Raw genomic sequence first — 57,671 nt, forward strand, 5'->3', positions numbered from 1 at the left:
GATATTCAAAGCGTAATTCCACATCAATATCCATTTCTAATGATTGATCGAATTTTAGAAATAGAACAAGGGAAATGGGCTAAAGGATATAAGAATGTAACCTACAACGAATGGTTTATAGCTAAACCAAATAATTGTATGCCAAGTATGATGATAGTGGAGGCGTTAGCGCAATTAGGAGCATTTGCAACAACTAATAGAGGGAATAGTTTGGGATTCCTTTCATCATTGAACGGTATCGAAGTTTTAGGTAATGCTTATCCAGGCGATAGAATTGAATTATATTATCAAGTTGTAAAGAACAGAAGGGGTTTTGTATTGGGTAAAGGAGAGGCGACTGTTGGAAATCAAGTAATTGTTAGAGCAGAAGAGATTATGATATATATACAAGCCCCATAATGAATCGGTAAAGATCAAATATTTTGTATGCATGTTCAGTAGGGCAATAACATCCGATAACACAGCATTTCTACTGCGGGCATTCGCCCTTGATCGCTAAGAAGAATCACAAAGAAGCGTAGTCAGGCGATACATTCAACCAGCTAAATCTGACGACCCGGACCTACGGTCCTTAAGCCGTTTGGACGTCGGTAATGCGCCAACGTTATAAGAAATCAGCGCAAAAGCAAATAATCAAAAGCGATTTTTTCTTAGTAAATTAAACAAACAGGCAGGGTATCTATAAATAAAGGTAATCACAGAAATAAGTAAGTATGGAAGGTTTACGGATGGCACACCAATAAAGCTATGATGTGAAAAGAAAGGAAGAGGCTTATGATTACCATATATGATTGGTTTGGCTATCCATTGCCGAATAAGGAACGTTTCACGTTAATAAGAGAAGCCGGATTCGATGGCGTTTTATTATGGTGGAGTGATGAATTTGGTCGTGATTGCTTCGGTAGGAACGATTACCGCAACGGGCCGCAAATGGCGCAGGAAGCTGGTCTGTTTATCGAAAATATCCACGCGCCCGTCCAATACGAAAATAACCTCTGGGATGACAATCTGGACGGTGAAGCCGCAGCGGATTGCTATTTACAATGTATTGCAGATTGCGCTGAATATGAAATTCCGACAATGGTGATGCACCTCCCCCACGAAGACCACTCCTATAACGCATTGGGACTGGATCGAATCAAGAGAATCACTGAAAAAGCTGAACGGCTTGGTGTCAATGTCGCACTAGAGAATGTAAAGAACCTTCCCAATCTGGCATATGTGATGGAACAAGTGGATTCCCTGCGTATCGGACTCTGTTATGACTGCGGGCACCACTATCACTTTTATCCAAACGAAGATTTATTGTCCATGTACGGTTCTAGGCTGATGGCACTGCATTTCCATGATAATAACGGCAGTCATGCCCAGCACGGGTTGCCCTTTGACGGTACGACGGATTGGTCTGCAACCATGAGGAAAATTGCGGAAACAGGTTATTCGGGCGCGACTGCAATAGAGGCCATGAGTTGGGAATACAAGGAATTATCGGCGGAAACATTTTTACATAAGGCGTTTGAGCGAGCAAAAAGGCTGGAAGCATTAAAACTCTATAATCCATGAAAACGGAAAAAAGATGCAACAATCTTTGATCATCACTCGAGTTTTTGAGTAATTGGAGGGGCATATTTCCGTGTTGTCACTCTTGTTGCGACTAACGGGAAACGATAGTTGAATTATGGATGCATTTCGAAGAAGGCGCTGACATCTTACAACACTTTGAACAAAGTATCTACGCTGCGGACCGTTCGGCCCTTGGTCTGCAAGAGGCGATTCAGTGGAGTGATTTCTGCAGACAACCCTGCGAGGCTAAGTCCGTCGGACTCGGTCGCATTGCTCCCTTAAGCCTCTCAGGTTCGTAGATACGAGAACGTTATAAGAAATGAGTGCAGAATTTATGAAAAGGGGTTTAACTCTGATGATATTAAAACCTAAAGAGAATTTACTATTATTAATTATATCCATTATCATCTTACTGTATTTAATGTTTTTCTTAGTCCCTTATGCAGAAGATCATGGTTTTTTTAATGAAAGTCTAATAGCTGAGGGCAGGGAGAAATTAATATATAGTTTACTTAGTATTCCAATTCTGATTCTATACAGTATATACGCAATAATAAGTTTCAAAAAGATAACATTTTTGAAGAGTATCATATATCCGTTGTTAATAATAGTTGGATATTTAGGCTTGTTTATGTGCTTAGTTCGTGAAGGTGGAGCAGTACTATGGTTAATGGTTTTGACAATTATTATTCCAATAGTATTAATACCGTTAAGTATAGTAATTGGAATAAGAAAGGATATAGATTATTTCAGAAGAAATAAAGAAAAAACATAGGATTTGAAAAAAACTAAAAATAACTATGTATTCAATATTCAAAGAAGGCACTCACATCTTATAACACTTTGGATTGGTTGCGCAGTTGCCCGGAAAAAGGATCTTCATATGCACTATATGAAGGCCTTCAAAATCGTGATCATATGAGCAGAAAGGTTACTCGGCAATTGCGCAAATCCGTGTTGAACGATGCCGCAAATATTCGCTAGCCTATGGGTTTTGTTATTTACTTCCTTCTCTTAATGTAGCACAATATAAGAGAATTCACTTTCGAAATTCTAAGGTCAGCGTGTTCATTTACGGATATATACATACCTCCCCCCCTCCCCAGATCAGGCATCGTAGAAAAAAGTATGCTATTAATCGCGCTTACCCACCGCCCGGATTTAACGTCAATATCTGACACCAAGTTCCTCCACAGGATGGACAAAGCGAAATGTCTACACCGGTTAAATTGAAAATAAGTTCCTTCGCCGTCAACTTTACTTTTGGTTTAATCGGCGTACGAGTCAGACGTAAACACTTCAGTAGTTTGGTTTTTCGATTGGCGTTGCTGAGAAAGCCATAATACCTAATTTTCGTAAAACCCAGAAGGTAGCACATGCATCATGAATCTTCGCATAAATTCCATGTCATCCAGAGTCATAGGCTTCACTTTGCCATCATCTTTGTAATCTCGGAAATGGGTAGGACTGAATAGCATGGGTCAGATGTAGATACAAGGAAGTCGTTTGAATATCTACATGTCCAAGAAGTTCCTTGATTTACAAAACACTGGTACCCGAATAGAAGCGTTTCATTTGCGCCAAATAAGTCTTTTGAGTACTTTTGGCAAAGCCCCGTAACTCCATTGAAAATGTCATAGATTGAATCAAATCTTGCATAAATAAAAAGCCTTCCTACTTCATAAGGTGATAAAGGAAGGTTTAGAAATTGGTAGTGAGAGATTGTAAGATTTGAAAAGCTACCGCATAGCGGTTTTAGTTCAACATCACACTTTTGCGTCGTTGCTGGCGCTCCTTGGTTGCCAAAATGGATATCAGAGAAGACTACAACACCAAGAGGGCATTTATGAGGCGGAAGTCTCTCAACGATCCTATCAGAAGCGACGTGAATCCTTAACACCTGTGGGGAAATGGACAATTGAACTAGCCAAGCAAGTCGAGGAAAGGCTAAGACAGACGTGGTCCCAATACGCTTGGCGTTTTTTATGTACTCTCAATTAAATCTTAAAGTTGTTCGATTTCCCAATGCGAATTATTTCGAACCCCTCATTCTTGCGATACCACGTTCGGACTTGTTTAAGAAAGCCAATGTATGCTCCTTAAACACGGATTGAGGCAAGTTATGAATCGCTTCGATTGCTTGAGCGAGTGGTAATTTTTTTCGGAACAAAAGGGTATTGATTCGTTTTATAGTTGTGATATCATCTTTAGTCATGCCGTTTCGTTTCAATCCAACAAGGTTAATGCCATATATGTTGGCACGATAACCACTGGCGATCGAGTAGGGTACAATGTCTAGATTGATAAAAGATGCAGCTCCAATCATTGAAAATCCACCAAGCTTACAGAACTGGTGAATAATAGCGGAACCACCGATGGTAACATTATCTTCAATTTCAACATGACCTGCAATTTGTACATTACCTGAAATGGTAGATTGGTTACCTATTACTACATCATGCCCGATGTGGACAATGCTCATAATCCAATTGTCGTCTCCAATTCGTGTCATACTGCCACCTTTTACTGTTCCTTTGCCAATTGTTGTGTATTCTCTTACGATGTTGTTGTTCCCGATGGTAAGATACGTCTCTTGCCCTTTGTGGGTTCGATCTATCGGCATAGAACCAATGACGGCCCCTTGGAAAATATGGTTTTTTTCGCCGATTGTTGTGTGGGAGCCAATTAGAACATGACTTTCAATTTTGCATCCGCCCCCGATTCTGACATTCTCCTCAATGATACTAAATGGACCGATAGTGACATTTTCTCCGATTATAGCTGTTGGATGAATGATGGCAGTAGAATGAATCATATTTATTCCTCCTCATTTAAAAATGTGTCTTTGTAATGTCTTCTAATTTCTTATTGAATTCCTTCAGTATTTTCGGAAGTCTCGCAAGCGTTGCATATTCCTTCAATTGTTCTTTATGAGGACGTGCAAAATTGCCAGATACAAATGATTTTTCCGGCAAGTCCTTAGCTACGCCTGCTTTTGCCAAAACGACGGAATGATCGCCAATGGAGACATTGTTCGAGATAGTGCATCCGCCTGCCAAAAGGACGTGGTTTCCAATTGTTGATGAACCTGCAATCGCACATGTGGACACTACGATGCAGTGTTCGCCGATTTGTACGTTGTGCCCGATTAGGACCATATTGCCAATTTTGGTTCCCTTTTTGATTATGGTGGAATCGATTGTACCGCGATCGATTGTTGTATTGGGACCAATTTCAACGTCATCCCAAATGACGACGTTTCCTATATGAGGAAATTTCACATGTTTTTCTCCATCCCATTCATAACCGAATCCATCGGAACCGATGACGGAACAAGATTGGATGATGACGTTGTCACCAATTAACGTGTCCTTTAAAATGGTTACATTGGGGTGGATTAAACAATTTTTACCGATAGTCACATTTTCGCCAATAAACGAATTTGAACCGATGATGCTGTTATCGCCAATAGAAACGCCTTCTTTCACGACGGCGCCATCATCTATCTGCGTACAGCTACCGACTTTCAATGACAAATCAATCGTACTTGACGAGATTTTACCATTGCCTTTCCTTTCGTCTTGAAATGTCATTATTAAATGAATGAAAGCAAGTCTGGGATTCTTAACTTTGATGACTGGAATGCTATATTCACGAGTGTCTTCGGGGACAATCAATGCGGAAGCTTTGCAAGTAGCCAGTTGACCCATATTCTTTTCTGTTACGTAGGCAATTTGACCATCCTTGGCGTTCAACAAAGAGGCGATACTATGTATGACCACGTCTTCATCACCAACTAAAAATCCATTCAATTTCTGAGCGATTTCTTTTAAGTTGTATTCCATGTTTAATCTCCCTTTAGTTATGATTAATAAATATTGTTCAAAATCTCCTGTGCCAAAAGATTATTTAGGTGATGGGAAGTTCGTTCGCCTTCAATTTTCGCTAAAAAAGGTGGAAGCAAAGCCAAGTCCCCCATAACGTCTAAAAGCTTATGACGTGCGAATTCATCTGGGTAACGTAAACTAGGTGTGATCTTTCCTCTACCAATTAGCACGGCGTTTTCCAGAGATGCACCTTTAATCAGTCCTTTGCTTTTGAGGTAGTCAATCTCTTTTTCGTAACCAAATGTACGTGCGGCTGCAATATTGTTTAGAAAATCATGAGTGCCAACATTAAAAATAGCTTCCTGATCCGTAAGGAATGAAAGGTTGTGTTCGTTTTTGAAACCGATTGAATAGGATATCCCATCAAAGGGAGATGCTTCTAGAAACGACAACCCTACTTCAACTCTAATGGTCTTTTTCAAGCGAAGAAATTTTTTTTCAACTTGTTGTTCTGAAAGGCCAACTTCACTTATTTTCGATGTAATAACGAAAGCGCTTCCATCAAGAACCGGTATTTCTTCACCGTTGACGTCAATGATGACATTGTCGACGTCCATACCTCGAAGGGCAGACATTACATGTTCGACCATAGAAACTGAATAGTCATTATGATTTTTAAGCTGAGTGCAACGTTCAGTGTTTGAAACGTTCTCAACCGTGGCTTTAATTACTTCAAAAGGTGTTACATCTGTTCTCCTGAATACGATGCCACTGTTCGGTGGTGCGGGATGAAAAGTCATACATGTTGTAATCCCTCTGTGGAGCGTGATGCCCTCCAGTTCAAAATCACTTGCAATTGTTCGTTGATTTACCATATAAACACCCTTTCATTCATTTTTTATATTATAAACTAGTTTCGTATTTTTTTGTAAAAAAAGTACTCTAAGGAAATTCCTTTCAAAGAATGGCATGGTTTTTGTATTTAATTTTTTCAGTTTTTATATACAACATGATATGCAAGGAATCATTTGATGCTGTTCTCTCAATAGGTACCTTATTTATGATTGAAGAAAGAGAATCGGCATTTAAAGAGATTATTCGAGTCACACGAAAAGAAGGTTATATAGGCATAGGGGATTATGTGTACTCAAAATCCTATACCAATTGAATTGGAACAGTATGAATTTTTTGGAAGCTACAAGAAATGGCTTCGGAGTGTTAAATGGAACTCCAATTTGTTTCAACAACACGGGCTGACAATAGAAGAAAACTATTATTTTGAGATATCCCTAGTAGGCTTAATGTTAGCAGCCTTTTGAACTAACGGGTTACGATAGTTTAACAGTATAAGGAGAGTTCATAGATAACTCGAAGAAGGCGCTGACATCACATAACACTTTGGATTGGTTGCGCAGTTGCCCGAAAAAGGGACCTTCATAAGCACGGCATGAAGGTCCTCAAAATGGTGAGCATATGAGCAGGAAGGCTACGCGGCAATTGCGCAAATCCATGTTGAACGATGCCGCGAATATTTGCTAGCCTATGGGTTTTGTTATTTACTTCCTTCTCTTAATGTAGCACAATAATAAGAGATTGCACTTTTAAACTTCTAAGGTCAACCCGTTCATTCACGGATGAATACATACCTTTCCCCTCCCCAGATCAGGCATCGTAGAAAGAAGCATGCTATTCATCGCGCTTATCCACACCGGTTAATTTGAAAATGAGTTCCTTCGCCATCAGCCGATTGTTGTAAATCGCCATTTTGTGTGTATATCGACTTAAATATTTGACGGCATGAAAGGAATTCTTGAAAGGCTTTTTAGAATAGACGACCCAATCCGGTTCATAGAGTGCATCTACGAGCGCGAGAAAAGAGGATTCTTCTGCGTAGGGCAGAGTAGTAGATTCAAAGTTGGAAGCTCAATGAATTAAACCGATTTATTTCCTATTTCAGTAACATAGTTGGTTTAAAACTCCTTGATATTGGTGCAGGTTCCGGTCAACATAGTCAGTTTTTAAAGTCAAATGGTTTCGATGTGCTTAGTATTGATATGAGTCCAGAAATGATCAAATCATGTCTCAACAGAGGGTTAAAGGCTCAAGTGATGGATTTTTACTCGTTGAAGTTAGAAGAGGCCTCGTTTGATGCAATTTGGTCAATGAACGCATTACTTCATGTTCCTAAGAGAAGGTTGGATATTGTTTTAAATAATATTAAGACTGTATTGAAGCCAGGTGGAATTTTTTACTTAGGTTTGTATGGTGGTTATGATAGCGAAGGGATTTGGGAGGAAGATCCATATAAACCTAACCGTTTTTTCTCATTTTATAAAAATGAAGATATAGAAATGAAAGTTAAAGACTATTTTGATGTAATGAATTTTGAAGTGGTTCCAATGGTTGGTATGAACACAGACTTTCAATCATTCGTTTTGAGAAAGAGATAAATTCTAATAGTTAATTCAAAAAAGTCATCAACATCAGCTAACAATGTGTTTACGTTTCAGGGGACAAGCCCCCTAGATCCCGAAAGTTAAAACGAGGAAGTAATTGCCGGGATACATCCACACCACCTAACCACATCCCGGCCGCTCATTCCGTTCGCTTAAGTTGGTGGGACGTCGTGAACACGGAAACGTTAGGCGGAACTCTCAGAAAACAGGATAAAATCAATAAAATACTATAGAATACAGAGGAGTTTTTATGAATCCAGTAAATTACAATAGGAAGATCTTCAAGACAGTCAAGAACACTGAAAATGGTGAAGTAAATCAAGAAACAATTTTTCATTACTATCAAGAAGAAGATACAGTGTGGGCAGAATACTCAGGAGGCGGGGTAATAAAGGGACATTTAGTTGCAGTAGTAGATAAAGATGGATGCTTAGATATGAGGTATCACCACATTAATGAAAACAATAATATAATGACAGGTATTTGTAAATCAAAACCAGAATTTTTAGATGATGGTAGATTAAGAATCATTGAAGAATGGGAATGGACATGCAAAGATAGATCTAAAGGATATTCAGTAATAGAAGAAATAAAACATTATAATAACTAGTGATTTGAAGTTAATTCAGTGGAGCCGAGAGCATCACATAAACCAACAGAGCATTCCTACATCGTCGCTAAGAGGATTCTCAGAGAAGTAGATTCAGGCGACACATTTAACCAGCTAAGTCTGACGACCCGTTCCCTTTGCTAACTTAAGCCGCTTGAACGTCACAAATGTGCGAACGTTAGACGAAAGTTCTGCAAGTGCTTCATATCATACAGTACTGGGAGGCAATATATGTTCAGTCAAATTATTAGTGATGATCTTCAATTAATAATCCTTGAAAAGCGTCATGCTGAAGAACATCAAGGGAATGGAATAATGACAAGAGCATGTAAAGCAATTATTAATTATGTATTTAGCGACTTGTCTCTTAATAGAGTTGAGATAAGGGCAGCTGAACAAAATTTAAAGAGCAGGGCAATTCCAGAAAGACTTCATTTTAGTAACGAAGGATTAGTAAGACAAGCATAATGGCTTAACGATCGTTTTATAGATCATGTTATTTATGGGATGTTGAAAGAGGATTGGAAATAAATTAAATCGTGATCATATGAGCAGGAAAGCTACACGACGGCTTAAGCCGTTCGGATGTCAGGAATGCGCAATGTTATAAGAAAGCAGCGCAATACATATTAAAACCTGGAGTGATAATGATGAAGTTCATTTTACTGTTTGGACCACAAGCCGTCGGCAAGATGACGGTTGGGCATGAGCTAACGAAAATAACTGATTTAAAATTATTTCATAATCACATGTCAATTGAATTATTTCATCCGTTTTTCGGATTTGGTAGTGAAACATGGAGGTTAGCTAATCTCTTACGAAGGGAATTTTTCGAATCTTTTGCTAAAAGTGATCAATATGGACTGATTTTCACTTATGTATGGGGATTTGATCTTCAAGGAGATTGGGACTTTGTGGAACAGATTTGTGAAATATTTGAATCAAAAGGCGCGCAGGTTTATTTTGTAGAACTAGAAGCAGATATCGAAGAAAGATTAAAACGCAACGTAACTCCTTATAGGTTGGATCAAAAGCCGACAAAAAGAAATATTGAGCAATCTGAACAGGATTTAATAAGGATCATGGAAAAGCACAGGTTGAACTCAAACCCAGGTGAAATTTTAAAAGAAAATTATTTTAGAATTAATAATACAAGTTGTAGTGCAGTGGAAGTCTCAATACTTATCAAAGAAAAGTTTCAATTGTAAGTTCTTTATGAAAGTTATCAGAAATCATATGCAGTAATATGGAGGCGACTCAAGATGTTGTTTAAAAAAACTAAAACTAACTCTGAACAGGAGTTGAATTATATTGTGCCTGACCATATTGCAATTATGATGGATGGCAATGGGAGGTGGGCCAAGAAGAGAGGATTACCAAGAACTTCAGGTCATTATGCAGGAATGACGACAATGCGTGAGATTATTCGGAATTGTCATCAACTGAGAATTAAATATCTCACACTGTACGCATTTTCCACAGAAAATTGGACTAGACCCGAAGAAGAAGTAAATTATTTGATAAATCTACCGAAGCTCTTTTTTCAAGGCGAAATACTTGATGAACTCAAAAGAGAGAATATTCAAATTCGATATTATTGTAGCTGTATCAGCCTTAGAGCATGTAAGTTCGGAAAGCGCATTGGAAAGAAAGCTTAATGAAATGACTTTTGGAACCAAAAAGAATGGAGCCAACTGCATAATAATAGGATCAAATATACAAGAAGTAAATCTCGAGGATGGACTAGAGTTAGATCCGATGTTTGAAGTGAACATAACTACAGAAAGAATGTTGGAATTATTAGATCATCAGTATGCTACATGGGAAATTCAAAAGAGATTTGTAAAACAATTGGAATATGACATTGACAGGAATGGAAAATCCGTAAAATTAACAACTGATTGTATAACTTTTGTAGCCAAAAATATTATATAAGCTAAAGGAAGATACCAATGACATATACTATGTACCATTACTTTGAGACTAATGTTGGACCGTTCAGAAATCTCTCAAAGCTTTTGATGGATGATGCAATAGAAATATCCAAACAAATAAGAGAAGTGGGAGAAATATTTGCAAGTCAAAGAGCGGATGACTATTTAATTGTGAGGAGAGATCTTGAACACCTTGCACGGGAAGCATTCATTAGTAAGGGGGGAAAGCCCATAAATAAATTTCCTCATTATATGACTTTAGGATCCTGTGATTGGCTTGCTACATGGTATAAAGACCCCGGGGAAATAACAATTGATTGGAATGATTTTTCTCAAGAAGTAATTAGTTTTACATATGGGGACTTGTTTCCCACAATGAGGTATCAAGATGAGAAGTCTTATCGTAAACAAGTGTATACAAAGAATGAAATAGTAGAAATAATCAAAGAGTTCGGTATGCCTCAAGTATGGAATAAGAATGGTGACAAGGGACCAGAAAGATATATTGAAGTGCAAATATGGGATGAAGAGGTGATAAAGAGGTTTTGTAAGTTGGACTGAGAGTCGAAGGCATCTTATAACAATGCATTTATGCCCTGTCGCTGCTTCTGAATTAACGGTAATAAACAATGAAAATGTTGTATTCATATTGCATGGAGAACATATGATTTGTAATATTCGATAAATAAAGGGGTGTGCAAATGGACTCTTCAGACAATTGAACAGCTATCAGAAGAAGATATTTCATGGTCTCCGAACTTGGAGAGTAACAGTATTGCGAATCTTGTTGCACATATTCGAGGTTGTGCTCACTCACGAATCGAAACGATCCTTTTTAATATTCCTGATACAAGGGGCAGGGATAAGGAATTTGAACGTGGGCTTATAATGACCAGAGATCAAGCTTATAACATGACAAAGGAAACATTCGATATAATCATTCAATATCTATAGCACCTCAACTCAAATCCGAAATTGTTATTATCTCAACCTTTTATCAATCGTCCACCTCTTTCATATAGTCAAGTAAATAATGAGACAACTGCTCTTAACCTAATGATAGCGATGGTTAGAGAAATTCATTATCACACAGGGCAAATAATATATGCAGCAAAAATAAGGAAGGGACAGATTGAATGGCAGTACGATTAATATTAACGTGCTTGATTATTCTAAGGTTGAAGTCCGTCGTGAGGCTTTTGAACGTTACAGGAAATCAGCGAACATCATAGAAACCCTCTAAAGACAAACATATATTCATAGATGCTTTTCAGCTAATAAAAATACTCCTGATTCATCGCAGCCACTCTTCGGTCGCAATGAGAGGGATCGACTAAGGAGCGATTGAATTGTTGCATATGATTAGTTTAATCATCCCGATTGGTGTGTTATTGCCGAATCTATTATTCTTCGGAATACCACCTAGAAATTCACCTGCTAATATTGAGGTTAAAGAAAGTCTGATTTTAAAGATAGCTGAAGGGCTTGGGAGAGTTGGGGTATTGGTATTACCCATATTTTCCTCAATACACAATGATCAAAGTTATGAAGTTTTATCATTCATTGGAATGATCATTTTTCTACTGTTATATTATATTGGATGGATACGATATTTTGTAAGGGATAGGGAATATAGATTACTTTTCTCACCAATGATTGGAATTCCAGTACCTTTAGCTATTACTCCGATCCTATATTTTCTTAGTGCTTCGATAGTTTTACATTCACCTTTATTATTTCTTAGTAGTTTGATATTTGCCATTGGACATATTCCGAATAGCCTAATCACATACCATCACATTAATAATGACAATATTTAAAGGATAAAGGAGGTCCATATGTATGAAGTCTAATACCTCGGACCGCATTAAAATGCCGTCAGGATTTTGGGCAGGATTAAATCAATTAGGGATTTCCGCCCACGACGTAGCTCGTAAAGCACTACTGCCGCTCACGATTATTACTGAACCAGTAATCACCACCGCCCAATATTTCGCGATATGGCAGGCTTATTCTGATCTCATGGGTGACACTGCCCAAGGAATGATCAAGCTTGCGACCGCTTTTGAAACATCGAAGTATCCACCGACCGTCTTAGCGACTTACCACGCTCGTGACTACCGCGACGCTCTAAACCGAATGGCTCGGTACAAACAACAGTGCCCCCCCGAAAGCTTACGTATCACGGAGGAGGGCGAGCACTGTACAATCGAACTAGAATGGCAGTGTACCGAACAATCGGGTCCTTCGATACTAGTTGGGATTACGCTGGCTTTTCTATTGGAGCTTGGGCGCCGGGGGACAGGTCAACCTTTGGTGGCGCAGTCCGTCGAATTTACTCACTCAATGGGCGATGTACAGGTCCTTGAAGCTTACTTCGGCTGCCGTATCCAGATGGGCGCAACATGTAACCGATTGACGCTACATCGAAGGGATCTAGACCGCCCCTTTGTCTCGTACAATGAAGAGTTGCTGGAGATCCTGACTCCCGTTCTGGACCGATCATTGGATGACCAGCAGCCTAGCCGCTCAATTACCGAGATGACCAAATGGATCATGAAACGTAGTCTCACGGGAGGACGTCCCGACATTCAGGCTGTCGCGAAGGAGTTGGGTATGAGCGATCGTACCCTGCAGCGCCGGCTTACTGACGATAACACGAGCTTCAGACATCTGTTGACACAAGCTAGACATGAGCAGGCCCGTAAGTACTTGGCAGATCCCACACTCGATATTAAAGAAGTGGCTTTCTTAATTGGATATGAAGACCAGAACTCGTTCTACCGCGCCTTCCGCCTGTGGGAAGGTGATACTCCTTCCAATTGGCGTGCTGAACATTTAGATACAATCTCGATGTACTGATTTTTTTCATTTGGCGTGTTAAACAAGAACCTTGGCACAGTATGCTAGTTACTGAACAATCCAGATAAGGTAATATAATCACTAGTTCAAGCACAAGACTGTTCTTGAGATGACCAATAATCAGCTTGCGTGAAGAACAAACGAATGAAAGAGGCGATTATTAAACTTATGGATATGGGATTGAACAATAAAACAGCTTTAGTGACAGGATCAACGAAAGGTATCGGTAAAGCAATTGCCATTGAACTTGCCAAAGAAGGTGTCAATGTACTGATTAATGGACGGAATTATGAAGAGGTAGAACGAACTGTAAAACAAATGAAGTTAGATTTCCCGGCTACCTCTCCTCAGAATGCTACAGCCGATATTGTGGATATAGAGCAAAGAGAAGCTTTATTTGCTAAGTATCCCAATATTGATATTTTAGTTAACAACATGGGCATTTATGAAATTATGCAATATGAGGACGTTGACGATGAAGTATGGGAAAAATACTTCCGTACCAATGTTCTTGCTGCAAATGGATTATGTAAATTTTATTTACCTAAAATGTTGAAAAATGATTATGGTCGCATTATTTTTATTGCGAGTGAAGAAGCAATGATGCCTTCAGGACAAATGCCTCAGTATGCAATGACAAAATCAATGCTATTATCATTGTCAAAAAGCTTATCTAAGTTAACAATGGGAACAGAAGTGACAGTCAATACGATCATGCCAGGACCAACACTCTCAGAAAATGTGCATCAAATCATTGACAGTATATACCCTAATGAGGATATGACTTTCTCAGAAAAGGAGAAAACATTTATGACAACAAACCTACCTCAATCTGAAATACAGCGATTTATCAAGCCAAGCGAAATAGGTAGACTAGCTACATTTATATGTAGTCCTTATGCATCCGCATTTAAAGGTTCTCCAATCCGTATGGATGGGGGAATGGTACCAACTATTTATTAAATATCACGCCTGTCGGTTTTGAAATAGGTTTATAAACGTGGTAGACTTTTCCATAAGATCGTCTCTTTCTAATCGTTTTGTGTGGTGCATACGATTTTACAGAAAGGGCGATCTTTTATTAATTTGGCTCTGTTAAAGAATAATGTTGATATTTGATACTTTTACGAAATCTTGCTCTCTTATATAAGAACAAACATTCGGGGGGATGTAATGGTGAGCAAAGCGTTTAATAATTTATTAAAGCATATCCACAAGCTATCTCATACGGAAAAAGAACGAGTGTTTCAATGGGTTAAACGCTATGTTGAACCTACATCCTCTGTTGGCGGTCGCTCTTAATCAATGAAATGAGAGAAACTCGCTTTAAAGAAGGCGTTGCATGTCCTCATTGTACCTCCGAACAGGTTGTTGGTTTCGGGAAAAATAAAGGTCGTCAGCGTTATCGTTGAAATTGATGAAACCTATTTTCTATACTCTGAAAAAGGAAAACGTGGTGGAAAACCCAAACATAGAGGTATTAGCCACGAACAGGTATGTGTTCTTGTAGCCAGAGACCGAACAAAAGTAACGGTTTCTAAAGTTGGCTGTATGGGGCGTGTTGTAAAAACAAAAGTGGATAAGTTGATTGGCTCAAAACTAACTTCTCAAAATGTTTTTATTCGTAGATAGCCATAGTAATGAAACTATTAAACTAATTAAGGAGGGGATTATTATAAAAAAATATATTCCGATTGTGTTGCTTTGTTTCACTTTAATATTATCGGCTTGTACCCAACGTGCAGAAGACACACAAGAATATTCAGGAATTATTGTTGATGGTAAAGTTATGAGCTATGAGTACACCGTAACCAAAGAGGAAAAATCATTCTCTTGGAAGGTAGGTTACAAAGGAGATATAACCACTATCGAAGAAAGTATCGACAATAAAGATGAATTACAAAATTTTATGATGGCTGTAAGCGATAGTAAATTGATACTTTCAAAACTAATCATATCGTTATCATACTTTATAATTGTTGCAGTAATTTCGTTTTTCCTTTATAAGAAGAACAGAAAAATACTTAAAGATGGTGCAATTGTAGTTGTATTAGCAAGTATTATTGCATTATATATTGCTATTGATGCATCTTTTGATTTAAGTATTGCATTACAAGATATTAAACTTCACTATCTAAGGCTAACTAATTGAGATAATGAGGAAATCCCATAAAAATAGGGTTTCCTTTAAATTATTTGCCCTATTATCAACATTTAATTTTAACAGAGCCTTTAATTTAATAGCACCATATTTTAATATGAAGGATGATTTATTTTTTGAAGATTGGATAAAGATCGGAAAAGATAATCCATAAAGGAAGTGACCATATTGAGTTACATACAACAATTAAGAGGATTAGTAGGTACGCGTCCTATCATTATGGCAGGAGCATGCGTCATTCTTTTAGATGGTGAAGGTCGATTATTATTACAACTAAGAACGGATAATGGTTTATGGGGATTACCCGGGGGTTCAATGGAACCTGGGGAAGAAATGAAAGAAGTTGCAAGCCGAGAACTTTTTGAAGAGACAGGTTTAGAAGCTGCAAGATTAGAGTTATTTGATATATTTTCAGGACCAGACCTTTATTATCAGTATCCACATGGAGATGAAGTATATAACGTCGTTGCAGCTTATATATGTAAAGAATACAGTGGAACCATTCAAGGCGATGGAGATGAAGTACGAGATATACAGTTCTTTCATTTAAATGACATACCCAATGAAATAAGTCCACCTGACCTACCTGTAATTACAAGATATTTAAAGGGCGTAAGGTCATAAGGGGAAAGGGGAAATTACTGAATCCTCGGCTCGATAAATATGGTGTGAAGGAATGATCATTTGGATATACTAATTGATTACGCTGGTATTGTGTCAGTGGTTCTTAGTAATATAATATACCCAGCACTACTTATTCTAGGTCTTATATTATGTGTTAAGAAATCCTTTCGGAGTGGGATGGTTTTCTTTCTTTTATTACTAGTTAAATTCGGTCTTCAAATAATATTTGGCATCTTTATAAGACAAAGGATGGAAGATTTTGATCCTTCTGCGGGACTAAGTTTTGGAGATTACTTTGCAGCGTATGCACAAATTACAAATTTTGTACTTAACATTATCAATGTTACAGCGTTCCTGATATTACTTCATTATCTATATAAAAAAAGTGCTAAAAGCTAAGCAGAATTTCTGCTAACTCCCAGCACTTTTCGTTCCCTCTCAATAGTCATTCGAATGATCAGTCATTTCAGGTTTCATCCTAAAAAAGTGCAATGATTCTATCAAGTATGCCAGTAATATCAAGAAATACGATGAAAATGACTAAAGGAATAACGAACCTCATAATAAAAAACCAAATATTAAATGCAGAAGCGCCCAACCGAGAATGCTGTAATAGCTCCTCACGCAAAGTGCTTTTCTTAATTTTAAGGGGTACGAAAATAGAGATTAAAAACACGCCTAGTGGCATTAAAATATTACTAACTAAATAATCGGCTGAATCAAACAGGTTCTTCGTGAAGATTAAAATATCAGCAAAAACACTATAGGATAATGCAGAGGGAATGCCTACGACGAGAATTAGAATACCAATAATAAAGGCAACCTTTTGTCGGTTCTCCGGTTTTCCTTTCACAACAGATGCGACAATGATTTCTAACATAGAAAAAGCCGAAGTTAATGTAGCAAACAGAAATAATGCTAAAAAACCGAATAAAAAAACTTCTCCCAAAACAATTTGATCAAACACAGCAGGCAATACAACAAACAACAACCCAGGTCCTTCATCGGGTTCTAAGCCTAGTGAAAATACAGCTGGGAAGATTGCTAATCCTGCTAATAAGGCAATCAATAAATTCATTGTAACGATTGAAATAGCCGGTTGAATTAAACTTTCTTTTTTTGAAAGATATGAACTATAAGTAACCATGACGGACACCCCGACACTTAAGGAGAAAAAGGCTTGACCCATCGCGAACAGAACACTTTGAGATGTGATATTGGAGAAGTCAGGTGATAGAAAGAACTTCACTCCTTCCATAGCGTTGTCGAGTGTAAGTGAGCGAATGATGAGAACGATAAACAGTACAAATAAAGCGGGCATCAAAATTTTACTTACTTTTTCAATGCCGTTCTGAATGCCTTTTGCTACAACTAAGACGGTCATGGTCAAAAATACAAATTGAGCTCCAACAACCAAGATAGGATTTCCAATCGTCATATTAAAGACAGATCCATAATCGGCACCCGGACTAATAATTTCTCCAAACAAACCTTTAACAAAATATATAACGATCCAACCACCAATAACACTATAAAAAGACAATAGAAGAAAACAGGTAAATACCCCTAACTTTCCAATCCAATGCCACTGACTATTCGGAGCTAAACTACGATAAGCACTAATGGCTTCCTTTTGCGTGCTTCTCCCAATAATAAACTCTGCTAATAACAATGGAAAACCCATAAATAAAGAAAATAAAATAAATAGAAGAAAGAATGCCCCTCCCCCACTGATACCCGTAACGTAAGGAAGCTTCCATATGGCACCTACTCCTATTGCCGAACCTGCTGCTGATAAAATAAAACCAATCTTCGATGACCATTGCTCTTTTTCTTGCATACTAATCAACCCTATCTTCTGTATTTAAAACGAAGTGAAAGACAAAAACAGCCACGTCTCTATCTCTAACGATAGGGACGTGGCTGTTCACGCGGTACTACCCTAATTTGGAAAAAATCTTGTTTCCTACTTGTTAAATAATGATTTAATCCGATTTGTACTCTTTTCTAAGAATGTAATTAACCGAAATCTTTGTAACGAAATTATAGTATGATAGCACCATGAGGTCAAGTCTGATATTCTCCTAAAGGGGTGGCTTAAGTGGATATGAAGATCGAGGAATGGATTATAGAAGTGGATATGATAAGTATGCAAAAGGCTATGGAATCAGGCTCTATAAGCTCGGAAGATATCGTGCGAGAATATTTAGACAGAATACATAAGTATGACACAGAGATTCATTCGATATTAGAAATCAATCCGGATGCGATTCAAATTGCGAGGGAGTTAGATCAAGAACGCCAGGAAACAGGAAGTCGTGGGAAGTTACATGGTATTCCTATTATATTGAAAGACAATATCGATACAGGAGATAAGCTGCATACCAGTGCCGGTTCAGTAGCTTTAGCTGAATCATTTGCAGCGGCGGATTCATTCGTAGCGTCGAAACTTCGTTTGGCAGGTGCGGTTATATTGGGGAAAGCGAATATGTCCGAATGGTCGAATTTCATGTCCAGTACGATGCCAGCGGGGTACAGCTCACGAGGAGGACTTGTGCTCAATCCATATGGACCAGGCGAGATATTCATTAGTGGTTCGAGTTCTGGATCTGCGGCAGCAGTAGCCTCGAACTTGGCAGCGGTAGCGATTGGAACAGAAACGGCGGGATCGATTGTGGGTCCTGCATGTCAAAGTTTCCTTGTAGGTATCAAACCGACGGTGGGACTCGTTAGCCGAGCTGGCGTTATTCCTATTTCCGTGAGCCAAGACACGCCGGGGCCTATAGCTAGGACTGTTACGGATGCGGCTATTATTTTAGGTGCATTAACTGGCATGGACGACAAAGATAAGGCTACACTTTTGAGTAAGGAACGTTCCTTTAGTGATTACACGCCATTCCTAGATACTGACTTTTTACAACAAGCAAGAATCGGCATTCCGAGACATTATTATAAGCACTTAGACGAAGAAAGACTGACCATTATGGAAGCAGCGATCTCAACATTGAAAAATGCAGGCGCCACGATAGTGGATGATGTCAGTCTTCACGTAGAACACAACAATTGGAATAATGACGTTATCTGCTATGAATTTAAAAAAGGTCTCGATCAATATTTATCACAATGTGCTGATTCCGTACCGATTCATTCTTTGCAACAATTAATTGCATATAATGAGAACCATGCCGAAGTTGCTTTGAAATATGGGCAAGACACGCTGATAAGATCAGAAGCTATAACATTGACTGAACCAGAATATCGTCAGAAGAAACAAGAATATGATGCGCTAGCACTTAGTCAGGGAATAGATTATGTGTTAGAACAGCATAGTTTAGACGTATTAATGTTACCAGGAGATGTGGATGGGATGTATATAGCCGCACGATTGGGCTACCCTCTGATTACTGTTCCAGCAGGATATTCGTCAACAGGGGTCATTGATTCGGATGGTGATTCAACAAAGGGACCTTTTGGCGTTGTCTTCTCAGGCACAGCATTTAGTGAACCTACGTTAATACGAATAGCATATGGCTTCGAACAAGCGACGAATCATCGTTTTCCACCTGAACTTGTTTAGACTTGATTAAGTATAAAATGGACGAATACAACGATATTGGAGCAGGTCGCAAAGCTTAGCGAGATGGAACTTAAGGAACTACATGGCATTGGTCCCAACGCAATGAAACAGCTTCGTCTTGCGTTAGAGGATAAGGCCTAACGTTCTCTAATAAATAAACAGAAAGGAGATAATTATGGGAATCCAAATTATTAATCTTGCGGATCAGATGGAATACTATGAAACGGTATGTCAGTGGCTTTGGAAGCAATGGGCTAGTGACAAACCGATTGAATATGTGAGATACGGCGTATTACATAATTCTCAGATAGATCGTGTGCCAATGACATTTGTAGCCTTAGAAGGAGAAGAAGCTGTAGGGACAGTATCCTTTTGGATGAATGATCTATCTTGTAGACAGGATCTTTATCCTTGGTTGGCATGCTTGTATGTCGCTGAAGAGCAGAGAGGTAAGGGCATAGCGAGAGAACTGCAGAATCGTGTAATAGAAGAAGCGAAGGAATTAGGATATAACCATTTGTACTTAATTACGACGCATGACAATTACTATGAAAGATTCGGATGGAATTTCATAGAGAGAGCATCGAAGCCCAATGGCGATTTCACCAAAATATATAGTAAAGATTTAAACTTGTCGTAATGTTATTTCCCGATAGTAATACATTAAGAGGGTTGGTGTATTGAGATGAAGTCAATACCAAATAAATTTATTGCCTCTATTATCAGTGGGTTTTTATTTGTACTTGTATTTACTTATGTGGATTACACGCCTATTGAATTACAGAATTCAAATACGCATTATTACTCCTTCATTAGTTTGTTGCTTAATGGATTATTAGTTATCATTCCGTTGTTTATCGTATTGGGGATTCTAGTTAGTTCGATTATCGACAGGATCATAATAATGACAGGCTATTTTTTTAAGGGGAATCGTTATTTATCGAATGTGTTGATGTATTTATTAATGGGGTTATCCGTTGGCGTTATAATAACGATCAGTTTTACATCCATACTTAATGGGAAGTTTCTATTGCTTGCTATAGGGTCAACAGTACTTGGCTCATTGTTGTTCTACAATGCTTTAATCTTGACGGATCACTTATTATCAAAAGTATGGAAGAAACTATATGAGATAGTAGAACAATGATGACTCCAATAACACATAACAATACACTCCTGGGTAACTAATTCGGTTACTGGATTTCAGTGAACGTTTTACGGTTTTTCCTGATTGTGTTACTGTATAACTGACAAAAGGAGTGATCGTATGGAAACCATCTTTATCATTGAGGATGATGCTAAGCTTGCAGGTCTACTGAGTGCTTACCTCTCCAAATATGAATATCATACAGTTATCGTTGATGACTTCAACAACGTGCTGGAGGCCTTTAAGGAAAGTGCTGCCGACCTCGTGTTGCTGGATATCAATCTTCCTAAATATGACGGCTTTTACTGGTGCCGTCAGATTCGCCAATCTTCGCTTTGTCCGATTCTGTTCATCTCCGCCAGAGATAGCGGGATGGATCAGGTGATGGCGCTGGAGAACGGGGGGGATGATTATATTACGAAACCTTTTCACTATGAGGTCGTATTGGCCAAAATTCGCAGCCATTTGCGAAGGGCATATGGTTCATACGCACAAATCCAGGAGGAGCGTACACTGCATTCGGGTGCTCTAACCCTATTTCCTGAACGTTATATAATCCAATATGCCGGAGAATCAATGGAGCTGACACAGAAGGAGGCCATCCTGATGGAAGCGCTACTGCTAAAGGAGGGGCGTGTTGTCACCCGGGAGAAACTGCTAGATCTCATGTGGGAAGACCAGCATTTCATTGATGATAATACACTGAACGTCTATATTACGCGTGTCCGCAAAAAGCTCAAGGATCTTGGCGTAGGAGATGTTGTAGAAACGGTAAGGGGTGCTGGCTATCGTCTGAGTGTCTCTAGTGAAGCGCCATGAGATTGTTCTGGAAGGACCAACTTCCGCTGCTGCTCTTCTATACGCTTCAAATGATCCTTGTTCCTATTCTATATTGGATCTCAGGTGAGAATAGACCCCCCACGATCATGTGGTATGGTGTACTTCTGAGTGGCGTTATTCTTCTTTTATACCTCGGTTATCGTTATGTTCAACATCGTAAATTATATACGCTATTAAGTTTTCCTCGCAACATATCTGTGGATCATTTGACACCTCTAGGGGATGTTACACTTCCCGAAGCGGTTAATGAATTACTCCAGAATATTGATCGGCAGTATCAGGAGAAGCTGAATGTGCATGTTCGGCAAATGGACCAGCATATGGTGTTCATCAACCGCTGGGTACATCAAATGAAGACGCCGATCTCCGTCTTACAGCTCACACTGCAAGATCTGGAAGATGAAACCGCCAGCAGTGTTCAGGAAGAGCTGGACAAGCTGCGCAAAGGACTGGAAATGGTTATCTATACATCCCGTCTGGACCGATTCGAGGATGACTTCCATGTAGAATCATTATTCCTCCGCAAGACAGTCAGCGAAGCGGTATCCGAGAACCGCAGATTATTTATCCGCCGAGGCGTATCCGTGAATATTCAGGTTGATGCCGGATTACGTGTCTACAGCGATGCCAAATGGCTGATGTTCATGTTGACGCAAATCTTAACTAATGCTGTAAACTACACGGATGGCTCCGGCAAAGCGGTGACGATCTCTGCACAACGCCTCGGTGACGATACTATTCTGGAGATTTCAGATCAGGGTATCGGCATCTCTCCCGAAGACCTTAAGCGAGTCTTCAACCCCTATTTCACCGGCGAACGTGGACGGCAATATCATGAGTCCACCGGAATGGGACTTTATCTGGTTAAAGAAATTTGCACCAGACTAGGATATGCCGTCGAGTTAGAATCTCAGCATGAAGCAGGAACTACGGTTCGGATTATTGTTAACGGCAATGCCCATAGGCAGTAAACCGAACATAACCTTAAGTGATTTGTAAGATAACCTTAAGGTAAATACATAGCAGTGAAATGCCTTATCCTATACATTAGAAACAGGACAAAGACATCTTGAAATTAAAGAGATGACTCATGGGTGACTCATGTTTTCCTTAGGAAAGGAATGTATTTCAATGAACGTATTAGAAGTCAAAGCACTGAATAAAGTATATCCGGGTAAAGTGCATACCCAAGCCCTTACTGATATTCATCTCAGCGTCGAAAGTGGTGAATTTGTCGGCATTATGGGACCGTCGGGCAGCGGTAAAACAACGCTACTCAACATGGTATCAACTATCGACCACCCCTCTTCTGGAGAGGTGAATATCAATGGTAGTAATCCTTATAAGATGAATAAGAAAGAACTCGCTCATTTCCGCCGCAGACAACTCGGATTCGTCTTTCAGGATTTTAATCTGCTGGAGACATTAACCGTAGCTGAGAATATTGTGCTCCCACTCACCCTAGACAACCGTAAGTTGAGCGAGATGGAATCCCTGCTACAGATGGTTGCTGGACAACTTAACATTACGGATATCCTGAAGAAACGAACCTATGAAATATCCGGTGGACAACGGCAGCGGACCGCTATTGCGCGGGCGATCATTACTTCACCTGCGATGATTCTAGCTGATGAGCCGACCGGTTCCTTGGACTCTAATTCCTCACGGATCGTCATGGAATCGTTGGAGAACATCAACCGCACGCAAGGCACCACACTCATGCTCGTTACCCATGATCCACAGGCAGCGAGTTACTGCAACCGGATCATCTTCATCAAGGACGGCAAGTTGGCCGCCGAAATTCACCGTGGCGATAACCGCCAGGCCTTTTTCCAGAAGATTATCGACACACTTTCGTTTTGGGGAGGGAATAGTCATGAGCTTTCCTCAATTCGCGTTTAATAATGTACGGCGTAACGCCCGGGCTTATATTGCTTATTTTCTGAGCAGCGCTTTTATGGTCATGGTCTTTTTCGCTTATTCCGTATTCATTTATCATCCCGAGATTGCAAATAATGATATGGGACCCATGGCGGCCTTGAGTATGCAAGTCGCAGCCTACATTGTGTATGTGTTCGCCTTCTTCTTCGTGCTGTATTCCATCGGATCGTTCTTGAAATCACGAAATCAGGAGTTTGGGATTCTATCCATTCTGGGTGCTCGACCGAACCAGATTAACAAGCTCATTTTCTTTGAAAATATGCTAATCGGCATGGCGGCCATCCTAACAGGAATCGCAGGTGGCATGCTTCTCTCCAAATTGTTCCTGCTCTTCAGCACCAAGACGATCGGAATTGAGGATCTGCCCTTCTACTGGCCAACCAAAGCGATGCTGGTCACTTCCCTTTCATTCGTCTCCTTGTTTCTGGTCATCTCCATCTTTACTTTGTTGTTTATCCGCAAGAACAAAGTGCTGGATCTGCTGCAAGGAAACATAAAACCGAAAAAACAGCCGAAGGCATCCATCTTTCTTTCACTGCTTGGTGGAGTATTACTGGCTATCGGATTTTATGCTCTGCGGATGGAATTAAGCCCCGTTACTATTGTTCTGGCAGCCGTTACGGGAATTGCCGGAACCTATTTTTTCTACTCACAACTGTCCGTTTTATTCATACGTCTGCTTCAGCGAAGCCGGAGATCCACATGGCGCGGGACACGGCTGCTCTGGATATCGGAAATGAGCTACAAACTGCGGGACAACTCGCGGATGTTATTCCTGATTACCGTAGTGACTGCTTTGGCCAGTATGGGGGCAGCTGTTGTGTTGTCCATTAACCAGGCCGGAAAAGAACTGTACACCGGGGAACCCTTTTCCATCACACAATCGTATTTCCGGACCACATCGACCGAACCTGACCGAAGAAAAATTCACCAAGAACTAAGAGCAGCAGGTGTAGAGTATACGGAGACGAGAATCGATAGGTTATCTTCCTCAGTCCTTAATGAGGAAGGCAGCAAGAACATCCTGCTTCTGATCGGAATTTCTCAGTATAATGAACTTGCGTCTTTAATCGACCTTCCGGCCTTAACAAAACTCGGTTCAAATGAATCGGTTCTCTTGGCTTCACCAGAAGTTGAAAAGGATGATTATATTGTTAACCGTATGGTTACTTTGGTTGAACAGCCCGCCGTATCTCTTTATGTCAAGGAGAGTGTAACAACAGAATCTATTGAGTTCATAAGTTCAATAATTCCTGTGCTGATTGTGCCAGAAAAGTGGATGGAGACGGTAAGAGTAGCCCAATCAGCTGAAGCGGGGAAGGAAATCAGACCTTATATCGATTATTACTATAAGGTTCCTGCATGGGATATAGGTTCACTGCCTACCCTAAGCAGTCAGGAAAATATCGTAGGCACCAGGCTGAGCAAATGGAATGTCAATATGGAGGGGAAAAGTGAAGAAGTGTTCCATCTAACTTCACGCGCCGCTAGTTATTGGCTTCTCAAACAAAGTACAGCCATGCTAAGCTTCGTTAGTATTTTTATCGCTTTGATTTTTTCGGTTGCATCGGCTAGTTTTTTGTACTTCAAGCTGCATAGTGAGTTGGCTGCGGACATTCGTATGTACCGTGCATTATCCAAGATAGGGCTAAGCACACGTGAAATGTCAGCATCAGCGACCAAACAAATTGCCATACTCTTCTATATTCCAATTGTTGTAGCCGCCGTTCAGAGTCTAGTTGTCATCACCCCTATCCTCTCGGAGATGGGAATCATGAATGTGCTCCAACCGGTACTGATCACATTTGCTGCGTATCTAATTCTGCAAAGCGTCTTTTTCATCATTGTGAAATCACGATATATACGCAGTCTTAAGAAAATGATGGTTTGAATAACACTTACCGTAACTTTTCCTTCTATTTAAACGACTAGATCATGTTTGGGGAAATTAAACAAAAGAATGAGTGGAGGTTTTAATTTTGAAGAGTAATTTATTAAAGAAGGGATTAATCGTTAGTTTGAGTTTTATACTATTGGTTATTTCAGCAGGTTTTAGCCTAGACAAAAAAGTTTCCGCAAATCCAGATAACCAGGTAGATACGAAACGAACTTTAAAGGTGATGTATCAAAATAAACATTATTTTGATGAGGATTTGTTCAAACAGAAATTTCCCAATACAGAAATCAAGGAAGTTATATGGGATGGGAAATCAGATTTAAACGATTTTATTGCCAAGCAGTCACCTGACGTTATCATGTTGAACACCCTTGAATATAAGCAGTTGTCCAAGGAGAATCAGTTAACAGAATTGGGGCAATTAATTAAGCGTGACAATTATGATACTGCATCAATATACCCTGGATTGTTGGATGCAATGAAAGTGGATGGAAAGCTTAACGGATTAAGTCCAATCTTCGAAACACAATCGATTTTCTACAATGTCGACTTGTTTAAAAAACATAATGTTCCATTGCCGCAAGACGGAATGACTTGGGAAGAAATATTGAAATTAGCTGCCAAGTTTCCAACCAAAGGAAGTAAGGACACTCGTATTTGGGGACTTCAATATCATCTTGATAAATACTCCTATTTAATAAATGATATAGCAGATTCTCAGGGATTAACTCGATATAATCCCAATACACTAAAGGTAACTATTAATACAGCTGATTGGAAAAAGGTGTATAGTATGGCTACCGCCGCAATAAAATCGAATACCATAGAAGGATCGAATGTAGGTGGCTTAGGCTTTAGCGAGGATCCTTTCATTATGGGACGAACGGCTATGAAGGTAACTACCTCTAGTATTGATTATTTAAGGACTGTAACTGCAGATAAAGCGCATGTAGCGAATTATAAACCTTTTACCGTTAAGATTGCAGCGGGTCCTGCAGATCCTAAGGATCGAAAAATGACACGAAGTATCATTCTTTTTTCAATCATGGCGATTCCAGCTAGTTCAGCTAATAAAGATCTTGCTTGGGATTTCCTCAAATTTTATAACGGAGTGGATTACGCTAAATCCAGATCTGAACTACCTTTAAATTATTCCCTAACTCGTATGGATTATAGTAAAGAGTACAAAGGTCTTAGTTTGGAGGCTTTCTATAAATTAAAACCAAACTTGGAATCATCGCGATATCTCACTCCCAAAGGGATTCCATTTGATCATTCGCAGTATCAAAAAGTTGTACAGAGTGAAGTTAAACAAGTAATAAGCAACAAAAAGACATTAGACAAAGCGCTAGTTTCCATTCAAACACAAGTTCAAAAGAGCCTTGATGATGCTGTGAAAAAGCAAAAAGAAAAGAAATAACTCAGGAGCCTTAGCTTGCTGATAACGCACTTATACGCATATAAGGACCCATCCTAGATAGCTTCTATCTGAGAATGGGTCCTTTGTTGTCGACGATTCTCCCGTTTACTACAGACATATCCGCTGAGAAAGCTAATAATGAAATCATTCGTTTGTCGATATGGCCGCCTCGATAATCTCTTTCGCCTTCGCGTCCGACTTCATCTGCTACTATTTTATAATAGTAACTAAATGGATCTGTATTCGTTATATGTTATAAGTGGTGAAAAGAAAAAGATATCAAATCATTTGATGGGAGGGTAACGATGATAATCATGATTAATGGGGCATTTGGTGCAGGGAAAACTACCACTGCTCAGCTACTTCAAACACATATTCCAAATAGTATGATCTTTGATCCTGAAGAGATTGGCTATATGCTAAGGAAGCTTATCCCTGAAGAGGTTAGATTACACGATGAAAGAACAGATGATTTTCAGGATATAGAATTATGGAGAACTCTATATTAAAGGGATTCCGCAAAATGGATAAGGAGATTTATCACTTCTGTCTAGTGGCTTCAGAAGAAACGATCTACCAAAGATTAGCTTCTCGAGGGGATGAAGAAGGGGGATGGACCTACCAACAAACAAAAAAATGTATAACTACTCTAACAAGTGAAATGTATAAAGAACATATTATTACAGATCGACTAAGTACAGAAGAAATAATAAATAAAATATTGTTAAGGATTGGACTGATGAAGTGAAGAGAACAACGTTAGTCTGGCAAAAAATTTACTTGCAGCAGATTATGATGTCGTCATAGACTATGTTACTTTTCCCAAGGAAGTAGAATGGTTCTCGAATGAAATGATAGACTGTGATATTAACATTGTTTATGTTGTATTGATGGTCGATGTTGAAACGCTTATACATAGAGATCAATTAAGACCTATTGAAAATCAGATGGGAGAAAGAAGCATTATTTTATTGCAAGAATTTAAAGAAGCTTTAATTAATCCACAACATGTATTAGAAACAAACCGATATGCTACAGAGCAACTTGAAGAGATCATACAGGAAATTAAGAATAATCATAAGTATTTGGTGAGTTAACAGGATGGGCTAAAGAAGTTAAAGTGATCTAACTTCCATATCATTGAAATCAATTATTAATCTTTTTAAGGACAAGAAGTCAGTGCCTATGATCCCATCAAAGCCATAGGGATGCTTTGTCATTCCAAGTTAGTTTTGGATCGGAAATAACCGACATTTCTTCGATATTTCTTTTATTGTTTCGTGAGGTGGCTACAATTGCTTCAATAACTACCCAACGTGCAGGGTATTGTTCACGAACTTCAGACCATTTCATAATTCATTCCTCCTTGGTAAGGATTATAATTTAATTGTACATGTAAGTAAAAATACAAGCAATTTGAAAACATCTCACATAAATCTGACTTACTGTATAACACCGATTTGCTCTATAGATGTATGGAAATAGTAGATGAAGAAGAAACAGATATATCAGAAATATTGTATTAATAAAGAGGAGAGATAACTTTGAAAAGGCTTACTGCATTATTCCTTTTTGCTATTCTGTTAGTCGGATGTTCACCTAGTGACAACATGAATACGAATGAGCTCGATAAAGAAAGTGAAATAAAGATAAGCTTTTTAAATTTTGACAATGAAGAATACTCAATTATGAAAGCAACGGGTGCAAAGAATAACATGATTTTTCAGATTGATCTTGGTGATAGAGCAGTTAAAAGTATTCATTACTGGGTAGATCATTATGTGGATGGGATTCTTAAAGATCCAGTATTAAATGTAGAATCATCAGTACGAGCAGATGAGAAGGATTATAAGATTTATTTGTCTACTTTAGATATAGATACAAAGAATGCAGAAGTATGGACAATGGCATTAAGGCATAATAGGAATATCACTAGTGGGCAAACTGTTCTGGATAAAATTGATTATGACAACACACTGACTCATCCGTTAGATCCCATATCAGCGCAAATAAATCAAGTAGTCGAATTGGGTATGATAATTAGGAATAATGGAAATGGTATGGTCTCAAGTGATGACGTAGAACAAACAATTAAAGAAAATAAAGAAGTGTATGTATTAAACTGTCGGATTGACTTAGAATAATTATCCAAAGTATTTGTCCATGGGGAATCAGCGTAAAACGGAATATTTACAAATCAGACAGGATGAGCAATAATAAGACCAACGAAATGTTTCATTAATAATCATCTGGAATCTCCTTAATCATACGAAATGTTTCGTTAAAAGCATTTAAGGAATGTTGTTTGACTTAAGGAGGACGAAACTATGGTGAAACAGAAGACGAACGGCTGGACGTATGTAGGGGATAAGGGGTCTTTTATACTGGAAAACCCGGATCGAAATAGCTATTTATATTTTCCCCTTGTTAATGAAGCGGGTATGATGTCGACGATTACGCCTTCTCTGCACGGACAGGTAACGAGTGGGCAGAACACGTTCTTAATGGCTCCATTATCGGTAGAAGATTTACATAATTCCAAAGCTTCTCGAAACTTCTGGGTGCATATCAAGGGTAAAGGGGTCTGGTCAGCTGCGGGTAATTCTCCCCAACAGAACGCGGAGCGCTTCTCAGAAGGTGAGGAACGAACGACACTTGAAGCTGGTTTTCTATGGCAAAAGGTTACCCGGGAGAATACTGCTGTGGGCATCAAAGCAGAAGTAACAAACTTCGTACCTGTTACGGAGGACAAAGTCGAGTTGATGCGGGTCACATTAACCAATATTAGTGAAGAGCCGCTATATCTTACACCTACAGCTGTTATACCGTTATATGCGCGCTCTGCTGATGATCTTCGCGATCACCGTCATGTGACATCGTTGCTACATCGTATTTATACAACCGATCACGGCATTGAAGTGCAACCGGCACTCTCTTTTGATGAGAGAGGCCATCGGATTAATACAACAACGTACGGTGTATTAGGTGCTGATGACAGGGGTAATATGCCTGCAGGATATTTTCCTATAACAGAAACATTTATCGGTGAAGGTGGTAGCTTGGAGTGGCCTGAAGCGGTCGTTCTGAATACCCCGGCAGAAGCGGTTGCAGGAGAGTCGTTCGAAGGATATGAATCCGTTGGCGCACTAAGGTTTGTAGATGAAATTCTCCAACCAGGAGAATCCAAGAGCTATGTAATCGCCTTGGTCATTGAAGAAGGGCGGATCGATACGGATTGCTATGCATCGGTATACCTGGCGGAGGACCATTTTGATTATCTACTAGATCATAATGAAGCGTACTGGCGGAGTAAGTTGGATATATTGGCTTTTGGTTCAGCTGATCCGGAATTTGACCAGTGGATGTCTTGGGTTACGATACAACCGATATTAAGACGTATGTACGGAAACTCCTTCCTCCCTTATCATGACTACGGCCGGGGAGGTCGTGGCTGGCGTGATCTATGGCAAGATTGCTTGGCGTTAATGGTGATGGAGCCTCAAGATGTTCGGGAGTTGTTGTTCAATAACTATGCCGGCGTGCGGATCGACGGGAGCAATGCGACGATTATTGGTTCGAAGCAAGGCGAATTCATCGCTGATCGCAATAATATTCCGCGATTGTGGATGGATCATGGCGCCTGGCCATTTCTAACTACAATCTTGTATATCCATCAAAGCGGAGACTTGGAGTTTCTGCTTCAGGAGCAAGTGTACTTTAAAGATAGTTTCGTAAGACGTTGTAAGGAAAGAGACAGTTCCTGGGATCCGATAACGGGAAGCCTTCTCCGAACGGAAGGAGGAGCAACGTATAAAGGGAGTATTTTAGAGCATATTATTTTGCAAAATATCGTACCGTTCTTCAACGTCGGTGCACACAATAACTGCCGACTGGAAGGCGCAGATTGGAACGATGGGCTGGACATGGGAGCAAGTAAAGGCGAAAGCGTAGCATTCACAGCCTTTTATGCAAGCAATTTGATGGAAATTGCTCAGCTACTCCTAACGCTTAAAGAACGGAATATTGTGTCGACTCTCGAGGTAGCTGAGGAAATGCTCATACTATTCGACACCTTGAAGAACCCACTAAACTATGAAGTTCCATTGGAAAAGCTGGCACTTCTCGATGATTACGACAAGCGCATAAGCACAACGGTTAGTGGCAGGAAATTCGCCATAGATATTGAGCTCATTGCACGCGATTTGACGCGAAAGGCACGGTGGATGATCGGTCATTTGCACAAGAATGAATGGATTAGCAGTACAGAGGGCTACGAATGGTTTAACGGTTATTATAATAATGATGGCGAGCAGGTCGAAGGCGATCACCCGAATGGCGTACGAATGACTCTGACCGGACAGGTATTCGCCATTATGGGCGGCATCGCAACAGATGAACAGATCACCAAGATCACTGCCGCAGTAGATCATTATCTAAAGGACGCCAACATCGGGTACAGACTAAACTCTAATTTTGGTGGAATTCAGCAGAATCTAGGTCGTGCTTTTGGATTTGCGTTTGGGCACAAAGAGAATGGTGCCATGTTTAGCCATATGACGGTGATGTATGCGAACGCTCTCTACAAACGCGGGTTTGTCGATGCGGGCCGCACCGTGCTGGATTCGATCTACAGTCTAAGCAGTGATTTCGATGCTAGTCGGATGTATCCGGGCATACCAGAATATATCAATGAGAAGGGCAGAGGAATGTATCCTTATTTAACAGGCTCTGCTAGCTGGTTGCTCTTGACCTTACTAAGCGAAGTATATGGCGTGAGAGGCGAGTTCGGAGATCTCCGACTTGAGCCAAAGCTTATGAAGGATCAGTTTAGTTCAGTGGATGAGGCATCGGTTAAGACGTCTTTTGCGGATAAAATGCTGAATGTTGTTTATATGAATCCTGATCTTTTGGACTATGGGGATTATGTAATTGGAACGTTAGCTATCGATGGAGAATCTATTCCGATTCGCCCTATTGATGGCGGATGCTTGATTCCAAGAGATAGAATTGTGGCGTTGTCTGATCAGGGTATTCATACGGTTGAGGTAGTATTGTCCTCGAAGTCCAAGCTTTCTTGAGTAGGCCATCATCTGCACTAGTGAAAGGGTGAGTCCCATCGGATACATCATTGAGAATGATGGCAATCATACGTTTTGTACAGTAGAAAGACTACAACATCGGCAGGGTAGCGGCGGTGTGGGGGACGGCTCATGTTGTATCGCCCGAAGTATTCGCTACCATCGACTTGGAGCCTGGAGAATCTCAAACTTGGCAGCGAACATTTGATTTTTTCATACGCTAAGCTGGAAAATAATGATTGCCAAAAGAGGAGATATTCGATATCTCCTTTTTTTCAACATAATAGAAGTATAAGTTTTTGTTTTTGGGAGACCTATAGATCTATTCCACCTTTTCGTTAATCAACAGATGTACAACGTACATCTAAATCCGACCAATTTCCTCTAACACTAATTTTAGCTGCATAGAGTACATCTAGATTACTCAAATTCCCACTTTACATCGTTATCGCCACTTTTAACTGTAGATTTGCATCTATTTTCCGCTTCCATACTTTTCGCGCTATTTTAAGTGCAGTTTTTGCAGCTATTCCGCTGGGTGGAGGTAGCGCACAGCAGAATAGCCTATGTAGATAGATCCACGGGAATGGAATAAGAGCCTAAACGACACTTAAATTAGTAGACTAGGCTGGCTAGCGAAAAATTAGATACCTTTTTAACAACTAAAGTGGGGAAAAGAGCAATAGTGGCGGATTTAGAGGACAAATTTGCAACTAACTGTATGCCCCTCGCTAGCACAATGGAAATATACGATAAAGAGAAACTCCATAACCAAGGTCGCCGTCGGCGTCTTTCTTGCGAAACTTTCGTAAATGTGAAGGGTTACGATAACATTAACTTGGCTCATGAATCAGGTATGATATTAAGCTTCCAATTAAATTATGGTATAATATTGTCGTTATAAACATGGACTGCCTCCTATGAGGACAACAAAATATGAGGGGGTTAGCACATGAAAATCACTATAAAGACAATCGCCGAAAAAGCAGGAGTATCTATTTCTACTGTTTCGAAAATTTTAAATAATTACGAAGATGTCAGTGAACAGACGAAAGAGCGCGTCATGAAAATCATACATGAAACAGGTTATATAATGAAGCAATCGACAAATACACTCTCGCCTTCGTCTAGTAGAACGAATTTGATTGGTGTGTTGCTTGCAGGCAAGCTGAATGTCGAATTGAATGATCACTTTTTCATCGATATTATCAACTCATTTAAGAAAATAATGGGATTTCTTGGTTATGACTTACTTCTCTTTTCTAATGAAGAATTCCATAATACAGGCAAGGATTACCTAGAGCGCTGTAGATATTATCAAGTCGAAGGTTGTTTAATTATCTCTGGAGATGATCTTGAACCAAGTATTTCAGAACTTGATCGGAGCGATATTCCCTGCATAGGTGTTGATATTAAATTATCCGGGCAATTGTCCGGTTATATCATGTCGGATAACAGTAAGATTTCACAAAAAGTTGTTGAGCATTTCTACCTACAAGGTTATAGAGAAATTGCATATATTGGTGGAGGTAAGGGTGGATACGTTTCCCAGATTCGTAAAGAGTCGTTCGTGAATGCTCTTTCCAACTATGGATTAGCAAAGGTCGATGATTGGATCGTGAACAGCGCAGACTTTTTTGAAAATAGTGGCTACAAAGCCATGAAGAAGATAATTCATTCTGGTCAGATGCCTAGAGCCGTGTTTGCTGCTTCAGATCAATTGGCTTTCGGTGCGATTAAGGTACTTAAGGAAAACAATTATCGGGTGCCCGAAGATGTTGCTGTAATCGGTTGTGATGACATCGAGGCCTGTAAATACATGGATCCTCCGCTTACGACAACCAAGCAGGATAAAGAAAAGATCGGCCGACTTGCGGCAATGATGCTTTACGATCTGATCCATAACCAATTGTCGTCGTCTTCTGTTCTAGTGGATCCTGAACTTGTCGTGAGGCAAAGCTGTGGAGGGATAAGCAAATGGTAGAAGCACCAGTTATAAGCGAATCGGGTTTGTTGTATACTCCTAATCTAACAGTTCATGAAGCTATGGAGCTCGATGATATCGAAGGCCTGATTATTCCAGGAGGACCGATTCGCAACTAACAGAATGAATTAACGGAACTGATTATGAAACTTGATCAAGAAAAGAAGATGTTAGCTGCAATTTGTAACGGGCCACAATATCTGGGCAGATCCGGTGTTTTACATACAAGAAAATTCACCACTTCTTGCTCAAACGAAAGAATTGATAAATTAGGTGTAGAAGATCCATTCCCACGCGAGAATTATATGAATAAGCGGGTTGTTAGGGATGATCATGTAATTACAGCTAAAGGACGAGCGTTTGTTGATTTTTCTTTTGAAATATTCGATTATCTAGATCTTTATCAAGGCGAATTTCAAGAGAGAGAGCAACTGTATAAAGATATAATGGACAAACGAACTTGATCCTGTAGTGAGATGTTCGTTTTGGTGTGGTGGCGGGGTACATAGATAAAATTCAATATAAATGCGATGAGTCCCAATATTGCGACAAGGACAAATGCTGCTGGCCATTCAAAGTACTGTCCCACCAAATTTTCGAGGGGAACGCCCAACACATTTGAGATCGCAAAACCACAGTCATAACGATCGGTGCCCCGATGGCATAAGCGATGGCGAAACCTGAAACGAGGCTACCGGCTAAGGCTAGTTGGAAATGTTAAAGCGCGTTCTTTCGTTGGATGCATGATGTTTCTCCTAGTCATTATGTGTAGCTAATAAGGTCTATTTCTTGGAAATCACTCACTTCTTTGAGCCAACGTGTAGCAACATAGTTCTGATGCACAGGGTGATCGTTGTAAGTATCATAAGCTTCCTGATTTTCAAAAGTCATAGAGAATGCGTAGTCATATTCATTCTTAGAACTAACTTGACGGAACACTTCGAATTGCTGTACACCAGGAATTGCGGATAGTTCTTGCGTACTTAATGTAAGAAAATCTTCCGCAGCAGGTGTATCTTTCCCTCCGTGTAAACTAAAAGTAACCATATGCTTAATACGACTCATTTTATCATTCTCCTTTTTCTTTGATATATATCATTATAGCGTACTTTTGTTGAAAAAATGAAGTAGTGGGAAAAGCTCCGAAGATACAAATGTGATATGACATAGTTAAAATAGGAGGAAATTGAATATGAGAGGAGAATATAATAACTGCAATCCGATATTGTCTATCAAGAAAGTTGTGATTATATTTGTCTATTAATCTTATCAAGTATTTCTGTGTTCCTTTAATCTCATTGTTTATTATTGTGTCCTCTGTATTGCTCGACAAGCCAAAGAATATAACCTTCATGGTTATCGCGGCTATGATGTTAATCCTTAGTTTAACTTTGGACCATAAGTATCCTAGGCTTAAACTCATCCAGTTTATCTTCTTAGGAGCATTCCACTATTTCAGTCAATTAAATTGGTGCCTATCATTGTATTACATTACGATTATCAACTTAGTTGGACATAAGATACGAATTCGGGATACAGCCCCAATTGGACTATTATTGATCATTCAATACTCTATCATACGCCTCACCTATGTCCCCATTTCGCTCTACAATGTGATAGTTTTTGGTTTTGACGCCGTCTCTTCCATAGTTATAATTCTCTTATTCCATATCACCTTACGTATTGAATCTGAGAGGAAGGAATTGTCTAAAAGACATGAGTATCTCACCAACTATGACCCTTTAACGGGTTTTTATAATTATTTTGGATACATCACAAAGGTTCAGCATACCATCGATTCGAACAGAGAGTTCCTCTTTGTGTTATTTGATATTAACAATTTTAAGTCTCTGAAAGCCGAGGGAAGTTCTACTGCGAATGATATCTTAGTCAGCTTCTCACTTTCCCTGAAGGAACATTTCCCGAATCATTTGGCAGCATGTCGATATGCGGGAGATCGGTTTTCACTCTTACTGCCATTCATAGAGGAAATTGACGAACTGCAAATATTCGAGAAATTAGGCCCTCAGGTAACGTTCAGTATTACTCATTCTTCTAAGGAAAGAAACACCATCGAGGAATTGATCCAAGTAGGTGAGGAGCGTATCTTTCAAATGAGAAGAGATTATTGGGTTAAACGGCAGGAAGAACAATTGCGTTCAGACAAAATGAAGATTGTCGGAGAATTAGCAGCAGGTATGGCGCATGAAATACGTAATCCATTAACAGCAATTAAAGGATTTATCCAATTATCAAGAACAACGGGATATAATATTCAGCCTTGGTACGAAGTTATTATGGGGGAAATCACAAGGGTTAGTGAACTAACTGCAGAATTCCTGCAATTCTCGAAACCGCATGCGAGTAATATGAGGATTGAAATGATGGTCAATTGTATGGAAAGAGTGTATTCATTGTGTGAATCCGAGGCCGCTTCGTGTGGGCACATCATTGAAATGGACGCAATGGATCAGAGTATTATGGTGTTGATGGATCGCGATAAGATCATACAGGTATTAATCAATCTGATCCGTAATGCCTTTCAGGCCATGGAAGGAGCTGGCCATGTACACTTTATACTTAGCAAAGAAAGAGAAATGAGTATAATCCAGATTCGTGATAACGGAATTGGAATTCCAGCAAGTGAACTTCACAAGATATTTGATGCCTTTTATACAACGAAAGAAGAAGGAACTGGTCTCGGACTCTCGCTATGTCAGAAGATCATCGAAGATCACAATGGGCAGATTACAGTAGAAAGTGAAGTTGGCTCTGGTACGACGTTTACGATTAAATTGCCAATATCTGATGGTCATGAATAGAGCATACGGAAAATATGACATGGGGATCATTGCGGGGACCTAGTGAGATTCCTATTGAAAGGAATGCTACTCCAATAGAATCCGATCCTGAGGACAGGCCTGGTCAGGCTAGTAACATCAATGAGTCTATACCGAAGTCTACCTCTATGAATTGGATGGGAATTGTAATCATGGTAGGATTAGCTGGTGGTGTCCTGCTCGTGCTATGGCGTCTGCGAAGCGTGCGGAAGTAAAGATGCTTAAATGTAATTGACGTCCAGAAGTTAAACGATTAGAATGCAGTTAAAGAATCTGCATAGGTTCCATAGGCTATTTGCAACAGGAGTGAATTCCAGTAATGACCACGATTTATGATATTGCTAAGAAGGCGGGCTGTTCGCCCACCACAGTCTCGAAAGTATTCAATAACTACACAGATGTAAGCGCACAGACGCGTCAGACTATTTTGCAAGTAGCTAAGGAACTTGGTTATTTGCCGAATGCTCATGCACGTACATTGACAACTAAGAAATCTTGGACCATTGGTGTGTTGTTTGTTGAATCCTCTGGGATCGGAATGCAGCATCCTTTCTTTAGTGCAGTCATCGAGAGTTTTAAGCAAGTGGCGGTATCCAAGGGGTATGCGCTGATGTTTATTTCTAAGGATGTGGGAGGGAATAAGAGCGGGTATTTGGAGAACTGTAAGATCAGAGGTGTGGACGGAGTTGTTGTCATTTTATCGGATTATAATGATCCTTATTTCCAGGAACTTCTCGATAGTGATATTCCGTGCGTTATCTTAGATCATGAAACCACGGAAGCTCATACTGTGTATTCAGATAACCATGAAGGTAGCTTTCTGGCAGTGGAGTATTTACATTCACTGGGACATCGCAGAATAGCTCATATTTCAGGTGGGATGAATACATTTGCTGGTTCTAATCGAGTGCAAGGATATGAAATGGCGATGGCTAGTCTGAATCTTGAGAAGAGAGATTCTTATATTGCCCAAAGCGCGTACTATTCCATTGATAGCGGTTACGCTGCGATGATGGAGCTCTTAGACTTGCAAGAGCGACCTACTGCTGTGTTTGCAGCTGGCGACCATTTAGCACTAGGCGCAATGAGAGCTGCTAAGGAGCGAGGACTCCATATTCCAGAAGATTTGTCTATCGTAGGGTTTGATAATATTGAATTATCTCAGTATATTACTCCCGCTCTAACAACGATTGCACAAGATACAGCGCTTATGGGACATGAGGCTGCAGAAATGCTGATTCGTTCGATAGACGATCCATCACTTGTTCTAGAATCGGTGGTGTTACCTGTCAAATTGGTCATTAGGGATTCATGTGGCTATGTTACTGACGCAACGTAAGAATCAACAAAGAAACCTATGAAATTCTTTTTTTTAAGATTTTTCGAAACCGGTGTCGTAACATATACAATAAGGAGTTGTCGACCAATATTATTTCTAAATAGGAGTGAATGACCATGTCCAAATACTATTACGAGAACAATACATTTGTTATAGAACAATTTGACCAAGCGAAGCCATTCTCAAGTTTCCTACCTGGAATAGCTGGATTAAAGGGGATTCCGATGTGGACATTTTATGTTAATCGGGGCCAAGGGGTATGTAGTTTTGGAATTCGAGATAAGAATTCGGCTATTATGGAATTCTCCCCAGCAAGTATCACTTACAAGAACGTTGCAGCTAATGGGTTTCGAACTTTTATGAAGATACAAGGACAGGATCGTGTCTATGAACCGTTTCAAACTGCTCGTCCGGATGCACATGCTTCACGTGTAATGAGGATTTCTCCGAACGGACTCACCATCGAGGAAACTCATGCAGCACATGGACTGAAGACGGTGGTGAATTACTTCAATTTACCGAATGATGATTATGCTGCTTTGGTTCGTCAGGTTGAAATCATTAACACTAGTAAGGAGCCAATTCAATTAGAACTGTTAGATGGGATGCCTGAGATTCTTCCGTACGGAGTAGAAAACGGAGGATTTAAAGAGGTCGGTAACCTTCTGCGCAGTTGGATGGAAGTTTATAATCTAGAGAATGGCATCCCGTTCTATCACGTACGTTCCAGTACAGCAGATGAGGCGCGCGTCAGTGAAGTGACGAGTGGACATTTCTACTTATCCTTTACAGGAGAAGGTGAACGGATCTCCCCGATTGTAGACTTTGAAGTTGTATTTGGCGGCAATACATCACTAATGTACCCAGATAACTTTGCTGCTTCTTCGCTTGCTGAGCTTGTGAAACAGCCACAATATCCGGTCAATAAAGTGCCATGTGGCTTCAGTGGGGTAGCACAGACTATCGCTCCAGGCGAAAGTCTAACCGTGAACACAATCATTGGCCACGTGAATAATATTGATAGAATTAACGCCAAAGCAGACGTCCTATGCACAGTAGACTATATTTCTCGTAAGAAGAAAGAAGCGAGTATCTTAGTTGAAGAATTGACGGCAGATATTGCAACACATACGTCCTCTGAACTATTTGATGCCTACGCAAAGCAGTCGTATATGGATAATTTTCTCCGTGGAGGGTATCCGTTTATTTTTGACAATGAGGGCGAGGGGTTCGTTGTACATCTGTACTCTCGTAAGCATGGCGACTTGGAGCGGGATTACAATTTTTTCTCATTGGCTCCGGAATATTATTCACAAGGGAACGGCAACTTCCGTGACATGAATCAGAACCGCCGTAATGATGTATTTTTCAATCCTAAAGTCGGTACGTTTAATATCAAAATGTTCTTCAGTCTGATGCAGGCAGACGGTTATAACCCGCTTAGTGTGCAGGGATGTAGCTTCAAAGTTATTCCAGAGAATAAAAGTAAGCTTACGGATTGGATTAATGATGCTGTGGCAGATCAACATGAGGAACTGATAGCATTATGTAGTGGGAAGTTTACACCAGGAGCTATTATTAATTTTCTAGCAGATCATGACGTGCAGCTTCATGTAAGCGAAGAACGTTTGCTCAGCGGGGTATTGGCTCTTTCACAGCAGAATTTCGAAGCCGGTTTCGGTGAAGGATTCTGGTCCGATCATTGGACTTACAATATGGACTTGGTAGACGGTTATCTAGATATTTTCCCAGACAAGAAAGAAGATCTTCTCTTTGCAGATGGTACCTATGCCTTTTACGATAGTGCTGCTTATGTTCAACCGCGGTCTAAGAAATATGTTGTGATCCATGACCAAGTTAGGCAGTATGATGCGCTAATCGAGGACGAGGAGAAGTTACAGCATCTTGGACGGACAATGAGCGATACGAACTGGTTACAAACAGAGAACGGCACGGGCGAGATTTATCAGACAAATCTTGTCAGTAAAATCGTATCGTTAGCTTTAAACAAGTTTGCTACATTAGATCCGTATGGTATGGGTGTGGAGATGGAAGCGAACAAGCCAGGTTGGAATGACGCGATGAATGGACTTCCAGGGTTATTTGGGTCAGGTATGAGTGAGACTTTTGAATTGAAGCGTATGATGATCTTCTTGTTGGAAAGTACGAAGGAATTTGGTGAGAAGTCGATCCAACTACCCGAAGAAATAGCTGATCTGTTCAATGCTGTTCGACAAGCTGTTGCACATTATCAGGATGGGAAGCTAGATTCATTTGGCTATTGGGATGTAGTAGCTTCTGCTCGTGAAGCATATCGGGAGCGCATTCGCTTTGGAATTACGGGGGTGGAGCGTGAGATTTCCTTGAAAGTGATAGAAGAAGGGTTCTCCGCATTTGTAGTTAAATTAGATGAAGGAATTGCGAGAGCGATAGAACTAGGAGATGGAATCACGCCTACGTATTTCCGTTTTGAAGCTACAGAGTTTGAAAGATTGGTTGATGAGAACGGAGAAGCAGATTTGAGTAAAGGCGGGCTTCCAAGAGCAAGCGTGAAGAGTTTCCAGGTGTATGCGTTGCCCCATTTCCTCGAGGGTCCAACACGCTGGATGAAGACGTTGAACGATCCACAACAAGTTAAGGATATTTATGACCAGATTAAGAAGACCGGGATGTATGATCAGAAGACGCAAATGTATCAAACATCCGTTAATTTAGATGCAGAAGGTCATGAAATTGGACGTATGCGTGCATTTACATCGGGTTGGTTAGAGCGAGAATCTAATTTCCTTCACATGACTTATAAATACTTGTTAGGGCTATTGAAGTCAGGTCTGTATGAGCAGTATTTCGGGGAATTGAAGACATCCCTCGTTCCTTTCTTAGATCCGGCTGTATATGGACGTAGTACATTGGAGAACTCTTCATTTATTGCGACTGGAGGCAACCCAGATCCTAAAGTACATGGGAGAGGTTTTGTTGCTAGATTGAGTGGGTCTACAGCAGAATTCCTCAGCATGTGGAGAATGATGATGGCTGGTAAGAACGTATTTACGGTGAGTGAGGGACAATTAACAATTACCCTTACGCCGGCATTACCAGGCTGGTTATTCGATGAGACAGGGAAGATATCTTATACATTCCTTGGAAGTACACAAGTGACTTATTACAACTCTCGCCGAGCGGACACATTCGGTACGAATGCTGCGAAGATAAGTAGGATGAAGCTGGTTAAATGTGACGGTAGCGTAGTCGAATATGATGGGGCTGTTATACAGGGAGCGGAAGCACTTGCCGTGCGTAACGGTGAAGTAGCAACGATAGACGTCTTCATGGATTAGTATAATAACAATAGGGATATAGAATCTTTTCTGCTGGGGAGAAAAGGTTTCTATATCCCTATTTATAATTGGAAGCATATCCGAAAAGTGAGACCCTAAATATGAAATATGAAACCTTATTTCTGTAGGGAAAAGCATGTACGATATTAAAGATGAATGATTTTATAACAACATGTGTAAGCGCTATCAAACAAAAAGATAGAAAAAGAAGGGAAGTCGAATAAGTATGAATAAGCGATTTATCTCAATGGTATTAGTACTTATAATGCTAGCAAGTAGTTTGCCAATGGTTAGCGCAGCATCCTCTACGAATGAAAAGGGATCCCATTGGGGAGAACAGTCGCTGCAAAAGTGGATTTCGAAGGGAATGCTTGGAGGTTATCCAGATGGAAGCGTGCAGCCTGATCGTCAAGTAACACGAGCAGAATTTGCCAAGCTGGTCAATGCTATATTTCGGTTGGAAGTGAAAGGAACGAGTCCCTTCAAGGATGTTTCGGCTGATGATTGGTATAACAATGACATCGTAGCTATTAAGGAGGCAGGGGGTATTTCGGGCCTTCCAGACGGTACGTTTAAGCCTAATGCACCGATCACAAGACAAGAGGCTGCGACAATAATATCAGAGTTGTTCAAGCTCCCATTAGCAGGAGGGAATCAGCTGTCTGATTTTGCGGATTATGATCAAGTGCAAGTATATGCGAAGGAACCATTGGAGCAGCTGTTGACTGATGGGTACATGAAGGGGTATCCGGATCAAACGATACGCCCACAACAGCCGATTACAAGGGCTGAGGCGGTTGTTCTGCTGGACAGACTTGCGATAGAGGTTATGAATGTGGCAGGAAGCTATGACAATCTGAACATAGCTGGAAATGCGGTCGTAAATGCGGCGGACGTTAACATGAAACAGGCCGTTATTGATCGTGATTTGTTTCTGACGCAGGGAATTGGCGAAGGAGATATTTATGTAACAGATACGGAAGTCAAGGGAACGGTGTATATCAATGGAGGTGGCGTTAATAGTATCCATTTTATAAATACAAAGCTGAACAGGCTTGTTGTGAATAAAGCAAAAGGAAAAGTACGCGTCGTACTGTCAGGGAAATCCAATATACAGCAGATTGTGGTGGAATCTGGATCCGACCTGGAGATTGACGATGAGACGACTGTTGCCATACTGGACGTTAATGAGGGAGTAGCGGGAACGAACCTTAAGGTGAAGGGAACCGTGCTGCAAATTAATAATGATGGCTTGAATACGGTCTTAAATGATAAAAGTCTAGCCAAGGGGAGCCAGAGCTCAGTTCAGAAAGGAAAGGGGACGAATGAACAGTCTTCCTCTTCAGGGCAAAGTAGCGGGGGAAGTTCGAATCCAACACCAAATCCAGAGCCGCCGGTTACTCCAGATCCACCTAAGGAAGGCTGGAAGCTAGTATGGAACGACGAATTTGACGGTAGTGGTGATAATCTTGATTTTAACGGCGTCAATTTGGATAAATGGGCTTATCAGAATGGAACAGGTCTAGAGTACGGCCTAGACGGTTGGGGGAATAACGAAGAGCAATACTACCGTTCTGAGAACATTTCGGTAGCAGATGGTATATTGACGATTACAGCTAAGGATGATGGCTATGGTGGTAAAAAGTATACATCAGGGAAGTTATATACGCAGCCTACCTTCAGTAAAAAATATGGTAAATTCGAAGCGCGTATGAAGTTACCAGTGGGCGATGGCATATGGCCTGCTTTCTGGATGATGCCACAAAATGATGAGTACGGTACATGGGCTGCATCAGGAGAACTTGATATTATGGAGGCACGCGGACGCTTGCCGAAAGAAGTTGGTGGAACGATCCATTATGGTAGAAACTGGCCAAACAATAAAATGATCGGAGATAATTACCAATTCGGCGAGGAAACGGATATGACAGATTATCACACCTACGGTGTGGAGTGGGAGCCTGGCGAAATACGCTGGTATGTGGACGGTGAACTGTATCAAACGCTGAATAATTGGGACAGCTGGGGAGCGGACCAGCCGGCTAAGTATGCTTTTCCTGCTCCGTTTGATCAACCATTCTTTATGATATTGAATTTAGCGGTAGGCGGTAATTATGATGGCGGACGTGTTCCAGATCCATCGCAAGTACCTGGGGAAATGGAAGTTGACTATGTTCGGGTCTATGAACTTACAGGTAGACCATATAAGACACCAGTAGAGCCGGTCATCGACTCGGAACCCTATCCTGATCAATATAAAACACCCATTGCAGGGAACTTCGTTCATGACATGAGCTACAATCAGCCATTTACAACGATTGCTGAGCCAGATCAAGCATTAGATACGAAGTTTTGGAATTTGGTACATGTTAGCACGTTCCAAGGGAATGGTTCGGTTTCAGTAGACTCTATTAATGACATAAGATTTGCCAAAGCGGATATTTCAGCAGGAGGCAACGCCACACATGCTGTTCAGCTGATTCAGAACGTAACGCTAGGTAAAGGCAGATGGTATAAGCTGACGTTCGATGCTAAGTCGAATGCGAATCGGAATATAACAGTCAAATTCGGCGGTGGTGAGAATCGTGGATGGACGACTTATACGGATAGCTTGGAAGCAAGGCTATCGGACTCTATACAAGCCTATGAAATGACTTTCCAAATGGGAGCAGAGACAGATACGCTCGCAAGAATGGAATTCAATCTTGGATTGAGTACGAATCCCGTCTGGCTTGGTAATGTGAAGGTAGAAGAGATAGCACCTCCTGATCTATATCATGAGAACGCTCCTAAAGAGCCATTAAACGGAAATCATGTGTATAATGGCACCTTCGATATCGGTCGGATGGACCGCATGACGTATTGGAATTTGGACGTGACCAATGGGAGTGCTACCGGTTCAGTGGATACGCTCTCTCGAGAACTGAAGGTATCCATAGGCGAAGGCGGGGTTGATGCGGAGACAGTTAAGCTGACGCAGAAAGGTATGAACCTCATTGAGGGTAACGATTACCAAGTGATGTTCAAAGCCAGAGCAACGGCTGCTAGATCAATACAGTTGGGATTAAATAATGGGGACGGAGCGGTCTATGTTAGTCCGACGACGATAGATCTTACCCCTGAGATGAAGGAGTATACATTTCTCTTTACGATGGAGCAGCCTACTGATGTGAACAGCTTGCTCGAATTTTGGTTAGGCGGTCGACAGGGTGATGTGTATTTAGACGACATTACGATGATGCGTTTAACGAATCATAATATGGATGAAATGGCACTCGCGGATCAATTCCCAGTGAAGAATGGTGACTTCTCGAATGGTATAACAAGCTGGAGTGAGCATGTGCAAGGTCGTTATGATGGCTGGGGATCGAGCGCAGACTTTAAGGTGCAGGATGAAGAGCTGAAGATAGCCGTTGCCAGCGAAGGTGTGAATCCATGGGATGTTATGCTTATGCAAACAGATTTCGATTTATTCAAAGGAAATACCTATACGGTATCACTGGATGTATATTCATCAAAGAATCGAGATATGGAAATTGTTATAGATGCTAACAACAATCGCTTATTATCGGAAATGGTACAGCTAACAGGGTCGATGCAGAGGTTTAGCTATGAACTGCAGATTCAGAACGATATTACGCCATCATTTAAGTTACTGCTTGGCAAGCTTGAGGGTGCAGGCGTAATAGGTGCACATGATATTTATGTTGATAATATTCGTGTTGAGCTGAAGGATGCTCGTACGAGAGCCTTTCCATTGCAGAACGGTTACTTTGACGCTGGTTTCCAGGATTGGAGCACACATGTACAGGGTATTTATGATGGTAGTTCAAGCGCAGTGTTTACGGTGGATGATGGAGCTATGAAAGCAGCTATTGCTAATACTGGTGCCAACGCTTGGGATGTCATTGTAGAACAACAATCGCTTGCGCTTGCGAAGGGCAAAACGTACATCGTATCATTTACAGCTAGAGCAAGCACTCCGCGTACGATTGAAGCTATCGTCGAGAACAGCAGCTATATCCGTTATTTGAATGAACAGGTGCAGCTAGATGATGTGACGCAAACGTACAGCTACGAGTTTACGATGGATAAAGACGAAGTAGCTGGATTCAAGCTACTGATGGGGAAACAAGACAATACGCCTACTGATGCGCATGATGTATTCATTGATAACGTTCGCTTGGAGCTTAAAGGAGCTAAGGAAGCGATCGGAGAGAAGGCGCGCAGCACGCATGACATAAGGTGACTCTGCCACCGGTATTGTATATCCGATGCTTCTGACAATGCGATTGGAAAGAACATCGATGTTACATTTGTCGAGAGGTAAACGAGGTATACGGCAAATAAGGAACCTCCATCATATAGTCCATCGCTGTATGGAATAGAGATCTATAGCTATGTCTGATTTGATGTATTCTCTCTATTAGGAATGATACTAAAGAACCTGACGGTGAACTTTCCGTCAGGTTCTTGGTTGCGCTAACCCAAATCCGAAAAATGAGACCCTAAATACGAAATATGAAGCCTTATGTCGGCGACGAAATACTCGTACTATAGAAGTAGAAGAAGAAGCAGTATATAGAAGTGTAAGTGCTTTCTATAGAGACAGAGAAAATGAAACAGCATGGAGGTAAGGAATGATGGAAATGGAACCTACAATGAATAAAGAACGTCCTTCACAGCAAATCCAGCCAACGAAGCCATCATCTACACGTAAATGGTTGAAGAGATTTTACACCCAAAGGCATCTTCAGACGATGGCCCTACTTGGGGTGATATGGATAATTATATTTAACTATGTTCCAATGTACGGTCTCATTATTGCTTTTAAAGAATTTGACATCATACGGACGATATCCGAGGCACCTTGGGTGGGGTTAGAGCATTTTAGAGAGTTTCTAGATGATGATAACTTAGTTAATGTGATTAAGAATACATTGGGAATGAGTTTCTTCAAGCTATTAATTGGGTTCCCTTTACCTATTATATTCGCCCTCTTCTTGAATGAACTACGGTCTGTCAAGTTCAAGAAATTCGTGCAGACGATATCCTATTTGCCTCACTTTCTCTCATGGGTTGTATTGGGGGGAATCCTCGCAACATGGTTGTCTGATATAGGGATTATTAATAACATATTAATCGCGCTACATGTCATTAAAGAGCCGATCACTTATCTGGCTGAACCTAGCTATTTCTGGACGATCATTATTACTTCGGATATATGGAAGGAGCTAGGCTGGTCAGCGATTATCTATCTAGCTGCTATATCAAGTGTATCTCCTGAAATGTATGAAGCAGCAACGATTGATGGTGCGGGACGTTTTCAGAAAATGTGGTATATTACACTACCATCGATTAAAGGTACGATAAGTATTCTATTCATTCTAGCCGTTAGTGGTGTGCTTAACTCTAATTTCGATCAGGTTCTAGTCTTACGGAACTCACTGAATGATAGTGCAAGTAACGTGATTGATTATTATGTATATAAAACGGGATTACTCTCGGGTAGGTATTCGTATTCTGCTGCTATTGGATTGATTAAGGCAGTCATTGCCATGATTTTACTACTTGTTGCGAATAAAATAACTAAAAAACTCAACGACACATCGTTGTTTTAGATAAGGAGGCTCATTCACTATGTTTACTCTTCAACGCAGAACGAAAGGTGAGGCCCTTTTCGATCTAATCAACACGGTCGGTATGCTCCTTATCTGTTTCGTCACCTTATATCCTATATGGTATGTATTGGTCAACGCCTTTAACGATGGGACAGATGCTATGCGTGGTGGTATCTACTGGTGGCCAAGAATATTCAGTTTTGAGAACTTCGAGGCGGTATTCGCCAGTCCGGGAATTATGACTGCGATGGGTGTTACGGTAGCTAAGACGCTGATCGGAACAGTAGCACATGTATTCTTTACAGCGATGGTTGCATATGCATTCTCGCGAAAAGGACTCATCGGAGGCAAGCTATATATTCTGATCGGTACTGTGACCCTATTCTTTGGGGGTGGATTGATCCCGACATTCTTATGGATAAGAGATCTTCATTTACTGGATAATTTCCTTGTATATATCATTCCTGTCTTATTCAGCTTCTTCGATCTTATCATCTTCATGACGTTCTTCCGGGAAATTCCCGAAGGGTTGGAAGAAGCTGCAAGAATGGACGGTGCGAACGATTGGTCCATCTTTCTGAGAGTAGTTCTTCCGGTATCGATGCCTGTGCTTGCGACCATTGCCTTATTCCATGGTGTATTTCAGTGGAATGATTATTTCACGGGAATAATTTATATCAACAATGTAGACCTGCAGCCTATTCAGACGTATTTGTACCGAGTCGTTGCGCAATCAAGTTCTAGTCAAATGATGTCAGCGGTACAAGGAAGCGCTGGAACCAAGACAGTGACATCACAATCAATCAAATTGGCGACGATGGTTGTCACGACACTACCGATTGTGTTCGTATATCCTTTCTTACAGAAGTACTTTGTAAAGGGTATGATGATTGGTTCAATCAAAGGTTAGTCCATAACTTCTAGGCAGTTCCTCTTTCCGCCTACGGGCGGTAAAGAGTTGTAATATACACAGTGAGATACTATTAACGAAAAGGGGTAAGATAATGAAAATCAAGTATTGGAAGCGTAGCTTATTATCGCTAGTAGCATTGGTTGTAGTCGTGTCTACAGCGGCTTGTTCCTCAGGGAATAGCAACGTTAGTAGCAACAATGGCAACAAAGCTGCCAACAACAAGGCGGAGGAAACACCGGTTGTTGAACAATTGTCAGCAGACACACCAGGTTGGCCACAAGATACTTCTCCGATTACATTCGATTGGTACCTGAATTTCTCTTGGTTTGCCAATAAGTGGGGCGTGGATCCGACGTCACAATATATTACGAAAAAGACGGGTGTCGATATTAACTTTGTCATTCCTGCAGGTAATGAGAATGAGAAATTGAATACACTCATCGCGTCCGGCGATCTTCCTGATTTCATTACGTTAGCTAATAATGAGGATTCTATCCAAAAGATGATTGATGGTGGATTGGTACTTCCACTTAATGAACTAGCTGATGAATATGATCCATACTTCTTTACGGCATCTGACGCAGCTAAATTATCATGGTATACAAAGCCTGATGGTAATGTGTATGCTTATCCAAACGCGTCGTCTTCTCCGAAGGATTATGCTGAATACGGAGATACTTATATTTCTAACCAAACGTTCCTCGTGCGTAAAGATATGTACGAAGCCATCGGTAGTCCAGATATGCGTACTCAAGAAGGATTCTTGAAAGCGTTACAATTGGCTAAAGAGAAATTCCCTTCTGTGAATGGCCAACCACTCATTCCACTAGGATTACATGAATTCGGAGAGAATGGTAACTATTCTCTAGAAGGTTATATTCAGAACTTGCTAGCTATCCCGAAAGCGAAGGACGGTAAACTCTATGATCGCGGTACGGATCCTGAATATGTGAGTTGGCTGAAAACAATACGTCAAGTCAACCAAGATGGATTACTTGCTAAAGATGTTTTCATTGATAAACGTCCACAGATGGAAGAGAAACTAGCACAAGGTCGTTATTTTGCAATGATATACCAGTGGAAGGATATGGAGGCGCAATTAAATTCGCTCTATAATACGGATCCAAATTCAGTGTACATTGCTGTTGATGGCCCAGCTAACTCTAACCTAGATGCGCCGACGCTCGACGGCCCTGGTATTTCCGGTTGGACAGTAACGTTGATTTCCAAAAATGTGAAAGACAAAGCACGTGCTATTCGGTTCCTAAGTTATTTGAACAGTGAAGAAGGAAATAAGGATTTATTCTTAGGTGAAAAGGGCTTTAGTTATGATACAATTGATGGGGTTGATCAGTTCTTACCTGATCAATTAGCATTATTAAATAAAGATCGTTCTGCATTTGATAAAGAGAATGGGTCATCCTTCACATTCTGGATGCTAATGAATACGAACATCACAGATCAATGGGCACCGAAAGCTGTAGAACCTTTCAAATCTATCCAAGATTGGACGAGAGGGAAGACGGTAAGTGCATCCGAATTCGAACTACTGAATCCGACAGGGAATTCTCCAGAGGGTATCATTAATTCAAAGCTTGGCGAGCTATTTGGTAAGACGCTACCGAAGCTGATTATGGCACCATCGGAAGCCGAGTTTGATAAGATTTGGAATGAGTATCAAGACAAGCGTAAGAAAGACGGCTTGGATGAAGTGACTGTATTCCAACAAGCGAAATATGAAGAGAACTTGAGTAAACTTCAAGAGTTTCTTAAATAAATGAAAAGGTAGTTGAGCCCCGATCTCCATGAAACCATGGGGTCGGGGCTGTTTCGACGAGAATGGGGGGGTGGAGATGATGAAGTGGGCACAGAAATATTTACAATCATGGTTATATTGGTGGGATCGTAGATCGTTACAGAGTCGACTCATATTGGCTTATATTCTTATCATTTTGGTGCCCAGTCTCATTGTTTCTATGTCTTCCTTCAATGCGGTTAATGAAACATATATTAAAGATACGATTAGTAAGAGTGGTAATTTGCTTGAAATGGAGAAGTTACACATTCTGAATCAGATTGAGTCAATGGAGCTTTCAGCTCAACTTGCGGTGTCAGATGAAACTGTTAATAATTATTTGACGAATAAGAGAGAAGCATCGGTAGAGGAACTTGTTGATTTCAATATGAATGCCTATGTTAATTTGACACGAATCCAGTTTAACAATCCTAATATTGAGCACTTGCGTTTATTCTCGGCTAGTAAGAATGTACACGAAATCTGGCCCATTATTTTTCGCGAAGATAGAATTCGGCAAGAACCATGGTATCCACAGACGTTTGGACTAGGGGATCAACAGATGTGGTATTTCCAAGACCATGATGTAGATTTCACCAAAAGAGATTCCAATGTCATAGCAGAGAAGAAACCTAAAATATCCTTACTTCGAGAGATCGAGAAACCTAAGGGTGTACATTCAGCTATTATTCAAGTGGATATGCTACTATCTAAATTCTCACCTAGGATATTCTCGGAAATGCAGGAAGACCAATCGCAACTGTTTCTAATTGACGGCGATATGAGAATATTTACAAGACAGGAGCATTTGCTCCTCGATGACAATAAGAAGATGAATCAGGCTATTCACGATCGTTTCAACTCTCTTCGACAAGGTGAAGTATGGGATACTCAGTATTATGAGAATGGGAAGTCATTCCTGTTCATTCAAGTTCCTATTGAGCGTTTAGGAGCCAACTTGTTGAATGTTGTCTCGATGGAGGAAGTTCTGAAGGATATATCTGTGATCCGGAACAAAACGATAGGAACAAATATTTTATTTGTAGTGTTATTTACGGTAATAGCGTATGTGTTAAACACGTTCATTCTCAAGGATTTAGTGAGACTCACTGAAGCGACGAAGAAAGCTCGTCGGGGTGAACTTTATACAGGGGTTACGATTCGCGGGGGTGGGGAGATTGGTGAACTAGCTCACCATTTCAATAAATTGATGCACAAGATCAATGAACTTGTTGCCGTAGATGTGCGTAAGCAGGCACTGACCAAAGAGGCAGAGCTACGAACGCTGCACAATCAAATTGATTCTCACTTTCTATACAATACGTTAGAGAATATTAAAATGCTGGCGGAAATAGAGAATCAGCGTACGATATCTGATGCGTTAACGTCACTGGGTGGGATGATGCGTTATAATTTCAAATGGTCAGGCGAGTATGTCAAATTAAAGGATGAGATTAGACATATTGAGAACTACATTGATGTTATGAATATTCGTTTTGATGAACCCATTTCGTTAATGATGGACATTGCACCTCAATATATGGAACTAGAAGTACTGAAGATGTCACTTCAGCCGATCGTGGAGAATTCTGTTAAGCATGGTTGGTCTGATACGAGTGGTGAAGCGGCTGATAAAAGAATAGATATCGTAGTGGAGACGTTAGAGAATAATATTTGTATCTCCATTACGGACAATGGGGATGGCATGGGAAGCGATCAGCTCTTAGAATTAAATTCAAGAATTCGAGAAGAGCAATTCAATACTCAGCATGCGTTATCAAGAGACAGGCAGGGTGATGTAAAGGCCGTAGTAGGGATTGGACTGCATAATGTCCATCAAAGGATTCAACTGTTCTATGGTATGGAATATGGATTGGAGATATCAAGTGGCGAAGGTATATATACGAAGGTACTAATCACATTACCCAGAGTATTATTGACAGGAGGAAGTACCAATGAAGCGGACTCTGCTGATCGTAGATGATGAGAAGATTATTCGATATGGGTTGAAGACGATGATTGAACGAGAGTATCCAGATACATACGATATTGTTATGGCGGCCAATGGCCAGAGTGCATTGGATACTTATCGTAGTACAGCTGTTGATATTATCATTACCGATATACGCATGCCTGTGATGGATGGCATTCGTCTTTTAGAGGAGTTATCTAAGGAGGCGCAAGGTAACGGGCCAGTCATTGTCATATTAAGTGGGTATGATGATTTCAAATATGCGAAGACCGCGATTAAATATAAGGTGAAGGATTACTTGCTGAAGCCGATTCGCAGGGAAGAATTATTCGATCTACTGACACGGATCGAGAAGGAATTAACAGAGCAGGAAATGATCAATCAGCAACGAGCCAAGGAAGGTCAATTGTTCCAAAAGGGGATTCGTTCCAGTCGAATTCAGCAATTATTGGTTCATCCGGGCAGCTTATCGGAGGAGAATCTAGAGAAATATAGTCATGAGATTCAATTCGCCAATTTCGGAACGCCACTTACAGTAGCTGTTGCAAACTTTCAATATGAAGATGGATCTAGGATGGTACCAGGTGAAATACACCATTTAGTGGAGCGATTGTCTGGATCATTAGTGGGGAGACTCGAAGTTATAACTTCGGATTCTGAAGGGAAGTCAGTATTGATTGGGAGTCCGAAGAGTCTGTTTCATGAGCTATCCAAACAGGCTGAAGCTAAAGGATGGCATGGTTTGCGTATAGGTATTAGCAGTACAGAGGGTCATCACTTAGTGGATATCAGAACGTTATATGAGGAAGCTATTCAGGCGCTACAATATACCTTCATGTATCCGCAATCCTATTTCATTGAATACGAGACGATAGAGGGAAAGCGGAGTTCCTTTCCGCTACCCCATGAAGATATTCGTAAATTAGCTAATATGTTAGGTACAGACCGTGAGAAAGAAATGTTGGCTCTATTAGCTTCTATATTTCAGACGGAACATTTACAACATATGGACATTTCGTATTTGGAACGCGTCAGTAGACTGATGAATGAGCAGGTATTAGATGAGGTATTTCTTGTATACGGAGAATCTTCTATAGAAGTACTTAAGCTGTACAAGAAGGTAGGGAATATGTCCAACTTTCACAGCTTTCATGATTATTATCGTAAGTTGGAGCATCTACTTATTAGTGTCAATGATTATGTTACGCAGGTTCGATCAGCTTATACCGAGAATGGTGATATGAAAGAGGCGGTCGCTTTTATAGAAGAGTACTATTCCCGCCCGTTGAACATGGCAAGCGTAAGCAATCATGTGTCTCTGAGTTACTCCTATTTCAGTGAGGCATTTAAAGCACATACCGGTGAGAATTTTGTTCTATATTTGAAAAAGGTGCGGATTAGGAAAGCGAAGGAACTGTTGCTGAAAAGTTCGGTGAAGCTATCTGTCATAGGAGAATCAGTAGGCTTTGAGAATAGCAAGCAATTCTCCCGTGTGTTTAAAGAGCTAGAGGGAGTAACGCCTCAGGAGTACCGAATCAAAGTTCAAGCAGATGTGAAATTAAAGGATGTTAATAATTAAGTTCGTGAAACAAATAGAAAAGTATAAGTTTCTTTGAGGACCTTTAGAGGCCTACGGGAACGAAGTAAGTGCTTAAACAACACTTAAATGAGTAGAATAGGCTGGCTAGCGAGAATTAAGTGCACGGATGGTAGTTAAAACCGGAAGAATCGCGGAAAATTGGGTTTTTCGTGAAATTAGATACCTTTTTAACAACTAAAGTGGGGGAAAGAGGAATAATGGTGGATTTAGAGGACAAATTTGCAACTAGCTTAGATGTACTCCACCTTTTCGTTAATTAACAGATGCAAAAAGTACATCTAAATCTGATCAATTTCCTCTAACACTAATTTTAGCTGCACAGAGTACATCTAGATTACTCAAATTCCCAATTTACATCGTTATCGTCACTTTTAACTGTAGATTTGCATCTATTTCCCGCTTCCGTACCTTTCACGCTATTTTAAGTGCACTTATATTAGACAAGAAAAAACATATAAAGGTGGTTTTATAAAATGAATATGAATGAATTTATTGATTTTTGTAGGAAAGGTAAACCGATTTCAGGTGAGGACAAAGAATTACATGGCCTACTAACCCAAAATAGTTATGAAGCCATAAGGATAACAACGGCATTAAATACGTCCCATCATTCTAGAGAAGAAATAGTCGATATTTTTAGTGAACTAACAGGTAACAAAGTTGATCCTTCCTTTATGTGTTTTCCGCCATTTCATACAGACTTTGGTAAGAATATTACCTTTGGAAAAAATGTGTTTTTGAACACAGGATGTTCATTCCAGGATAGGGGTGGAATTAGTATAGGGGACGGTTCAATGATTGGCATGAATGTCGTGATTGCTACACTTAATCATGGGTTAGATTTAGAGACAAGAAACACAACGTTTCCCTTTCCAGTTATGATTGGTAAGAATGTATGGATTGGGTCAAGCGCAACAATACTACCTGGTGTGACGATCGGGAACAACGCTGTTGTTGCAGCAGGAGCAGTTGTAACGAAGGACGTTCCTGAGAATACTGTTGTTGCAGGCGTCCCGGCTAAATTTATGAAGAAGATATAATGAATGAATGAATAAAGATCCACTCCAAAACTTTGGAGTGGATCCTTTTCGTTACGATTCGTTGGCTTGTATGACTAATTAAACAGCGATGCTCTTCAGATCATTGAAACACCGCGCTCAAAAATGATGGTCCCATCGGTGTAAATCTTGAAAATAAACAAAGCCGAGATAGACTTTCTATCTCGGCTTTGTTGTCATATATATTCTATTTGATGAAGGTGGAAAAGTAGCGGCAACTCTGTCAGAATTGTATCTGGTGATATTCACGCCTAATACAGGCTATTATTCATCATCTTTGGAAGAATCATAAACAATTCGAACTCCCAGGGAGCTATAGGTTTCTTCTTTATAATGACCTTGTGAGCAAGATTTAACTATGCACAAGGTAGTATCTTCGATGGATAGTAATTCATTACACTCAGGACATCTATGTTCAAAGAGGCTCTTAAATAGTTTAAACATGATAACCTCCTAATTCACATGAATTTACTTGGTATTTATTATACCGTTACGATTACCTATTGTACAGAGGGTAATTAGATTATTATTGCCTAACTCAATGTACTTCACTCTATCATTGGGTTAGAGAGATAAGGGTGTGCCTAGTTGGATATTATTTTTTCAATGATTATGATCATTCTTGGTTTTATCGGATCCTTCTTTTCTGGAATGTTGGGCATCGGAGGAGCCATTATTAATTACCCATTGTTACTCTTTGTTCCTTCAAGCCTTGGTGTGGCTAACTTTACGGCACAAGAAGTGGCAAGCATAAGTATTTTTCAAGTATTTTTTGCGTCATTAGCTGGTATTCTTGCTTATAGAAGAAAGAGTAAGAAAAGTAAGAACACCTCGTTGATTCATAAGGGATTAGTGCTCAATATGGGGATTAGTATTTTGCTGGGAAGTCTTATCGGTGGGTATGTTTCTCAATTTCTAGTTGGTGACACCATTAACATTATTTATGGCGTACTTGCGATTATTGCTGTTGTACTCATGGTCATTCCCAATAAAGGAACACAACAAGATGATTCTGTCGAAATATTATATAATAGAACCATTGCAATTGGAGCCGCCTTTTCAACCGGAATTGCATCAGGAATTGTTGGCGCAGGTGGGGCCTTCATTCTTATTCCGGTGATGTTAACGGTTTTGAAAATTCCAATAAGAACAACAATTGCATCATCCCTTGCCATCGTATTTATTTCAGCGATAGGTGGCGTCATCGGAAAAGTAACAGGCGGACCCATTCCATTACTGCCTATCCTCTTTACCGTAATAGGGAGTTTATTAGGTGCTCCGCTTGGATCGCGTATGGGTGCAAGAATGAATGTGACATATTTACGGTACATTTTAATCATTTTAATTTCATTAACTGCCATTAAAATATGGATGTCTATCATATAAACTAGGGAAGGGGGGCTTGTACTATGAATGATAACCGGGAAGATGAACAACTTACTGACATTCACCGAACGTATCATGAGGCCGAACTAGTACTCGAAGGATATACGGAAGTGAGGAATGGTGTGGGTCAGGCATACGCCGTACCTGTATTAACGGTAGGTTCACAGCGGATTCAGGCTGCCGAAGTATCGCGGAGTATCAAGCCAGATGGTTCACTAGTACCTGTTCCCCTTGGTTATGTAGCTGTAGACACACTCAGACAAGCAGGAGTCGGTCCCATGGGAAGAACTATTCATGGAGCCCTATTGGACAGGCCTTATCATCTAACGGCATCAGAGATTATTGCTCGTGGAAGTGAGAGAATGCAGGGAGCATGGAGCAGTATTGTCTTTCCAGATTTGGTATGGCCATATGGAGGGGCTCTCCCCATCTATGAGCATCTACAATTTTTGGCCAAATGGGGTTTGAACGGCGGCGTTAGAGGTGGAGCATTACATCATGCAGAACAATTACGTTTGTTTATGAATGATATGGTGAAGAATGATCCGGAAACCCGAATTCTTGTAATAGGTAAGAAGACTTTACTGGACAAGCTGAAAGAGAGTTGGCGTACATTAGACGCTATGTGGCTTATGGTGGGTGGCAAGGATAAGATCATTCAAGAGATACTTTTGAGCGGAGTAATTATTTCTACGCCAAGTGTAGCTAAGCAACAGCAGGTAGAGAGGATGTCTTTTGATATCATTCTCATGCTTGAACCGGATGACCTAACGAAGAGCAGCACGACTCAAATATATAAGCAATTGAAGAAGATGAAGTCACGGCTCAAGTTGGCTATTTACTCCGAAGCGGATTATATAGCACAATCTTATGTCTCTACTGCCCATATGAATTTGTTAAAGATCAATGATTATACCGTAGCTCAATACGTCATATATAACCCTAGCCAGCCTAGAAAAGAATTGCCACGACCCTACAGAAGGATGGAAAGACCATCAATGATTCAGGAGGAATCGGTCCCTCTTCATATGACAGAGATGGAATTGGTGGAAGAGCGTACTGAGAGGGGTATGGCGATTCCGCGGAGGGAGGCGAGACTTGAGCTCGAACCTAAGCAGCTTCCAATTCAAGCTCCTATCTCATCGAAAGAGCTTACTTCACTTCGAGGTGTCCTCAGCAAGAATGAACATCGTTTCACCAAGAGGGCAAAACAGTTAGAGGATCAAGTGGGTACAGAGGTTGTATTTGTACCGTTTATGAACTATTGGCCTACTTATGATAGTATGACAGGATCGCAATCGAGATGGTATTTCTATTGGAGAAGCGAAGTGCGAGAGCAGCGTTACCCCGATAGTAGTCTGTCTTATATTTTTCTTTATGTGTATGAGTTGATTAATGGTATTGGTTGGAAGGATCCAATGGATGGCTATCAACTTATGGTGGATGTATGGTTGGCTTATCGAGAACACCATCCCAAGCTTACGACCTACATGCTAGAATGGATTACGGACTTTACTCTGGTACATCAGATTCCCATTCCCCATCAGGATGTGTTTCAATCTGTGCCGAATGAGCTGTCTGGTGACGTACTGGAATTAGAGTTGATGCATAGATTCAATACTGAACCGTTAGACATTCCGTTCTCTCTGTTAGTACGCTTGGCGGATGTTGATGTGCGTAAGAGTAAGTTTTACATCGGTGGCGGGGATATACCCCTGAATGAATATGCCCCTAAAGTATTAGCACTTGTTGATGCTTATTTAGCGAAACAACAGGGGTTACGTCTCATTGAAATATTCTATCCGGGGTCACCTGTGGGTAAGGAAAGACCACTCTTCCTTAGTGCAACGTATGATGAGTCACTCTATGGTAGATCGACCGTTGTAAG

The 57,671-nt window shown here is 40.4% G+C and carries 53 protein-coding genes and 3 pseudogenes (1 of these 56 running past the window's edge); 47 read left to right on the top strand and 9 right to left on the bottom strand.

Going from position 1 to position 57,671, the window contains the following annotated elements; all coding sequences use genetic code 11:
* Positions 1 to 3 precede the first annotated feature (3 nt).
* The 3 genes from AC1TO8_RS21250 to AC1TO8_RS21260 all read left to right on the top strand — a co-directional run bounded on the left by AC1TO8_RS21250 (position 4) and on the right by AC1TO8_RS21260 (position 2,338).
* Positions 4 to 399, top strand: coding sequence for a 3-hydroxyacyl-ACP dehydratase FabZ family protein (locus tag AC1TO8_RS21250; protein WP_482057663.1), 396 nt, complete (start codon positions 4 to 6; stop codon positions 397 to 399).
* A 375-nt stretch (positions 400 to 774) separates the two neighbouring features.
* Positions 775 to 1,563 (top strand): sugar phosphate isomerase/epimerase family protein, encoded by a 789-nt coding sequence (locus AC1TO8_RS21255; RefSeq protein WP_482057610.1) that lies wholly within the window; start codon positions 775 to 777, stop codon positions 1,561 to 1,563.
* A 319-nt stretch (positions 1,564 to 1,882) separates the two neighbouring features.
* Positions 1,883 to 2,338 (top strand): hypothetical protein, encoded by a 456-nt coding sequence (locus tag AC1TO8_RS21260; RefSeq protein WP_482057611.1) that lies wholly within the window; start codon positions 1,883 to 1,885, stop codon positions 2,336 to 2,338.
* A 369-nt stretch (positions 2,339 to 2,707) separates the two neighbouring features.
* Here the strand turns inward: AC1TO8_RS21260 and AC1TO8_RS21265 are convergent.
* From AC1TO8_RS21265 to lpxC, 4 genes and pseudogenes are all read right to left on the bottom strand, one after another.
* Positions 2,708 to 3,020 (bottom strand): annotated as a pseudogene (locus AC1TO8_RS21265) (transposase); the annotation flags it as partial.
* Positions 3,021 to 3,595: 575 nt separating this feature from the next.
* Entirely contained in the window at positions 3,596 to 4,378 is a 783-nt protein-coding gene (gene lpxA, locus AC1TO8_RS21270; protein WP_482057612.1) for an acyl-ACP--UDP-N-acetylglucosamine O-acyltransferase, read from the bottom strand.
* 16 nt (positions 4,379 to 4,394) lie between these two features.
* Positions 4,395 to 5,408 carry a UDP-3-O-(3-hydroxymyristoyl)glucosamine N-acyltransferase gene (gene lpxD, locus AC1TO8_RS21275; RefSeq protein WP_482057613.1) on the bottom strand — a complete coding sequence of 338 codons (1,014 nt, stop codon included), beginning with the start codon at positions 5,406 to 5,408 and terminating at the stop codon, positions 4,395 to 4,397.
* A 23-nt stretch (positions 5,409 to 5,431) separates the two neighbouring features.
* Complete coding sequence (gene lpxC / locus AC1TO8_RS21280; protein WP_482057614.1) at positions 5,432 to 6,265, bottom strand: UDP-3-O-acyl-N-acetylglucosamine deacetylase; 834 nt, start codon at positions 6,263 to 6,265, stop codon at positions 5,432 to 5,434.
* A gap of 134 nt (positions 6,266 to 6,399) precedes the next feature.
* On the opposite strand from lpxC, the gene AC1TO8_RS21285 reads away from it, so the two are divergent.
* On the top strand, positions 6,400 to 6,558 hold the full coding sequence (locus AC1TO8_RS21285; protein ID WP_482057664.1) for a methyltransferase domain-containing protein: 159 nt from the start codon (positions 6,400 to 6,402) through the stop codon (positions 6,556 to 6,558).
* A 560-nt stretch (positions 6,559 to 7,118) separates the two neighbouring features.
* Here the strand turns inward: AC1TO8_RS21285 and AC1TO8_RS21290 are convergent.
* Positions 7,119 to 7,304, bottom strand: a pseudogene (locus tag AC1TO8_RS21290) (transposase); the annotation flags it as partial.
* Here AC1TO8_RS21290 and AC1TO8_RS21295 point away from each other — a divergent pair.
* From AC1TO8_RS21295 to AC1TO8_RS21360, 14 genes and pseudogenes are all read left to right on the top strand, one after another.
* Entirely contained in the window at positions 7,298 to 7,840 is a 543-nt protein-coding gene (locus tag AC1TO8_RS21295; protein ID WP_482057665.1) for a class I SAM-dependent methyltransferase, read from the top strand. The pseudogene AC1TO8_RS21290 and the gene AC1TO8_RS21295 sit on opposite strands and share 7 nt — an antisense overlap.
* Before the next feature lie 256 nt (positions 7,841 to 8,096).
* Positions 8,097 to 8,456, top strand: coding sequence for an avidin-fold protein (locus AC1TO8_RS21300; RefSeq protein WP_482057615.1), 360 nt, complete (start codon positions 8,097 to 8,099; stop codon positions 8,454 to 8,456).
* A 231-nt stretch (positions 8,457 to 8,687) separates the two neighbouring features.
* Positions 8,688 to 8,924 (top strand): GNAT family N-acetyltransferase, encoded by a 237-nt coding sequence (locus AC1TO8_RS21305; protein WP_482057616.1) that lies wholly within the window; start codon positions 8,688 to 8,690, stop codon positions 8,922 to 8,924.
* Between the two features lie 182 nt (positions 8,925 to 9,106).
* Complete coding sequence (locus AC1TO8_RS21310) at positions 9,107 to 9,664, top strand: DEAD/DEAH box helicase family protein (protein ID WP_482057666.1); 558 nt, start codon at positions 9,107 to 9,109, stop codon at positions 9,662 to 9,664.
* Between the two features lie 129 nt (positions 9,665 to 9,793).
* Positions 9,794 to 10,114: an undecaprenyl diphosphate synthase family protein gene (locus tag AC1TO8_RS21315; RefSeq protein WP_482057667.1), complete on the top strand. Its 321-nt coding sequence runs from the start codon at positions 9,794 to 9,796 to the stop codon at positions 10,112 to 10,114.
* Positions 10,017 to 10,391: a hypothetical protein gene (locus AC1TO8_RS21320; RefSeq protein ID WP_482057673.1), complete on the top strand. Its 375-nt coding sequence runs from the start codon at positions 10,017 to 10,019 to the stop codon at positions 10,389 to 10,391. Before AC1TO8_RS21315 ends, AC1TO8_RS21320 begins: the two co-directional genes overlap by 98 nt.
* Before the next feature lie 17 nt (positions 10,392 to 10,408).
* Positions 10,409 to 10,951, top strand: coding sequence for a hypothetical protein (locus AC1TO8_RS21325; RefSeq protein ID WP_482057617.1), 543 nt, complete (start codon positions 10,409 to 10,411; stop codon positions 10,949 to 10,951).
* Between the two features lie 132 nt (positions 10,952 to 11,083).
* Entirely contained in the window at positions 11,084 to 11,344 is a 261-nt protein-coding gene (locus AC1TO8_RS21330; protein WP_482057618.1) for a DUF1572 family protein, read from the top strand.
* A gap of 404 nt (positions 11,345 to 11,748) precedes the next feature.
* Positions 11,749 to 12,210: a hypothetical protein gene (locus tag AC1TO8_RS21335; RefSeq protein ID WP_482057619.1), complete on the top strand. Its 462-nt coding sequence runs from the start codon at positions 11,749 to 11,751 to the stop codon at positions 12,208 to 12,210.
* 22 nt (positions 12,211 to 12,232) lie between these two features.
* Positions 12,233 to 13,252 (top strand): AraC family transcriptional regulator, encoded by a 1,020-nt coding sequence (locus AC1TO8_RS21340; protein WP_482057620.1) that lies wholly within the window; start codon positions 12,233 to 12,235, stop codon positions 13,250 to 13,252.
* 168 nt (positions 13,253 to 13,420) lie between these two features.
* Complete coding sequence (locus AC1TO8_RS21345; RefSeq protein WP_482057668.1) at positions 13,421 to 14,215, top strand: SDR family NAD(P)-dependent oxidoreductase; 795 nt, start codon at positions 13,421 to 13,423, stop codon at positions 14,213 to 14,215.
* 213 nt (positions 14,216 to 14,428) lie between these two features.
* A pseudogene (locus tag AC1TO8_RS21350) lies at positions 14,429 to 14,875 on the top strand (transposase-like zinc-binding domain-containing protein); the annotation flags it as partial.
* Positions 14,865 to 15,404, top strand: coding sequence for a hypothetical protein (locus AC1TO8_RS21355; RefSeq protein ID WP_482057621.1), 540 nt, complete (start codon positions 14,865 to 14,867; stop codon positions 15,402 to 15,404). The pseudogene AC1TO8_RS21350 and the gene AC1TO8_RS21355, both read left to right, overlap by 11 nt.
* Positions 15,405 to 15,581: 177 nt before the next feature.
* Positions 15,582 to 16,037 (top strand): NUDIX hydrolase, encoded by a 456-nt coding sequence (locus tag AC1TO8_RS21360; RefSeq protein ID WP_482057622.1) that lies wholly within the window; start codon positions 15,582 to 15,584, stop codon positions 16,035 to 16,037.
* A gap of 478 nt (positions 16,038 to 16,515) precedes the next feature.
* Here AC1TO8_RS21360 and AC1TO8_RS21365 read toward each other — a convergent pair whose 3' ends face one another.
* Complete coding sequence (locus AC1TO8_RS21365; protein ID WP_482057623.1) at positions 16,516 to 17,877, bottom strand: sodium-dependent transporter; 1,362 nt, start codon at positions 17,875 to 17,877, stop codon at positions 16,516 to 16,518.
* Positions 17,878 to 18,144: 267 nt separating this feature from the next.
* Between AC1TO8_RS21365 and AC1TO8_RS21370 the strand changes: the two genes are divergently transcribed.
* The 11 genes from AC1TO8_RS21370 (at position 18,145) to AC1TO8_RS21420 (ending at position 27,956) form a co-directional block, all read left to right on the top strand.
* On the top strand, positions 18,145 to 19,614 hold the full coding sequence (locus AC1TO8_RS21370; RefSeq protein WP_482057669.1) for an amidase family protein: 1,470 nt from the start codon (positions 18,145 to 18,147) through the stop codon (positions 19,612 to 19,614).
* Positions 19,615 to 19,789: 175 nt separating this feature from the next.
* The gene (locus tag AC1TO8_RS21375) at positions 19,790 to 20,254 is read left to right on the top strand and encodes a GNAT family N-acetyltransferase (RefSeq protein ID WP_482057624.1); all 465 of its coding nucleotides are present in this window, start codon (positions 19,790 to 19,792) and stop codon (positions 20,252 to 20,254) included.
* Between the two features lie 45 nt (positions 20,255 to 20,299).
* A complete protein-coding gene (locus AC1TO8_RS21380) occupies positions 20,300 to 20,761 on the top strand; it encodes a hypothetical protein (protein ID WP_482057625.1) in 462 nt (153 codons plus the stop codon).
* Positions 20,762 to 20,881: 120 nt separating this feature from the next.
* Positions 20,882 to 21,580, top strand: coding sequence for a response regulator transcription factor (locus AC1TO8_RS21385; protein ID WP_482057626.1), 699 nt, complete (start codon positions 20,882 to 20,884; stop codon positions 21,578 to 21,580).
* Positions 21,577 to 22,572, top strand: a complete 996-nt coding sequence (locus AC1TO8_RS21390; RefSeq protein WP_482057627.1) for a sensor histidine kinase — start codon at positions 21,577 to 21,579, stop codon at positions 22,570 to 22,572. Before AC1TO8_RS21385 ends, AC1TO8_RS21390 begins: the two co-directional genes overlap by 4 nt.
* Positions 22,573 to 22,732: 160 nt before the next feature.
* A complete protein-coding gene (locus AC1TO8_RS21395) occupies positions 22,733 to 23,503 on the top strand; it encodes an ABC transporter ATP-binding protein (protein ID WP_482057628.1) in 771 nt (256 codons plus the stop codon).
* Positions 23,478 to 25,433: an ABC transporter permease gene (locus AC1TO8_RS21400; RefSeq protein ID WP_482057629.1), complete on the top strand. Its 1,956-nt coding sequence runs from the start codon at positions 23,478 to 23,480 to the stop codon at positions 25,431 to 25,433. Before AC1TO8_RS21395 ends, AC1TO8_RS21400 begins: the two co-directional genes overlap by 26 nt.
* Positions 25,434 to 25,521: 88 nt before the next feature.
* Entirely contained in the window at positions 25,522 to 26,859 is a 1,338-nt protein-coding gene (locus tag AC1TO8_RS21405) for an ABC transporter substrate-binding protein (protein ID WP_482057630.1), read from the top strand.
* 305 nt (positions 26,860 to 27,164) lie between these two features.
* Complete coding sequence (locus AC1TO8_RS21410; RefSeq protein WP_482057631.1) at positions 27,165 to 27,368, top strand: hypothetical protein; 204 nt, start codon at positions 27,165 to 27,167, stop codon at positions 27,366 to 27,368.
* Positions 27,350 to 27,607 (top strand): hypothetical protein, encoded by a 258-nt coding sequence (locus AC1TO8_RS21415; RefSeq protein WP_482057632.1) that lies wholly within the window; start codon positions 27,350 to 27,352, stop codon positions 27,605 to 27,607. Before AC1TO8_RS21410 ends, AC1TO8_RS21415 begins: the two co-directional genes overlap by 19 nt.
* 142 nt (positions 27,608 to 27,749) lie before the next feature.
* Positions 27,750 to 27,956, top strand: a complete 207-nt coding sequence (locus AC1TO8_RS21420) for a hypothetical protein (RefSeq protein ID WP_482057633.1) — start codon at positions 27,750 to 27,752, stop codon at positions 27,954 to 27,956.
* 97 nt (positions 27,957 to 28,053) lie between these two features.
* On the opposite strand, the gene AC1TO8_RS21425 is transcribed toward AC1TO8_RS21420, so the two are convergent.
* Positions 28,054 to 28,212 carry a hypothetical protein gene (locus tag AC1TO8_RS21425; protein WP_482057634.1) on the bottom strand — a complete coding sequence of 53 codons (159 nt, stop codon included), beginning with the start codon at positions 28,210 to 28,212 and terminating at the stop codon, positions 28,054 to 28,056.
* 191 nt (positions 28,213 to 28,403) lie between these two features.
* On the opposite strand from AC1TO8_RS21425, the gene AC1TO8_RS21430 reads away from it, so the two are divergent.
* From AC1TO8_RS21430 to AC1TO8_RS21450, 5 genes are all read left to right on the top strand, one after another.
* Positions 28,404 to 29,003 carry a hypothetical protein gene (locus AC1TO8_RS21430; protein ID WP_482057635.1) on the top strand — a complete coding sequence of 200 codons (600 nt, stop codon included), beginning with the start codon at positions 28,404 to 28,406 and terminating at the stop codon, positions 29,001 to 29,003.
* A 183-nt stretch (positions 29,004 to 29,186) separates the two neighbouring features.
* Positions 29,187 to 31,937, top strand: coding sequence for a GH36-type glycosyl hydrolase domain-containing protein (locus AC1TO8_RS21435; RefSeq protein ID WP_482057636.1), 2,751 nt, complete (start codon positions 29,187 to 29,189; stop codon positions 31,935 to 31,937).
* A 958-nt stretch (positions 31,938 to 32,895) separates the two neighbouring features.
* Entirely contained in the window at positions 32,896 to 33,921 is a 1,026-nt protein-coding gene (locus tag AC1TO8_RS21440) for a LacI family DNA-binding transcriptional regulator (protein ID WP_482057670.1), read from the top strand.
* Entirely contained in the window at positions 33,915 to 34,040 is a 126-nt protein-coding gene (locus AC1TO8_RS21445) for a hypothetical protein (protein ID WP_482057637.1), read from the top strand. The genes AC1TO8_RS21440 and AC1TO8_RS21445 overlap by 7 nt, the downstream gene beginning before the upstream one ends.
* Before the next feature lie 18 nt (positions 34,041 to 34,058).
* Positions 34,059 to 34,385 carry a DJ-1/PfpI family protein gene (locus AC1TO8_RS21450; RefSeq protein WP_482057671.1) on the top strand — a complete coding sequence of 109 codons (327 nt, stop codon included), beginning with the start codon at positions 34,059 to 34,061 and terminating at the stop codon, positions 34,383 to 34,385.
* Positions 34,386 to 34,683: 298 nt separating this feature from the next.
* On the opposite strand, the gene AC1TO8_RS21455 is transcribed toward AC1TO8_RS21450, so the two are convergent.
* On the bottom strand, positions 34,684 to 34,986 hold the full coding sequence (locus tag AC1TO8_RS21455) for a Dabb family protein (protein ID WP_482057638.1): 303 nt from the start codon (positions 34,984 to 34,986) through the stop codon (positions 34,684 to 34,686).
* Between the two features lie 638 nt (positions 34,987 to 35,624).
* On the opposite strand from AC1TO8_RS21455, the gene AC1TO8_RS21460 reads away from it, so the two are divergent.
* The 11 genes from AC1TO8_RS21460 (at position 35,625) to AC1TO8_RS21510 (ending at position 54,379) form a co-directional block, all read left to right on the top strand.
* Positions 35,625 to 36,743 carry an ATP-binding protein gene (locus AC1TO8_RS21460; RefSeq protein ID WP_482057639.1) on the top strand — a complete coding sequence of 373 codons (1,119 nt, stop codon included), beginning with the start codon at positions 35,625 to 35,627 and terminating at the stop codon, positions 36,741 to 36,743.
* A gap of 14 nt (positions 36,744 to 36,757) precedes the next feature.
* Positions 36,758 to 36,976: a hypothetical protein gene (locus AC1TO8_RS21465; RefSeq protein WP_482057640.1), complete on the top strand. Its 219-nt coding sequence runs from the start codon at positions 36,758 to 36,760 to the stop codon at positions 36,974 to 36,976.
* Between the two features lie 104 nt (positions 36,977 to 37,080).
* Positions 37,081 to 38,100, top strand: coding sequence for a LacI family DNA-binding transcriptional regulator (locus AC1TO8_RS21470; RefSeq protein ID WP_482057641.1), 1,020 nt, complete (start codon positions 37,081 to 37,083; stop codon positions 38,098 to 38,100).
* Between the two features lie 116 nt (positions 38,101 to 38,216).
* Entirely contained in the window at positions 38,217 to 41,438 is a 3,222-nt protein-coding gene (locus AC1TO8_RS21475; protein WP_482057642.1) for a cellobiose phosphorylase, read from the top strand.
* Positions 41,439 to 41,685: 247 nt separating this feature from the next.
* Positions 41,686 to 45,687, top strand: a complete 4,002-nt coding sequence (locus AC1TO8_RS21480) for a carbohydrate binding domain-containing protein (protein ID WP_482057643.1) — start codon at positions 41,686 to 41,688, stop codon at positions 45,685 to 45,687.
* A 412-nt stretch (positions 45,688 to 46,099) separates the two neighbouring features.
* Positions 46,100 to 47,059 carry an ABC transporter permease gene (locus tag AC1TO8_RS21485; RefSeq protein ID WP_482057672.1) on the top strand — a complete coding sequence of 320 codons (960 nt, stop codon included), beginning with the start codon at positions 46,100 to 46,102 and terminating at the stop codon, positions 47,057 to 47,059.
* A gap of 19 nt (positions 47,060 to 47,078) precedes the next feature.
* Complete coding sequence (locus AC1TO8_RS21490) at positions 47,079 to 47,969, top strand: carbohydrate ABC transporter permease (RefSeq protein WP_482057644.1); 891 nt, start codon at positions 47,079 to 47,081, stop codon at positions 47,967 to 47,969.
* Positions 47,970 to 48,063: 94 nt separating this feature from the next.
* On the top strand, positions 48,064 to 49,749 hold the full coding sequence (locus AC1TO8_RS21495; protein ID WP_482057645.1) for an extracellular solute-binding protein: 1,686 nt from the start codon (positions 48,064 to 48,066) through the stop codon (positions 49,747 to 49,749).
* 76 nt (positions 49,750 to 49,825) lie between these two features.
* Positions 49,826 to 51,751, top strand: coding sequence for a sensor histidine kinase (locus AC1TO8_RS21500; protein ID WP_482057646.1), 1,926 nt, complete (start codon positions 49,826 to 49,828; stop codon positions 51,749 to 51,751).
* Positions 51,723 to 53,318, top strand: coding sequence for a response regulator (locus tag AC1TO8_RS21505; RefSeq protein ID WP_482057647.1), 1,596 nt, complete (start codon positions 51,723 to 51,725; stop codon positions 53,316 to 53,318). Before AC1TO8_RS21500 ends, AC1TO8_RS21505 begins: the two co-directional genes overlap by 29 nt.
* Before the next feature lie 494 nt (positions 53,319 to 53,812).
* Positions 53,813 to 54,379: a DapH/DapD/GlmU-related protein gene (locus AC1TO8_RS21510; RefSeq protein WP_482057648.1), complete on the top strand. Its 567-nt coding sequence runs from the start codon at positions 53,813 to 53,815 to the stop codon at positions 54,377 to 54,379.
* 282 nt (positions 54,380 to 54,661) lie between these two features.
* Here the strand turns inward: AC1TO8_RS21510 and AC1TO8_RS21515 are convergent, their stop codons facing one another.
* A complete protein-coding gene (locus AC1TO8_RS21515) occupies positions 54,662 to 54,841 on the bottom strand; it encodes a hypothetical protein (protein WP_482057649.1) in 180 nt (59 codons plus the stop codon).
* 162 nt (positions 54,842 to 55,003) lie between these two features.
* Here AC1TO8_RS21515 and AC1TO8_RS21520 point away from each other — a divergent pair, with 162 nt between their 5' ends.
* Both AC1TO8_RS21520 and AC1TO8_RS21525 read left to right on the top strand, forming a co-directional pair.
* On the top strand, positions 55,004 to 55,783 hold the full coding sequence (locus AC1TO8_RS21520) for a sulfite exporter TauE/SafE family protein (RefSeq protein WP_482057650.1): 780 nt from the start codon (positions 55,004 to 55,006) through the stop codon (positions 55,781 to 55,783).
* A 23-nt stretch (positions 55,784 to 55,806) separates the two neighbouring features.
* A protein-coding gene (locus tag AC1TO8_RS21525; protein ID WP_482057651.1) for a TerB N-terminal domain-containing protein crosses the window boundary here: on the top strand, positions 55,807 to 57,671 show its 5' portion. The gene runs 721 nt beyond the window's last position; only the first 1,865 of its 2,586 coding nucleotides appear in the window; it begins with the start codon at positions 55,807 to 55,809; the stop codon falls past the right edge of the window.

This window comes from Paenibacillus sp. Y859 (assembly GCF_056786405.1).

Bases quoted from the DNA above. Each gene is read 5' to 3' on its own strand.
- AC1TO8_RS21490 (WP_482057644.1), top strand. From the start codon at position 47,079: ATGTTTACTCTTCAACGCAGAACGAAAGGTGAGGCCCTTTTCGATCTA.
- AC1TO8_RS21400 (WP_482057629.1), top strand. From the start codon at position 23,478: ATGAGCTTTCCTCAATTCGCGTTTAATAATGTACGGCGTAACGCCCGG.
- AC1TO8_RS21495 (WP_482057645.1), top strand. From the start codon at position 48,064: ATGAAAATCAAGTATTGGAAGCGTAGCTTATTATCGCTAGTAGCATTG.
- AC1TO8_RS21335 (WP_482057619.1), top strand. From the start codon at position 11,749: ATGATTAGTTTAATCATCCCGATTGGTGTGTTATTGCCGAATCTATTA.
- AC1TO8_RS21515 (WP_482057649.1), bottom strand. From the start codon at position 54,841: ATGTTTAAACTATTTAAGAGCCTCTTTGAACATAGATGTCCTGAGTGT.
- AC1TO8_RS21380 (WP_482057625.1), top strand. From the start codon at position 20,300: ATGAAGTCAATACCAAATAAATTTATTGCCTCTATTATCAGTGGGTTT.
- AC1TO8_RS21445 (WP_482057637.1), top strand. From the start codon at position 33,915: ATGGTAGAAGCACCAGTTATAAGCGAATCGGGTTTGTTGTATACTCCT.
- AC1TO8_RS21390 (WP_482057627.1), top strand. From the start codon at position 21,577: ATGAGATTGTTCTGGAAGGACCAACTTCCGCTGCTGCTCTTCTATACG.
- AC1TO8_RS21315 (WP_482057667.1), top strand. From the start codon at position 9,794: ATGGATGGCAATGGGAGGTGGGCCAAGAAGAGAGGATTACCAAGAACT.
- AC1TO8_RS21395 (WP_482057628.1), top strand. From the start codon at position 22,733: ATGAACGTATTAGAAGTCAAAGCACTGAATAAAGTATATCCGGGTAAA.
- AC1TO8_RS21465 (WP_482057640.1), top strand. From the start codon at position 36,758: ATGACATGGGGATCATTGCGGGGACCTAGTGAGATTCCTATTGAAAGG.
- AC1TO8_RS21505 (WP_482057647.1), top strand. From the start codon at position 51,723: ATGAAGCGGACTCTGCTGATCGTAGATGATGAGAAGATTATTCGATAT.
- lpxC (WP_482057614.1), bottom strand. From the start codon at position 6,265: ATGGTAAATCAACGAACAATTGCAAGTGATTTTGAACTGGAGGGCATC.
- AC1TO8_RS21425 (WP_482057634.1), bottom strand. From the start codon at position 28,212: ATGAAATGGTCTGAAGTTCGTGAACAATACCCTGCACGTTGGGTAGTT.
- AC1TO8_RS21520 (WP_482057650.1), top strand. From the start codon at position 55,004: ATGATTATGATCATTCTTGGTTTTATCGGATCCTTCTTTTCTGGAATG.
- AC1TO8_RS21415 (WP_482057632.1), top strand. From the start codon at position 27,350: ATGGAGAACTCTATATTAAAGGGATTCCGCAAAATGGATAAGGAGATT.
- AC1TO8_RS21375 (WP_482057624.1), top strand. From the start codon at position 19,790: ATGGGAATCCAAATTATTAATCTTGCGGATCAGATGGAATACTATGAA.
- AC1TO8_RS21485 (WP_482057672.1), top strand. From the start codon at position 46,100: ATGAATAAAGAACGTCCTTCACAGCAAATCCAGCCAACGAAGCCATCA.
- AC1TO8_RS21410 (WP_482057631.1), top strand. From the start codon at position 27,165: ATGATAATCATGATTAATGGGGCATTTGGTGCAGGGAAAACTACCACT.
- AC1TO8_RS21320 (WP_482057673.1), top strand. From the start codon at position 10,017: ATGAACTCAAAAGAGAGAATATTCAAATTCGATATTATTGTAGCTGTA.
- AC1TO8_RS21340 (WP_482057620.1), top strand. From the start codon at position 12,233: ATGAAGTCTAATACCTCGGACCGCATTAAAATGCCGTCAGGATTTTGG.
- AC1TO8_RS21310 (WP_482057666.1), top strand. From the start codon at position 9,107: ATGAAGTTCATTTTACTGTTTGGACCACAAGCCGTCGGCAAGATGACG.
- lpxA (WP_482057612.1), bottom strand. From the start codon at position 4,378: ATGATTCATTCTACTGCCATCATTCATCCAACAGCTATAATCGGAGAA.
- AC1TO8_RS21500 (WP_482057646.1), top strand. From the start codon at position 49,826: ATGATGAAGTGGGCACAGAAATATTTACAATCATGGTTATATTGGTGG.
- AC1TO8_RS21305 (WP_482057616.1), top strand. From the start codon at position 8,688: ATGTTCAGTCAAATTATTAGTGATGATCTTCAATTAATAATCCTTGAA.
- AC1TO8_RS21455 (WP_482057638.1), bottom strand. From the start codon at position 34,986: ATGAGTCGTATTAAGCATATGGTTACTTTTAGTTTACACGGAGGGAAA.
- lpxD (WP_482057613.1), bottom strand. From the start codon at position 5,408: ATGGAATACAACTTAAAAGAAATCGCTCAGAAATTGAATGGATTTTTA.
- AC1TO8_RS21420 (WP_482057633.1), top strand. From the start codon at position 27,750: ATGGTCGATGTTGAAACGCTTATACATAGAGATCAATTAAGACCTATT.
- AC1TO8_RS21325 (WP_482057617.1), top strand. From the start codon at position 10,409: ATGACATATACTATGTACCATTACTTTGAGACTAATGTTGGACCGTTC.
- AC1TO8_RS21435 (WP_482057636.1), top strand. From the start codon at position 29,187: ATGGTGAAACAGAAGACGAACGGCTGGACGTATGTAGGGGATAAGGGG.
- AC1TO8_RS21470 (WP_482057641.1), top strand. From the start codon at position 37,081: ATGACCACGATTTATGATATTGCTAAGAAGGCGGGCTGTTCGCCCACC.
- AC1TO8_RS21255 (WP_482057610.1), top strand. From the start codon at position 775: ATGATTACCATATATGATTGGTTTGGCTATCCATTGCCGAATAAGGAA.
- AC1TO8_RS21345 (WP_482057668.1), top strand. From the start codon at position 13,421: ATGGATATGGGATTGAACAATAAAACAGCTTTAGTGACAGGATCAACG.
- AC1TO8_RS21355 (WP_482057621.1), top strand. From the start codon at position 14,865: ATGTTTTTATTCGTAGATAGCCATAGTAATGAAACTATTAAACTAATT.
- AC1TO8_RS21385 (WP_482057626.1), top strand. From the start codon at position 20,882: ATGGAAACCATCTTTATCATTGAGGATGATGCTAAGCTTGCAGGTCTA.
- AC1TO8_RS21285 (WP_482057664.1), top strand. From the start codon at position 6,400: ATGATATGCAAGGAATCATTTGATGCTGTTCTCTCAATAGGTACCTTA.
- AC1TO8_RS21365 (WP_482057623.1), bottom strand. From the start codon at position 17,877: ATGCAAGAAAAAGAGCAATGGTCATCGAAGATTGGTTTTATTTTATCA.
- AC1TO8_RS21260 (WP_482057611.1), top strand. From the start codon at position 1,883: ATGAGTGCAGAATTTATGAAAAGGGGTTTAACTCTGATGATATTAAAA.
- AC1TO8_RS21300 (WP_482057615.1), top strand. From the start codon at position 8,097: ATGAATCCAGTAAATTACAATAGGAAGATCTTCAAGACAGTCAAGAAC.
- AC1TO8_RS21480 (WP_482057643.1), top strand. From the start codon at position 41,686: ATGGTATTAGTACTTATAATGCTAGCAAGTAGTTTGCCAATGGTTAGC.
- AC1TO8_RS21475 (WP_482057642.1), top strand. From the start codon at position 38,217: ATGTCCAAATACTATTACGAGAACAATACATTTGTTATAGAACAATTT.
- AC1TO8_RS21370 (WP_482057669.1), top strand. From the start codon at position 18,145: ATGAAGATCGAGGAATGGATTATAGAAGTGGATATGATAAGTATGCAA.
- AC1TO8_RS21510 (WP_482057648.1), top strand. From the start codon at position 53,813: ATGAATATGAATGAATTTATTGATTTTTGTAGGAAAGGTAAACCGATT.